47 protein-coding genes are annotated in these 49,317 nt (G+C 62.8%); 27 read left to right on the top strand and 20 right to left on the bottom strand.

The window, feature by feature from the left end; translation table 11 throughout:
* Nucleotides 1-128: 128 nt before the first annotated feature.
* Nucleotides 129-992 carry an oxaloacetate decarboxylase gene (locus DOM56_RS14975; protein ID WP_110597506.1) on the bottom strand — a complete coding sequence of 288 codons (864 nt, stop codon included), beginning with the start codon at nt 990-992 and terminating at the stop codon, nt 129-131.
* 298 nt (nt 993-1,290) lie between these two features.
* Between DOM56_RS14975 and DOM56_RS14970 the strand changes: the two genes are divergently transcribed.
* Nucleotides 1,291-2,400 carry a cobalamin-independent methionine synthase II family protein gene (locus tag DOM56_RS14970; protein WP_110709886.1) on the top strand — a complete coding sequence of 370 codons (1,110 nt, stop codon included), beginning with the start codon at nt 1,291-1,293 and terminating at the stop codon, nt 2,398-2,400.
* A 27-nt stretch (nt 2,401-2,427) separates the two neighbouring features.
* Here DOM56_RS14970 and DOM56_RS14965 read toward each other — a convergent pair whose 3' ends face one another.
* The 5 genes from DOM56_RS14965 to glnA all read right to left on the bottom strand — a co-directional run bounded on the left by DOM56_RS14965 (nt 2,428) and on the right by glnA (nt 9,360).
* Nucleotides 2,428-4,176 (bottom strand): alpha-amylase family glycosyl hydrolase, encoded by a 1,749-nt coding sequence (locus DOM56_RS14965; RefSeq protein WP_110709885.1) that lies wholly within the window; start codon nt 4,174-4,176, stop codon nt 2,428-2,430.
* A 287-nt stretch (nt 4,177-4,463) separates the two neighbouring features.
* On the bottom strand, nt 4,464-5,873 hold the full coding sequence (gene glnG, locus DOM56_RS14960; RefSeq protein ID WP_110709884.1) for a nitrogen regulation protein NR(I): 1,410 nt from the start codon (nt 5,871-5,873) through the stop codon (nt 4,464-4,466).
* Nucleotides 5,874-5,966: 93 nt separating this feature from the next.
* Nucleotides 5,967-7,010, bottom strand: coding sequence for a nitrogen regulation protein NR(II) (gene glnL / locus DOM56_RS14955; protein ID WP_110709883.1), 1,044 nt, complete (start codon nt 7,008-7,010; stop codon nt 5,967-5,969).
* A gap of 178 nt (nt 7,011-7,188) precedes the next feature.
* Entirely contained in the window at nt 7,189-7,758 is a 570-nt protein-coding gene (locus tag DOM56_RS14950) for a DUF4124 domain-containing protein (protein ID WP_232822319.1), read from the bottom strand.
* 195 nt (nt 7,759-7,953) lie between these two features.
* Complete coding sequence (glnA, locus tag DOM56_RS14945; RefSeq protein WP_110709882.1) at nt 7,954-9,360, bottom strand: glutamate--ammonia ligase; 1,407 nt, start codon at nt 9,358-9,360, stop codon at nt 7,954-7,956.
* 425 nt (nt 9,361-9,785) lie between these two features.
* On the opposite strand from glnA, the gene DOM56_RS14940 reads away from it, so the two are divergent.
* A complete protein-coding gene (locus tag DOM56_RS14940) occupies nt 9,786-10,775 on the top strand; it encodes a polysaccharide deacetylase family protein (RefSeq protein ID WP_110709881.1) in 990 nt (329 codons plus the stop codon).
* A gap of 6 nt (nt 10,776-10,781) precedes the next feature.
* On the opposite strand, the gene DOM56_RS14935 is transcribed toward DOM56_RS14940, so the two are convergent.
* Nucleotides 10,782-11,351, bottom strand: coding sequence for a nucleotidyltransferase family protein (locus tag DOM56_RS14935; RefSeq protein WP_110709880.1), 570 nt, complete (start codon nt 11,349-11,351; stop codon nt 10,782-10,784).
* 251 nt (nt 11,352-11,602) lie between these two features.
* Between DOM56_RS14935 and typA the strand changes: the two genes are divergently transcribed.
* The 5 genes from typA (at nt 11,603) to DOM56_RS14910 (ending at nt 17,638) form a co-directional block, all read left to right on the top strand.
* Nucleotides 11,603-13,456 carry a translational GTPase TypA gene (typA, locus tag DOM56_RS14930; protein ID WP_110597520.1) on the top strand — a complete coding sequence of 618 codons (1,854 nt, stop codon included), beginning with the start codon at nt 11,603-11,605 and terminating at the stop codon, nt 13,454-13,456.
* Nucleotides 13,457-13,741: 285 nt separating this feature from the next.
* Nucleotides 13,742-14,512: an ABC transporter ATP-binding protein gene (locus DOM56_RS14925; protein ID WP_110597521.1), complete on the top strand. Its 771-nt coding sequence runs from the start codon at nt 13,742-13,744 to the stop codon at nt 14,510-14,512.
* Nucleotides 14,513-14,567: 55 nt separating this feature from the next.
* Nucleotides 14,568-15,272, top strand: a complete 705-nt coding sequence (locus tag DOM56_RS14920) for an ABC transporter ATP-binding protein (RefSeq protein WP_110597522.1) — start codon at nt 14,568-14,570, stop codon at nt 15,270-15,272.
* Between the two features lie 63 nt (nt 15,273-15,335).
* The gene (locus DOM56_RS14915; RefSeq protein WP_110597523.1) at nt 15,336-16,334 is read left to right on the top strand and encodes a branched-chain amino acid ABC transporter permease; all 999 of its coding nucleotides are present in this window, start codon (nt 15,336-15,338) and stop codon (nt 16,332-16,334) included.
* Nucleotides 16,334-17,638, top strand: a complete 1,305-nt coding sequence (locus DOM56_RS14910; RefSeq protein ID WP_110709879.1) for a branched-chain amino acid ABC transporter permease — start codon at nt 16,334-16,336, stop codon at nt 17,636-17,638. The genes DOM56_RS14915 and DOM56_RS14910 overlap by 1 nt, the downstream gene beginning before the upstream one ends.
* 125 nt (nt 17,639-17,763) lie before the next feature.
* Here the strand turns inward: DOM56_RS14910 and DOM56_RS14905 are convergent, their stop codons facing one another.
* Entirely contained in the window at nt 17,764-18,966 is a 1,203-nt protein-coding gene (locus DOM56_RS14905; protein WP_110597525.1) for an ABC transporter substrate-binding protein, read from the bottom strand.
* A 235-nt stretch (nt 18,967-19,201) separates the two neighbouring features.
* Between DOM56_RS14905 and DOM56_RS14900 the strand changes: the two genes are divergently transcribed.
* Nucleotides 19,202-19,504: a hypothetical protein gene (locus DOM56_RS14900; protein ID WP_110597526.1), complete on the top strand. Its 303-nt coding sequence runs from the start codon at nt 19,202-19,204 to the stop codon at nt 19,502-19,504.
* Between the two features lie 159 nt (nt 19,505-19,663).
* Here DOM56_RS14900 and DOM56_RS14895 read toward each other — a convergent pair whose 3' ends face one another.
* Nucleotides 19,664-20,038, bottom strand: a complete 375-nt coding sequence (locus tag DOM56_RS14895; protein WP_110709878.1) for a hypothetical protein — start codon at nt 20,036-20,038, stop codon at nt 19,664-19,666.
* A gap of 224 nt (nt 20,039-20,262) precedes the next feature.
* Here DOM56_RS14895 and DOM56_RS14890 point away from each other — a divergent pair, with 224 nt between their 5' ends.
* The gene (locus tag DOM56_RS14890) at nt 20,263-20,970 is read left to right on the top strand and encodes an SIMPL domain-containing protein (protein WP_110709877.1); all 708 of its coding nucleotides are present in this window, start codon (nt 20,263-20,265) and stop codon (nt 20,968-20,970) included.
* Between the two features lie 111 nt (nt 20,971-21,081).
* Here the strand turns inward: DOM56_RS14890 and DOM56_RS14885 are convergent, their stop codons facing one another.
* On the bottom strand, nt 21,082-21,837 hold the full coding sequence (locus DOM56_RS14885) for an SDR family oxidoreductase (protein WP_110709876.1): 756 nt from the start codon (nt 21,835-21,837) through the stop codon (nt 21,082-21,084).
* Nucleotides 21,838-21,937: 100 nt separating this feature from the next.
* On the opposite strand from DOM56_RS14885, the gene DOM56_RS14880 reads away from it, so the two are divergent.
* Nucleotides 21,938-22,840: an AraC family transcriptional regulator gene (locus DOM56_RS14880; RefSeq protein ID WP_110709875.1), complete on the top strand. Its 903-nt coding sequence runs from the start codon at nt 21,938-21,940 to the stop codon at nt 22,838-22,840.
* Between the two features lie 325 nt (nt 22,841-23,165).
* Here the strand turns inward: DOM56_RS14880 and DOM56_RS14875 are convergent, their stop codons facing one another.
* From DOM56_RS14875 to DOM56_RS19745, 6 genes are all read right to left on the bottom strand, one after another.
* The gene (locus DOM56_RS14875; RefSeq protein WP_110709874.1) at nt 23,166-24,497 is read right to left on the bottom strand and encodes a YaaC family protein; all 1,332 of its coding nucleotides are present in this window, start codon (nt 24,495-24,497) and stop codon (nt 23,166-23,168) included.
* Nucleotides 24,498-24,607: 110 nt separating this feature from the next.
* On the bottom strand, nt 24,608-25,408 hold the full coding sequence (locus tag DOM56_RS19755; protein WP_157958249.1) for a hypothetical protein: 801 nt from the start codon (nt 25,406-25,408) through the stop codon (nt 24,608-24,610).
* A 94-nt stretch (nt 25,409-25,502) separates the two neighbouring features.
* Nucleotides 25,503-25,769, bottom strand: a complete 267-nt coding sequence (locus DOM56_RS14870) for a hypothetical protein (protein WP_110709873.1) — start codon at nt 25,767-25,769, stop codon at nt 25,503-25,505.
* 2 nt (nt 25,770-25,771) lie between these two features.
* Complete coding sequence (locus DOM56_RS14865; protein ID WP_110709872.1) at nt 25,772-25,972, bottom strand: DUF2158 domain-containing protein; 201 nt, start codon at nt 25,970-25,972, stop codon at nt 25,772-25,774.
* Nucleotides 25,973-26,080: 108 nt separating this feature from the next.
* On the bottom strand, nt 26,081-26,596 hold the full coding sequence (locus DOM56_RS19750) for a hypothetical protein (protein ID WP_157958248.1): 516 nt from the start codon (nt 26,594-26,596) through the stop codon (nt 26,081-26,083).
* On the bottom strand, nt 26,586-26,837 hold the full coding sequence (locus tag DOM56_RS19745; RefSeq protein WP_157958247.1) for a hypothetical protein: 252 nt from the start codon (nt 26,835-26,837) through the stop codon (nt 26,586-26,588). The genes DOM56_RS19750 and DOM56_RS19745 overlap by 11 nt, the downstream gene beginning before the upstream one ends.
* Before the next feature lie 445 nt (nt 26,838-27,282).
* Here DOM56_RS19745 and DOM56_RS19860 point away from each other — a divergent pair, with 445 nt between their 5' ends.
* The 9 genes from DOM56_RS19860 to DOM56_RS14825 all read left to right on the top strand — a co-directional run bounded on the left by DOM56_RS19860 (nt 27,283) and on the right by DOM56_RS14825 (nt 35,932).
* Nucleotides 27,283-27,429 carry a hypothetical protein gene (locus DOM56_RS19860; RefSeq protein WP_167404608.1) on the top strand — a complete coding sequence of 49 codons (147 nt, stop codon included), beginning with the start codon at nt 27,283-27,285 and terminating at the stop codon, nt 27,427-27,429.
* Nucleotides 27,429-28,151 (top strand): metal ABC transporter ATP-binding protein, encoded by a 723-nt coding sequence (locus DOM56_RS14860; RefSeq protein WP_110709871.1) that lies wholly within the window; start codon nt 27,429-27,431, stop codon nt 28,149-28,151. The genes DOM56_RS19860 and DOM56_RS14860 overlap by 1 nt, the downstream gene beginning before the upstream one ends.
* The gene (locus tag DOM56_RS14855; protein ID WP_110597533.1) at nt 28,148-29,032 is read left to right on the top strand and encodes a metal ABC transporter permease; all 885 of its coding nucleotides are present in this window, start codon (nt 28,148-28,150) and stop codon (nt 29,030-29,032) included. Before DOM56_RS14860 ends, DOM56_RS14855 begins: the two co-directional genes overlap by 4 nt.
* Nucleotides 29,033-29,072: 40 nt before the next feature.
* Nucleotides 29,073-30,110: a zinc ABC transporter substrate-binding protein gene (locus DOM56_RS14850; protein ID WP_110709870.1), complete on the top strand. Its 1,038-nt coding sequence runs from the start codon at nt 29,073-29,075 to the stop codon at nt 30,108-30,110.
* A gap of 103 nt (nt 30,111-30,213) precedes the next feature.
* Nucleotides 30,214-31,467: a winged helix-turn-helix domain-containing protein gene (locus DOM56_RS14845; protein WP_110709869.1), complete on the top strand. Its 1,254-nt coding sequence runs from the start codon at nt 30,214-30,216 to the stop codon at nt 31,465-31,467.
* A gap of 185 nt (nt 31,468-31,652) precedes the next feature.
* Entirely contained in the window at nt 31,653-32,288 is a 636-nt protein-coding gene (locus DOM56_RS14840; RefSeq protein WP_110709868.1) for an OmpW family outer membrane protein, read from the top strand.
* A 393-nt stretch (nt 32,289-32,681) separates the two neighbouring features.
* Nucleotides 32,682-34,769 carry an FUSC family protein gene (locus tag DOM56_RS14835; protein ID WP_157958246.1) on the top strand — a complete coding sequence of 696 codons (2,088 nt, stop codon included), beginning with the start codon at nt 32,682-32,684 and terminating at the stop codon, nt 34,767-34,769.
* Nucleotides 34,759-34,974 carry a DUF1656 domain-containing protein gene (locus DOM56_RS14830; protein ID WP_110709866.1) on the top strand — a complete coding sequence of 72 codons (216 nt, stop codon included), beginning with the start codon at nt 34,759-34,761 and terminating at the stop codon, nt 34,972-34,974. The genes DOM56_RS14835 and DOM56_RS14830 overlap by 11 nt, the downstream gene beginning before the upstream one ends.
* A 13-nt stretch (nt 34,975-34,987) precedes the next feature.
* Nucleotides 34,988-35,932 carry an efflux RND transporter periplasmic adaptor subunit gene (locus DOM56_RS14825; RefSeq protein ID WP_110709865.1) on the top strand — a complete coding sequence of 315 codons (945 nt, stop codon included), beginning with the start codon at nt 34,988-34,990 and terminating at the stop codon, nt 35,930-35,932.
* A 65-nt stretch (nt 35,933-35,997) separates the two neighbouring features.
* Here the strand turns inward: DOM56_RS14825 and DOM56_RS14820 are convergent, their stop codons facing one another.
* The gene (locus DOM56_RS14820; RefSeq protein ID WP_198655803.1) at nt 35,998-37,137 is read right to left on the bottom strand and encodes a M42 family metallopeptidase; all 1,140 of its coding nucleotides are present in this window, start codon (nt 37,135-37,137) and stop codon (nt 35,998-36,000) included.
* Between the two features lie 123 nt (nt 37,138-37,260).
* On the opposite strand from DOM56_RS14820, the gene DOM56_RS14815 reads away from it, so the two are divergent.
* Entirely contained in the window at nt 37,261-38,154 is an 894-nt protein-coding gene (locus DOM56_RS14815) for a polysaccharide deacetylase family protein (protein ID WP_110709864.1), read from the top strand.
* 8 nt (nt 38,155-38,162) lie between these two features.
* Here DOM56_RS14815 and DOM56_RS14810 read toward each other — a convergent pair whose 3' ends face one another.
* Nucleotides 38,163-39,524 (bottom strand): Na+/H+ antiporter family protein, encoded by a 1,362-nt coding sequence (locus DOM56_RS14810; protein WP_110709863.1) that lies wholly within the window; start codon nt 39,522-39,524, stop codon nt 38,163-38,165.
* A gap of 363 nt (nt 39,525-39,887) precedes the next feature.
* Here DOM56_RS14810 and DOM56_RS14805 point away from each other — a divergent pair, with 363 nt between their 5' ends.
* From DOM56_RS14805 to DOM56_RS14790, 4 genes are all read left to right on the top strand, one after another.
* Nucleotides 39,888-41,225 carry an arylsulfotransferase family protein gene (locus tag DOM56_RS14805; protein WP_110709862.1) on the top strand — a complete coding sequence of 446 codons (1,338 nt, stop codon included), beginning with the start codon at nt 39,888-39,890 and terminating at the stop codon, nt 41,223-41,225.
* 5 nt (nt 41,226-41,230) lie between these two features.
* Nucleotides 41,231-41,578 carry a hypothetical protein gene (locus tag DOM56_RS19855; RefSeq protein WP_198655802.1) on the top strand — a complete coding sequence of 116 codons (348 nt, stop codon included), beginning with the start codon at nt 41,231-41,233 and terminating at the stop codon, nt 41,576-41,578.
* Nucleotides 41,579-41,720: 142 nt separating this feature from the next.
* Nucleotides 41,721-42,431 (top strand): hypothetical protein, encoded by a 711-nt coding sequence (locus tag DOM56_RS14795; RefSeq protein ID WP_110709861.1) that lies wholly within the window; start codon nt 41,721-41,723, stop codon nt 42,429-42,431.
* The gene (locus DOM56_RS14790) at nt 42,428-43,609 is read left to right on the top strand and encodes a sulfotransferase (protein ID WP_198655801.1); all 1,182 of its coding nucleotides are present in this window, start codon (nt 42,428-42,430) and stop codon (nt 43,607-43,609) included. The genes DOM56_RS14795 and DOM56_RS14790 overlap by 4 nt, the downstream gene beginning before the upstream one ends.
* A 173-nt stretch (nt 43,610-43,782) precedes the next feature.
* Here the strand turns inward: DOM56_RS14790 and DOM56_RS14785 are convergent, their stop codons facing one another.
* Nucleotides 43,783-45,435, bottom strand: coding sequence for a glucan biosynthesis protein (locus DOM56_RS14785; RefSeq protein ID WP_110709860.1), 1,653 nt, complete (start codon nt 45,433-45,435; stop codon nt 43,783-43,785).
* Nucleotides 45,436-45,848: 413 nt separating this feature from the next.
* Here DOM56_RS14785 and DOM56_RS14780 point away from each other — a divergent pair, with 413 nt between their 5' ends.
* The gene (locus DOM56_RS14780) at nt 45,849-47,105 is read left to right on the top strand and encodes an alpha-hydroxy acid oxidase (RefSeq protein ID WP_198655800.1); all 1,257 of its coding nucleotides are present in this window, start codon (nt 45,849-45,851) and stop codon (nt 47,103-47,105) included.
* Here the strand turns inward: DOM56_RS14780 and gloA are convergent.
* The gene (gene gloA / locus DOM56_RS14775) at nt 47,102-47,635 is read right to left on the bottom strand and encodes a lactoylglutathione lyase (protein WP_110709859.1); all 534 of its coding nucleotides are present in this window, start codon (nt 47,633-47,635) and stop codon (nt 47,102-47,104) included. The genes DOM56_RS14780 and gloA overlap by 4 nt on opposite strands.
* 227 nt (nt 47,636-47,862) lie before the next feature.
* On the opposite strand from gloA, the gene DOM56_RS14770 reads away from it, so the two are divergent.
* On the top strand, nt 47,863-48,432 hold the full coding sequence (locus DOM56_RS14770) for a C40 family peptidase (RefSeq protein WP_110709858.1): 570 nt from the start codon (nt 47,863-47,865) through the stop codon (nt 48,430-48,432).
* Between the two features lie 156 nt (nt 48,433-48,588).
* Entirely contained in the window at nt 48,589-49,281 is a 693-nt protein-coding gene (locus DOM56_RS14765; protein ID WP_280951297.1) for a peroxiredoxin, read from the top strand.
* Nucleotides 49,282-49,317: the final 36 nt, after the last annotated feature.

Below are 49,317 nucleotides of genomic sequence, written 5' to 3'. Positions count from 1 at the left end.
GGCTTCGGGCTTCGAACCGACTAGGATGCCGTCCGGGTCGCGGAAAGAAAAGCATCCACCTCCCGCCCGCGAGCCCATCACCCCTGCTCTCGGCTCGTAGCTCTCAGCTCTTAGCTCGTGGCTCGTGACTACTCTTTCACATCCATGTATTCGCGGGCCCAGATTCGATACTCCTCGAGCGTCGAGTAGCGCGTCGACAGCTTCGAAGCATCCAGGTCGTTGGTCGCGATATCGCGCTGCTCGCGCAGGCAGTCGTAGGTCGCCTTGATCGCGGCGAAGTAAGCAGCGTGACCGTTGACGACGATGCGCACGCCCAGTGCCGCGAGCCGCGCACGATCCCGCAGGGCCGGATTGTCGTAGGTGACCAGCATCAGCGGCACCGTCAACGGTGCCGCCAGCTTCTCGAGGTGCTCGAAGTCCCGTACCCCGACCAGGCAGATGGCGTCGACGCCGGCCGCCTGGTAGGCGCGAATGCGGGCGATGGCAGCATCGTCGTCGAGCTGGCCTGCGTTGGTTCGGGCGATGATCGACAGCGCCGGATCGATCCGGGCCTCGAGTGCGGCGCGCATCTTGCCGACGCCCTCCTCCACGGGAATCAGGTCGGTCGACTTGTGGCCGTACTGCGCCGGCAGCAAGGTGTCCTCGATGGTCAGCGCGGCGACACCGGCCCGCTCCAGTTCGGTGATCGTGCGCATCACGTTGAGCGCGTTGCCGTAGCCATGGTCGGCATCGGCGATCACCGGCAACCGTGCCACCCGGCCGATCCGGGTCGCTTGCTCGACGAATTCGCTCAGGGTGATCAAGGCGAAATCGGGCGCCGCCAGCACCTGCAGCGAGGCGACCGACCCTCCCAGAATGCCAACTTCGAAGTCGAGGTCGGCGGCGATGCGAGCCGACATCGGATCGAACACCGAGGCCGTGTAGTAGCACTCGCCACTGGCGAGCAGTTCGCGGAAGGCGTTGCGTAGATCGTGCTGAGAGGGGGTCGTCACGGGACACTCCTGTTCTTTACCCCGGCGTTCGACGTTGGGGCGCGATGGAAAAAGACTCCCGGCCGATGCCGATGGCACGTCGGTGAATGCGTCGGCGGGGGCCGACAATCCTACCACTAAAGTTTGAGAGCGCGACGCCGGTCACATCGGCCACCCACCTCACGATGAACGATACACATGCTCAGCTTGAACTCGCTTCATTGGCCGAATGGCCGCCCAGCCCGCATCATTGGCGACCTCGCCATCGCCAGCCGCCGACGAAGCCGCACGGCGAAGTCCCAGCACAGGAGACAAGTTCATGTCGCAAGCGCATCCCCCATTCCGAGCCGATATCGTCGGCAGCTTTCTTCGCCCGCAGGCGCTGAAGGAGGCCCGGGCCCTCTTCCATCAAGGCGATATCGATGCCGCCGCGCTCAAGGCCATCGAGGATCGCGAGATCCGTCAGGTGGTGGAGCAGCAGGAAGCCGCCGGCCTCGAGGTGGTGACCGACGGCGAGTTCCGTCGCGCCTGGTGGCACTTCGATTTCCTCGAGCAGCTCGCTGGCGTCACCGGTTTCACCGGCGACCAGGGCATTCAGTTCCAGGGCGTGCAGACGGGCGCGAAGCAGATCCGGGTCGACGGCAAGGTCGGCTTCGACGATACCCACCCGATGCTGGATCACTTCCGCTATCTGGCCAGCGTCGCCAGCGTCATGCCCAAGATGACGATCCCGAGTCCCAGCGTGCTGCACTTCCGCGGCGGTCGCAAGAAGATCGACAGTGGCGTCTATCCCAGCCTGAATGCCTTTTTCGCCGATACCGCCGACGCCTACCGTGACGCCGTCGGCGCCTTCTACGATGCCGGCTGCCGCTATTTGCAACTGGACGACACCGTGTGGGCCTATCTCTGCTCGGAAAAAGAGCTGCAGGCGGCCCGGGACCGCGGCGACGACCCCGACCGCCTGCAGGCGATCTACGCCGAGATGCTCAATCATGCCCTCGCCGGCAAGCCGGACGACCTCCATGTCTCGCTCCACGTCTGTCGCGGCAACTTCCGCTCCACCTGGATCAGCGAAGGCGGTTACGAGCCGGTGGCCGAGACCCTGTTCGGTCGCGTCAACGTCGATGCCTGGTTCCTGGAATACGACAGCGACCGCGCTGGCAGCTTCGATCCGCTGCGCTTCGTCCCGGAGGGCCACCAGCAGGCGGTGCTGGGGCTGATCACCACCAAGATAGGCGAGCTCGAGGCGCCGCAGGTAGTCAGAGCGCGTCTCGACGAGGCCACGCGGTTCGTCGACCGGCAACAGCTCTGTCTGAGCCCGCAGTGCGGTTTCGCCTCCACCGAGGAGGGCAACGAACTCGCCGAGCGGGCACAGTGGGACAAGGTGCGGCTAGTGGTCGACCTGGCCCGCGACTACTGGGGCGGGTGAGCCGCCGGTCGGACCCGGGGCGCGGGCTCAGCCCTGCCGCGCCCCGCCCTCGTCCTGCCCCATCAGCGACCCCAGCAGCCGGCTGAGGAAGCCCTTGCGCTCGGGGTCGGGCTCCTGGTCGATCAGCGCCCGGGGGTCGATGCTAGCCCGGTCGACATGCACGAACGCCGCCTGGAAGGCAGGCAGAGTCAGCTCGCCGTTCTCGAGGTGCGCCGTGAATCCCGCCTGATAGACGATCTCGCCAGCGCCGTCCGGGAGACTGGTGTGGCGCGTTTCATCGGTGAGGTTGAAGACCGCCAGGATCGCCTGGTCCCGGGAGACCCGCAACCAGCCCAGCAAATCGTCGTCGAAGTCGCCCAGAATCAAGGTGCCGTCGACCATCGCCGGCTGCGACTTGCGCCAGTGCAGGAACTCGCGCGTCACGCGCAGGGTGCTGTCCGCGTCGGCGAGCTGTCGCTCCACCGACAGCTGACGGTGATGACCGTCCACCGGCAGCCAAGGCTCCATCGAGGTGAAGCCCCCGTACTCGCCGCTCGTCCAGGGCATCGGCGTACGGCAGCCGTCGCGCCCCTTGTAATCCGGCCACAGCGCCAGCCCGTAGGGGTCGACCAGACGCTCGTAGGGGACGTCCGCTTCCGGCAATCCCAGCTCCTCGCCCTGGTAAAGACAGAGGCTACCGTAGAGCGAGCAGAGCATGACCGTCGCGACCTTGGCCACCAGCGGCCCTTGCTGCTCCAGGTTCTCGTGCTGGGTCCAGCGCGAGACGACGCGCATGACGTCGTGATTGGAGAGCGCCCAGCACGGCCAGGCGTCGCCCGCGTAATACTGGAAATGCTCGATGATGTCGCGCAGCCGCTGGGCGCTGAACTCGGCATCGAACAGGTCGAAGGTGTAGGCCATGTGGAGCCGGTCTTCGCCGATGGTGTACTCGACCATGCGCTCCAGCGGGCGATCGTCGGATATCTCTCCCACCGTCATGGTGCCGGGGTACTCGTCCATCAGGGCGCGCAATTCGCTCAGGAAGCCGAGATTCTCCGGCTGGCTGATATCGAACTGGTGGCGCTGCATCGAATAGGGGTTCGATGCCGGGACGCTGGGCGTCTTGAGCTCGCCGCTGCCGAGCGCCGGGTTATCCTGCAGCGCCAGGCTGTGGAAGTAGAAATTCGAGGTATCCAGCCGAAAGCCGTCGACCCCGAGATCGAGCCAGAAGCGGGCGTTGTCGAGCTGCTCCTTGCGCACCGCCGGGTTGTGGAAGTTGAGGTCCGGCTGGCAGGAGAGGAAGTTGTGCAGATAGTACTGGCGGCGCCGACTGTCGAACGTCCAGGCGCTGCCACTGAAGAAGGAAAGCCAGTTATTGGGCGGGGTGCCATCGGGCTTGGGATCGGCCCACACGTACCAGTCGGATTTCTGGTTTTCCCGCGAGCTGCGGCTCTGGACGAACCAGTGGTGCTGATCCGAGGTGTGACTGAGCACCAGGTCGATGATCACTTTCAGCCCCAGACCGTGGGCCCGCTCGAGCAGCATCTGGAAGTCGTGAAAGGAGCCGAACATCGGATCGACACCGCGATAATCGGTGACATCGTAGCCGAAGTCCTTCATCGGCGAGGGGAAGAACGGCGAAATCCAGATCGCATCGACACCCAGTTCGGCGACATAGTCCAGCTTCGCGGTGATCCCGGGCAGATCCCCGATGCCATCGCCACGCGCGTCCATGAAGCTTCTGGGATATATCTGATAGATGACGCTGCCACGCCACCATTGGGTCGAATCGGACATGCGAGTCCCCGTGTTGGTGTCATCTATTTCACGCCGGTAACGATCAGCCAGCGACGACGACGCCCGACCTGGCATGGAAGCCAGCGCCGGGCGTCGTGTCAGACTAGCGGTTTTTGTGATCGAGGTTAAATTCGGGAGGCAGCCGAGGCCACCGCCTGGCCCGCCGACTTCCCCAGCGGGCGGTGCCGGCAAGGGTCAGCGCCCGGCTTCCTCCCGCTTCAGCCACCAGGCAAAGAGTAGCCCGGCCGCCATCAGAGCAGCGGCGAGCGCGCTGGCCAGCACTGGGCCTATTCGTCAGCTAGCGCCGGCAGGAGCACTTTCACCTTTCGAGTCAAGGTATTGCGGCCCCAGCCCAGCAGCTCGGCGGCTTCCCCCTTGCGGCCGCCGGTATGCTTCAAGGCGGTCTCGATCAGGATCCGCTCGAAATCCGGCATCGCCTCTTCGAGCAAATGCGTGTGGCCCGAGGCCAGCGCCCGATCCGCCCACTCGCGGAACGCGTTGCGCCAGTCTCCGCTCGGCGCCTCGGTCCCCTCGAGCTCGCGCAGCTCCGGCGGCAGATCGTCGACCAGCACTTCCCGACCGGAGGCCATGACGGTCAGCCAGCGACAGGTGTTTTCCAATTGCCGCACGTTGCCCGGCCAGGGGAGATGCGTGAGATGCGTCTCGGCGTCGCGGGTCAGAACCTTGGGCTCGGTGGAGAGCTCCTTGGCGGCCTCGGCGAGGAAATGCTGGGCCAGGCGGGGAATGTCCTCGCGTCGCTCCGACAGCCGTGGCAGGTGAACGCGAATCACGTTCAGCCGGTGAAACAGATCCTCGCGAAAACGGCCTTCCGTCACCAGTTTTTCCAGGTTCTGGTGGGTCGCGGCAATGATCCGCACATCCACCTTGACCGGCACATGGCCACCGACCCGGTAGAATTCACCATCCGCCAGCACGCGCAGCAGCCGCGTCTGGGTATCGGCGGGCATGTCGCCGATCTCGTCCAGGAACAGCGTGCCGCCGTCGGCCTGCTCGAAGCGCCCGCGGCGCTGGGCGGCGGCGCCGGTGAAGGCCCCTTTTTCATGACCGAACAGCTCCGACTCCATCAGGTCCTTGGGAATCGCTGCCATGTTGAGCGCGATGAACGGGTGACCACTGCGCGGACTATGCTGGTGCAGGGCCTGGGCGACACGCTCCTTGCCGGTGCCCGACTCGCCGTTGATCAGCACCGTGATATGCGACTGCGACAGCCGGCCGATGGCGCGAAACACCTCCTGCATCGCCGGCGCCTCGCCGATGATCTCGGCCGAGAGTCCTTCCGGCATCGCCGCCGGCGAGCGCCGCTCCCGGGCATGGGCAACGCCGCGCCGCACCAGCGCCAGCGCGTCGTCCACGTCGAACGGCTTGGGCAGGTACTCGAAGGCACCTCCCTGATAGGAAGCGACCGCGCTATCCAGATCCGAGTGAGCCGTCATCACGATCACCGGCAGATCGGGATGCATCTCGCGCACCTTGGCCATCAGGTCGAGACCGTCGAGCCCCGGCATGCGGATATCGGTCAGGAGCACGTCCGGGGGCTGTCGCTCGATCGCCTCGAGCGCCGCATCGGCACGCTCGAAGGATTGCACCTCGAGATCCGGTTGTGCCAGCGCCCTTTCCAGGACCCAGCGGATAGCGCGGTCATCATCGACGATCGCGATACGGGCGACTTCAGTCATGGCAGTTCTCCAGCAGAACGGTGAATCGTGTGCTTGGCGGCGTCGATATGGGCCTCTCGCCAGACTCGGCAGCGATATAGCGAGCCGACACGCTCACTGTGGCGCCTCGAAGGGGATCAATAATCGGAATTCCGTGATACCGGGATGGGAGTCGCACTCGATCAGGCCTTGATGCTGATGCAGGATCGACTGCGCGATCGACAGTCCCAGACCGCTGCCCTCGGCACGCCCGGAAACCATCGGAAAGAACAGCGTTTCGCGGATGTGCTCGGGGATGCCGGGGCCGTTGTCGATCACCGCGACCTCGCAGACCAGACGGTGACGCTCGGCGCCGAGGGTGAACTGACGACGGACGCGAGTACGCAGCAGCAGGCGCGGTTCGGGCGTATCGAACTCCTCCATCGCCTGGACGGCGTTGCGCGCGATGTTGAGAACCGCCTGGATCAGTTGCGCCTCGTCGCCGACCAGATCCGGCACGCTGGGATCGTAGTCGCGCTCGAAGCTCAACCGGTGATGCTCCACCTCGAGCAGCGCTCGAACACGCTCCAGCACCTTGTGCACGTTGAGCGGCTCATGACGCACCAGCGTGTTGGGGCCAAGCATGCGGTCGACTAGGTCCCGCAGGCGATCCGCCTCTTCGACGATGATCCGGGTGAACTCGGTGAGCTGCGGGTCGGGAAGATCACGTTCCAGCAACTGGGCGGCGCCACGAATGCCGCCCAGCGGATTCTTGACCTCGTGGGCGAGCCCTCGCATCAGCACCTTGACCGTCTCCTGTCGCGCGATCAGGGCCTCCTCCCGCGAGATGCGCAGCAATCGATCCCGCGGTTCGATCTCCAGCAGCAGTTCGCGACTGGTGATCGGTGTCGCAGTGAAATCCACCGTGATCACATCCCCCGCGGCCAGCACCAGCGCCGCTTCCCGTTGCGTATAGGGATGGCACTCCTGCATTGCCTTGTGCAGCACCTGACGCACACTGCCATCCTCGCCGTTGAGGCACTCCAGCCACTGACCGACCACCCGGGGCCGGCTAGCCGCCAACAGTGCTTCGGCCGCGGGGTTGAGCCAGCGCACGTGAAGCCGCTCGTCGAGTAACAGGACGGCGGTCGTCAGATGCTCCAGCAAACGTTGATACATGCGTTGTTCCATCGTGGTGATCCGGTACGTGCTTATACAGTGCAAAAACCGCGCCACTCCCCGATTTCGCCCATGGACAGGGAGGTCCGGATAAAAATTGGAAATTCATTCACCAAAATAGTGCAAACGCTGAAGGCCGTGGCTACCGATTGGAGGCACGACGCCACTGCAGACGGAACTACTTGCCACGACTGGGATTGTTGGGATTGGCCGGCAGATTGATGCTGGCACGCTGCACGTAGAGCGTCACCGGCGGCGTCGATAGTCTCACCTGCCCTTGGGCATCGACCAGATCGGCCTGAAGCTGATGCTCGCCTCGCGGCAACTGGCTCAGCACGAAGACGCTGGTATGCATTGGCGACTGGCTAATCTTGCCGTCCACCCTTAGCTGGACACGGTCGCTCCGCTGCAGCGCGGGCTCGATCGCCAACCTGACCTGGACGTTTCCCGCTTGTCCGGTCGGCAGCGTCTGCTGGTTCTCCGGACGAGTGATCACGAAGCGCTCGTACTCCACCGCCGGAACCTCGGGCGTGACCGGCTGGCGCGAGTCCACACGCGGCTCGACCTCGGTGGGATCGACCACCGTGATCGGCTTGAGATCGACACGCGTGCCCGCCCCCGGCTCGTCGCTGTAGACCACGTTACCCTCAGCATCGACATGTCGATAGACCGATGCCGCCATCGCGGGCAGGACGGCCCCGGCCACCAGGCAAATCGATATCACCGATACCGCCATCCTCGTGCGCATCCGTTGGCGCTCCATTGTCGATCATCCTGTTATCGGCCGGTGGCTTCGATCCTTCACCTGCCCAGGGGTCTCCTGCTCCTCGCGCCGTTCTCCCAAGGCCCGCCTCATGGGCAGCATCCGGGAAGGCGGTCCCACAAAAAAGCCCCACCGAAGTGGGGCTCTCTTTCTGCGAGGCATCGGGCCTGGGCTCGAGCTTCAGACGCTGTAGTAGAGATCGAATTCGACCGGATGCGTCGCCAGACGCAGGCGCTCGACGTCTTCGCTCTTCAGCGCGATATAGGCATCGATCATGTCGTCGGTGAACACGCCACCTTCGGTCAGGAAGGCGCGATCGGCGTCGAGCGCTTCCAGGGCCTGATCGAGGCTGGTCGCCACGGTCGGGACCTTCTTGCCTTCTTCCGGCGGCAGATCGTACAAGTTCTTGTCCATGGCGTCGCCAGGATGAATCTTGTTCTTGATGCCGTCGATACCGGCCATCAGCATCGCAGAGAACGCCAGGTACGGGTTGGCAGTCGGGTCGGGGAAACGAGTCTCGACGCGCTTGCCCTTCGGGCTGGCGGTGTACGGAATTCGAATCGACGCAGAGCGGTTACGCGCACTGTAGGCCAGCATGACCGGCGCTTCGAAGCCCGGCACCAGACGCTTGTAGGAGTTGGTCGAAGCGTTGGTGAAGGCGTTCAGCGCACGCGCGTGCTTGATGATACCGCCGATGTAGTACAGCGCCATTTCGGACAGGCCGGCGTACTCGTCACCCGCAAACTGGTTGGTGCCGTCCTTCCAGAAAGACTGGTGAACGTGCATCCCGGAACCGTTGTCGCCAACCAGCGGCTTGGGCATGAAGGTTGCCGTCTTGCCGTAGGCATGCGCGACGTTGTGGATGACGTACTTCATCTCCTGAACTTCGTCGGCTTTCTTCACCAGCGTGTTGAACTTGACGCCGATTTCGTTCTGACCGGCGTTGGCCACTTCGTGGTGATGCACTTCGACGCTCTGGCCGATCGCCTGCAGCGTGTTGCACATCGCGCTGCGAATGTCGTGGAAGCTGTCGACCGGCGGCACCGGGAAGTAGCCACCCTTGACGCGCGGACGGTGTGCCAGGTTGCCACCTTCGACCTGACGGTCAGTGGACCAGGCGCCCTCTTCGGAGGAGATCTTGTACATGGAGCCTTCGATATCGGTCTTCCAATGCACTTCGTCGAAGATGAAGAACTCGGGCTCCGGACCGAAGAACGCGGTGTCGCCCAGGCCGGTGCTGTTCAGATAGGCTTCGGCGCGCTTGGCGATGGAGCGCGGATCACGCTCGTAACCCTGCATGGTCGCCGGCTCGATGATGTCACAGCGCAGGATCAGCGTGGAGTCTTCGGTGAACGGGTCGAGGAAGGCGGTTCCGTCTTCCGGACGCAGAATCATGTCGGACTCGTTGATGCCCTTCCAGCCTTCGATGGAAGAGCCATCGAACATCTGGCCGTCCTCGAAGAATTCCGTATCGATGGCGCTGGCAGGAATGGTGACGTGCTGCTCCTTGCCCTTGGTATCGGTAAAGCGCAGATCCACCCACTTGACGTCGTGTTCTTCGATGAGGGCGAGGGTTTTCTCAGACATGTCTTCCTCCACTGTGAGCCATGGCTCGATTCGTTGGCGAATATCCAACACCGTTTTGTGGCGTGCGTGTTTTGTAGCACGAAGTCGGCGCTCTTGCCCACGCGCACACCGTTTTTGCATAACTATGCAGAGAATGTGCCAAAATGAGGCAAGGCGCCGGCGCCCCATAATAAGTGATTGATAAAAATTGCTTTATCGAAAATCCGACTGACGCCGCCAGGCGTCATCTCCGCCGATTCCTTCCCAGCGCAGTCATTCGAATCTCTTTGAAGCACCAACTTGGTGCAACATAGCACCTCATTGCACCAAAAAAGAAAGCGTACGAATCCGCTTCGCAACCTTTGCCGAAAATCGATAGGCAACGGATACTGTAGACAGAGGCCATGTGTTGATGGCGATCGACGACTCGAGTAATGGAACGGCCCATGTCTAGGCTGGATCGCACACAGGATGTGGTACAGCGTCTACGCGGTCACTGGCGTCTCAGCCTGAGTGAACCGTTGTGGGGGCGGAGCGCCATTCTTGCGCTGAATCGCGTGCTGGACGATGAAGCCGAGGCACGCTTGCCTCACAGAGCCGACTGGTGCCTGGGGCCGGACAGCTTTCGTCATCTGCTGGAGAGCCTCAGCGAGAGTGCGCAGATCGTCAGCCTGGAGAGCGTGTTGCAGTTGCATCACGACCAGTTGCCGCGCATTGCCCTCACCTTCGACGGTGGCTGGCGCGATACGCTGAAACAGGTGTCGCCGACCCTGGAGCGCCTGACGTTACCGGCCAATGTCTTTCTTCCTGGCCCGGTCACCAGAAGGGCCTGGAGCTCATGGCACGAAGCCATCGGCGAAGCCCTCTGGGGCCAGGAGACGGCCGACCACGCGAAGCGTCTGCTCGCCGAGGCCGGCCTGCCGGCGCCACCCACCGCCGGTACGCAGCGCGACGAGCGCTACAGCCAGGCGATCAGGAACTACGTCGCCGAGCTCGATCACTCGCAGGACGCCATCACGTTGCACGCCGTCGCCTCGGCGCTGGATAGCGATCCGGCGTTCGCCGACGAAACCCTGGACGCCTTCAGTATCCGCCGTCTGGAGCAGGGTGGCCTGTTCCGCTTCGGCAGCCTGATCCCCGCTCACGCCACGAGCCGAGACGCTCCCGCCCTCGTGCAGCTCCGCGAGAGCCAGCACCAGCTGGCAGTGCTGTGCCGCCATCCGCTTCGCATCGCCACCAGCGCCTCGGCAGAGACAGACGAAAGGCTGGCACGGCTGGCGACCAGCGCCGGCATCGAACGTGTGCTGACGCACCGTACGGGCTGGCTCGAACCACCGATCGACACGGTACTATTGCCGCGCTTCGTCATTACGCAGCCGGTCGCCAACAGCCAGGGGAGACTATTCGACTGGCTGTTGGGCAACCTGCCCTCGTAGCGCCTCTCAAAGCCCCTGGATCTCGAGTTCCGGCCAGCGACGCTGCCACCCCTTGGCAACGACACGGCGCCGGAACACTTCGCTATCGCCATGTCGCGGATTGTGCGTCACCTGACCCGACAGCAGCGAGGCAGTGCCAAGGGGAGCCGTCAGGCGAATGCCGTCATCGTCATCGAGGGTCACCGCCACCGCCGTTTCACACTCGACCCACACGCTCAACGCTTCCTCTATAGAGGTGTAGGGGCGATGCCCATGGCGCTCGTGCATTCGCGCCTGGTTCTTGACCGACCAGGGCAGCGGGGCAACGCGCCGGAGTTCGCTCTCGAGGGCCCGGTCGACAGACGTGTCGACGTGGGTCGCATCGAAGTAGACCAGATCGATATCGTTCAACGGCGTTGATGACGAATAGCCATGCAGGCGATCCCAGACCAGGTTGCGCACGAAACCGGCGGCCAGCCACCAGTCGGGGAGGCGCAGCGCACGCGCCTGGCGCAGCACATCCAGGCGCCAGGCGTCGGCACGGACCCATCCGATGATTCGTGCCGCGCGCTCCCGCTCTCCTTCCTCCGACGACATGAAACCCTCGCTTTTCAATGGATTGGCTCGCCGCTTTCGAAGTCGTCGAGGCGCAAGGGCGGCGACGGGATCGTCGTCGAAAAAGCCCGCGAATGGCACCGATAGACTAAAGTAGCCAGTGTCGCGCGCTTGCCTGTACAATGCGCGCCCGACCCTCCTACTCAGTGCCCAGGGGACTCGTCGATCCAGCGCTAGAGCGCGGATCATCGACTTAGACATGGGCGCACACATTTTACGATGGAAACCGCCCCATGAGTGACAACGCCTCTAACGCTCGTATCGAGAGCATTAGGAACATTGCCATTATCGCCCACGTCGACCATGGCAAGACGACACTGGTCGACAAGCTCCTGAGCCAATCCGGCACCCTGGACCGCAAGGCCGAAGGCCAGGAGCGGATCATGGACTCCAACGACCAGGAGAAGGAACGCGGCATCACCATCCTGGCCAAGAACACCGCGATCCGCTGGAACGACGGCAACGGCCGCGACTACCACATCAATATCGTCGACACCCCGGGACACGCCGACTTCGGTGGTGAAGTCGAACGCGTCATGTCCATGGTCGACTCCGTACTGCTGCTGGTCGACGCGGTCGACGGCCCGATGCCGCAGACCCGCTTCGTGACCCAGAAGGCCTTCGCCCAGGGTCTCAAGCCGATCGTGGTGGTCAACAAGGTCGACCGTCCCGGCGCGCGCCCGGATTGGGTCGTCGATCAGATCTTCGATCTGTTCGACAACCTCGGCGCCACCGACGAGCAGCTCGACTTCCCGATCATCTACTGCTCCGCGCTCAACGGCATCGCCGGCATGGAGCCGGACGACATGGCCGAAGACATGACGCCGATGTTCAAGAGCATCGTCGACATCGTCGAGCCGCCCAAGGTCGAACTCGACGGCCCGTTCCAGATGCAGATCTCGGCGCTGGACTACAACAGCTACGTCGGCGTCATCGGCCTGGGCCGCATCAAGCGCGGCAGCGTCAAGCCGAGCCAGCAGATCAGCGTCATCACCAAGGAAGGCGCCGTTCGCAAGGGCAAGATCGGCCAGGTCATGACCCACATGGGCCTGGAGCGGGTCCAGACCGACGAAGCCACCGCCGGCGACATCGTCTGCATCACCGGTATCGACAACCTGGCGATCTCCGACACGCTGTGCGACGTCAACAACGTCGAAGCGCTGCCGCCGCTCTCCGTCGACGAGCCGACCGTCTCGATGACCTTCCAGGTCAACGATTCGCCGTTCGCCGGCAAGGATGGCAAGTACGTCACCAGCCGCAACATCAAGGATCGCCTCGAGCAGGAGCTGATCCACAACGTCGCGCTACGCGTCGAGCAGGGTGAGTCCTCCGAGAAGTTCAAGGTCTCCGGACGTGGCGAACTGCACCTGTCGGTGCTGATCGAGACCATGCGTCGCGAAGGCTTCGAACTGGCCGTCGGCCGCCCCGAGGTCATCATCCGCGAGATCGACGGCGTCAAGCAGGAGCCCTACGAAGAAGTCATCATCGACTGCGAAGAGCAGCACCAGGGCGCCGTGATGGAAGAGCTCGGCTACCGCAAGGGCGAGCTCTCCAACATGAACCCGGACGGCAAGGGCCGGGTGCGCCTGGACTTCATCATCCCGGCTCGCGGCCTGATCGGCTTCCGTGGCCAGTTCCTGACGCTGACTTCCGGTACCGGCATCCTGACCAGCCGCTTCGATCACTACGGCCCGCTCAAGCCGGACGCCGCGATCGAACGTCGTAACGGCGTGCTGGTGTCGATGGTGCCGGGCAAGGCGCTGGCCTATGCGCTCTACACCCTGCAGGAGCGCGGCAAGCTGATCGTCGACCACGGCACCGAGGTCTACGAAGGCATGCTGATCGGCATCAACAACCGCGCCAACGACATGGTGGTCAACCCGACCAAGGGCAAGAAGCTCGACAACATGCGCGCCTCCGGCAACGACGAGAACATCGTGCTGACGCCGCCGATTCGCTTCACCCTGGAGCAGGCGATCGAGTTCCTCGACGACGACGAACTGGTCGAGATCACCCCGAGCTTCATTCGTCTGCGCAAGAAGCACCTGACCGAAAACGAGCGCAAGCGGGCCGGCAAGAAAGGCTGATCGCCCCGCGAGCCTCCACTGCCGTCAGATCGCAGTGGCAATAACGACGACACCCGCCCTTCAGCGGGTGTCGTCGTTTGGGCCAGCGTAGCGTTGATTAAGAAAGACTACTCATGGCGACCGACGGCTGTACAATCGGCAACATCAAGGCTACAAGACACCGGCATTCCGTCTCTTCACGCACGCCGCCAGCGGGCGCAACGAGGTCGAGATCGCGGTAGACAGAGACAGGCGCCCCCCAACGGCGCGCCAGGACAATATCAATAAATGCTCGGGGGAGACGCGATGACGCCGATCATCGATGTCCGCAACATCCGCAAGTCGTTCGGCGGCCTCACGGTCATCGACGACTGCTCCATCCAGGTCGCCAAGGGCTCCATCACCGGCATGATCGGTCCCAATGGCGCCGGTAAATCGACGCTGTTCAACATCATCGCCGGCAGCCTCGCGCCCGACAGCGGCGAGGTCCTGCTCAACGGCCAGGCGATCACCCACCTCTCCGCCAACCAGCGCTTCCACCGCGGGCTGCTGCGCACCTTCCAGATCGCCCACGAGTTCAGCCACCTGACCTCGCTGGAGAACCTGATGATGGTCCCGCCCCGGCAGGAGGGCGAGAACCTGTTCAGCACCTGGCTGAAACCCGGCGAAGTGCGGCGTCAGGAGGCCGAGGTCCGCCGTCGCGCCCTCGAGGTGCTCGATTTCGTCGGCCTGTCCCATGTCCGCAACGAGCTGGCCGGCAACCTCTCCGGCGGCCAGAAGAAGCTGCTCGAACTCGGCCGGACCATGATGACCGACGCCGAGGTGGTGCTGCTCGACGAGATCGCCGCCGGGGTCAACCGCACCCTGCTCGGCGACCTGATGGGCAATATCGAACGGCTCAATCGCGAGCTGGGTTATACCTTCCTGGTCATCGAACACGACATGGACATGATCGGTCGCCTGTGCGACCCGGTGATCGTGCTGGCCCAGGGCCAGGTGATGATGGAAGGCTCGATCGGCGAGATCCAGAACAATCCGGAAGTGATCGAAGCCTATTTTGGTTCCGAGACCGCCTAGGCCAGGACCGAGACACGACGGCAACCCATTGCCAAGCAATAACAAAGAGCACCCAATGCCACTACTCGAAGCAGTTGACGTTCATGGCGGCTACGGCGGCATGAACATTCTCAACGGGGTCAACATGACGATTGAAGCCGACGAAATCGGCGTCATCGTCGGCCCCAACGGCGCCGGCAAGTCGACCATGCTCAAGGCGGTCTTCGGCCTGCTGACGATCACCCAGGGCGAGATCCGGCTGCGCGGCAAGCCGATCACCAATCTTTCACCGCACAAGCTGGTGGAGATGGGCATGGGGTTCGTGCCGCAGGAGAAGAACATCTTCCCGAGTCTCTCCGTCGAGGAGAACCTGGAAATGGGCGCCTTTCTCAAGCCCGCCACCGTCTCGCGGCTCAAGGCGCAGATCTACGAATTCTTCCCCCCGCTACGGGAGAAGCGCCGCCAACCCGCCGGCGAGCTCTCCGGCGGCCAGCGCCAGATGGTGGCCATGGGGCGGGCGCTGATGAACGAACCCAGCGTGCTGCTGCTCGACGAGCCCACCGCCGGGCTCTCGCCACGCTACATGAACGAGATATTCGACCGGGTGAAAACCATCAGTGCCGCTGGCGTCGGCGTGCTGATGGTGGAGCAGAACGCCAAGCAGGCGCTGCGCATCGCCCACAAGGGCTTCGTGCTCGCGGCCGGCCAGAACCGGTTCAGCGATACCGGCGAAGCGCTGCTCAACGATCCTCAGGTGGCCAAGAGCTTCCTCGGTGGTTGAGCGCCGTCGTCCCGCTGGCGAGCCAAGGCTTGCGAGAGCCCGTCTTCAACAAGAGATTTCGTCGTGAATGAGCTGATCTACTTCTTCAACTACGTGGTGGTGGCCGGCAGTGTCACTGGCTGCATCTACGCCATCGGCGCCGTCGGCGTGACGCTGATCTACAGCATCCTGCGCTTCGCCCACTTCGCCCACGCCGACATGATGACGCTCGGCACCCTCGCCGTGCTGCTGCTGACACTCGCATTCCCCCACGCCGGTGATCCCCTCGGGCTGCCCACCGCGATCGTCATGCTGCCGGTGGCGATGGCGTTCACCTCGCTGGTGGCCGTGGGCATCGATCGCGCCTTCTACCAGCCGCTGCGAAGCCATGGCGTCAAGCCGATCGTGATGGTGATCGCCTCGCTCGGCGTCACGCTGATGCTGCAGGGGCTGATCCGGCTGTTCGCCGGCACCGGCTCGCAGAACCTCTACGTCGATGCGCGCAAGGAGATCTTTCGTATCGACGTGCCGGGCGTGACCCGACCGATCATCCTCACCGAACCGCAGATCATCCTGTTCGTGATCACCATCGTCGCCGTGGTCGGGCTGCACCTGTTCCTGACCCGGGCGCGCCTGGGCAAGGCGATGCGGGCGATGTCGGACAACCCCGACCTGGCACGCGCCTCCGGCATCAATACCAAGCTGATCATTACCCTGACCTGGGTCATTGCCGGGTCGCTGGCCACCATCGCCGGCACGCTGCTGTCGCTGGATGTCGCCTTCAAGCCGGACCTCAGCTTCTTCCTGCTGCTGCCGATCTTCGCCGCCGCCATCGTCGGCGGCGTCGGCCACCCCTACGGCGCCATCGCCGGCGGCTTCCTGGTCGGCTTTGCCGAGACACTGGCGGTCTTCAACTGGTCGGTACTGCTCAGGCCGCTGCGAGACAGCCTGCCGACCTGGCTGGAACTGCCCAACAACCTGGCGCTGGTGGGTACCGAGTACAAGATCGTGGTGCCCTTCTTCATTCTGGTGGCGGTGCTGATCTGGCGCCCGACCGGCATCTTCAAAGGGAAGGTGATCTGATGACTGCCCCCTCAACGCAACGCCCCGCAACTTCCGATCGTCGCACGCTCCCGATCCGCGAGCTGGTGCTGTTCGGCGGCCTCGCCCTCGTGGTTCTCGCCGTCTTCGCGACCATGGGTCCGGCCTACTCCACCCGCATGCTGGTAGAGGCCTCCTGCTACGCGATCCTGGCTCTCGGCCTGACCATCCAGTGGGGCTACGCCGGTCAATTCAACGCCGGCATCATGGGCTTCGTCGCCCTGGGCGGTTTCTCGGCGACGTTCTTCAGCATCCCGGTCAATCATGCGTTCTGGTCAAGCGACCTTCCCGGTCGGCTGGGCTGGGTGCTGCTGGCGATGGTCGTGGTTACCGCGATCGTGTTCGGCATCAGCCGGCTCGACCGCATCGGCGTCCCCAAGCTGCTGCGCACGATCCTCGCCATCGTCGCCGGGCTGGTGGGCTACCTGGTCGTGATCAGCTGGTTGCGCAGCGTCACCGGCGATATCGAGTCCCAGGTGGAGTTCATCGGCGGGCTGGGGCTGCCGGTGTGGCTGGGCTGGATCGTGGGTGGCGCCCTGGCCGGCGGTGTCGGCTACTTCATCGGCCATATCTGCCTGGGCCTGCGCAGTGACTATCTGGTCATCGCGACCTTGGGGATCGCCGAGATCATCAAGGCGTTCCTCAAGAATTCGGACTGGCTCACGCGCGGCACCGCGACCATCTCGCCCCTGCCCTGGCCGGTACCGGACCCCGGCCAGGTCGGCTTCCTGACCGCCCGCTCGCTCTACCTGTCGGTGACCGTGGTCATGATCGCGGTGATTTTCTTCCTGCTCCATCGCGCCTATCACGCTCCCTGGGGGCGCATGATCCGCGCCATCCGCGACAACGAGGTTTCCGCCGCGGCCATGGGCAAGTCGATCAATCGTCGCCGTCAGGAGATCTTCGTCTTCGGCTGTATCCTGATGGGGATCGGTGGCGCGGTGCTCACCAGCTTCAACGGGCTGTTCGATCCGCAGGGCTACCTGCCGCTCAACCACACCTTCCTGGTGCTGGTGATGGTGATCCTCGGCGGCCCGGGCAACAACCTGGGCACGCTGTTCGGCGCGGTGCTGGTCTACGTGATCTGGATCATGTCGGGGCCGATGGCGCTGGCGGTGATGCACGCCATCGTCGCACTGGGTGCGCACTGGTTCGACTGGCAACCGGGGAATCTCGACAGCCGCGCCCTGCAGGCGAGAGTGTTCGTGATCGGGCTGCTGATCCTGCTGGTGCTGCGCTTCGCCCCGCGCGGGCTGATCCCGGAGAAGGTCGCGCACCACGATTGAAGCCGATCGCACCGAGACCTGCCGATTCGGCAGGCCCGAACGCAAAATCCCGAGCCTTGGCTCGGGATTTTGCTGAGTGGACGCCGATAATGGTCAGTCGGCGATCAACCCTTGGGTCACACTAGTCATTCACCAATCGGACCCTTGGTCACGAACTTGCCATCCTCGACCGCCATTTCGACCACGATACCCGGCACGTCGCCGTTGTCGTCGAACTCCGCGCTGCCGGAGGCGCCTTCGTAGTTGATCTCCTTGCCTTCATCGATCAGCTTCTTGGCCTTCTCCCACTCTCCCGGCAGGATCGTCTCGCCCGGCGCCGTGGCAACGTCACGCAGCGCCTCGGAAAGGCCCTCACGGTCGGCACTGCCGTTCTTCTCGATGGCAAGCGCCAGCAGGAACGCGGCATCGTAGGCCTGCGCCGCGAACACCGCGCTGGGGTCGATGCCGGCCTTCTCGGCCAGGTCGTTGAAGATATCCGAGCCAGGCACGTCCGGCGAGCCAGGACGCGTCGCGATCATGCCCTCCAGCACGTCGGCGCCCACCGCATCGACCAGCGCGTTCCCGACCATGCCGTCGCCGCCGGCATATTGGGTGAAGGCGCCGCTCTCGTAGGCCTGGCGCAGGATCGTCTGGCCGGACGTATCGGCGTAGGCCAGCACCACCAGCGTCTGCGAGCCGCCGGAGGAGAGCTTGCCGATCTCCGACCGGTAGTCCGCCCGGTTGTCCTCATGGGCCAGGTTGGCGGAGATCGAACCGCCTTCGGCCTCGAACGTCTTGGTGAAAGCGTCGTCCAGGCCCTGGCCGTAGTCGTTGTTGACGTAGGTCACGGCGACGTCCTCGATCCCCTTGGAGAGCAGCAGCTTGGCCAACTGCTCACCCTGGAAGGCGTCGGAGGGCACGGTGCGGAAGACCAGATCGTTGTCATCGAGATCCGTCACCGCCGGTGCCGTGGAAGCCGGCGACACCATTACCACGCCGCCGGGAATCGCGGCATTGTTGGCCGCGGCGATGGTGGCACCGGTGCACAGCGCGCCAACGATCGCGGTCACCTTCTCGCTGTTGACCAGCCGGTCGGCGGCGTTGGACGCGGCCGAGGCATCCGAACAGGTGGTGTCACCCGAGGGCATGACCATCTTTTCACCATCCAGCAGGCCGCCCTGATCGTTGATCTCCTGCACCGCGAGTTTGGCGCCATCGAAGATCGGCGGCGTCAGGCTTTCGATACCGCCGGTGAAGCCCCCCAGAAATCCCACTTTGACATCCGCCTGCGCGACACCGGCACATGCCGTGGTTGCCGCAATGGCGAGTGCAAGTACTGTCTTCTTCATCGCTTTTATCGCTCTTTGTTGGGTTGCGAAAGACCACGTTCACTCTGCTGGCAAGCCGCCCAAAAGACAAGCCTCCGTAACCGTTCGTGTCTTCACCTTTCGGCGTGCTCGAGCGGCCCGATCATGGCACCGCGGCGATCTCGCCGAGCATGAAGCAACCTGCGATGCCGGCGGCAAATCAATCGATTAGCGGCTACGCTGAAACCGCGACAACGCTAACGGCAAGGAGAACGCCATGCACAAGCATATCGAGTGGGATGCGCCGGGCGGCGCCAGTGTCGACGCCCACTACGCCAAGGACGAACAGCATCGTGTCACCCCGCAACCGGGGATGATGCTGACCGCGCGCTACCACGGCGCCACGGTGCGCGTTCAGGTCGAGGCCTACAAGGATGGCGTCAGCATCGGCAAGGTCGCGGCACTGATCGGCGATGACGGTGAGCGTCACGACAGCTTCGGGGACCTCGCCAAGGGCGACATGGTCCGCCTGCCCGACGACAAGCGCGCTTTCCAGGCGTCAGAGGACGACGAGGACTGATCGCAGGGCAGTAGATACACAGGCATAAAAAGCCCCGGTCCAGGGGGTGGACCGGGGAAGTTGGAGGTACTGGAAGGTCGCGGGACCCGAAGCAGTGCCTACCGATTCGCTGCGCCCGTCAGCACGGGCGCAACGCAGGGATATCGTGTGTCGTCGGTATCAATCGAGGCTGGCGAAGGACATCTCCACGCTGCCCCGCTCGCTGTTACCGCCTCCATTCACATTCTTCAGCGCCTGGGCAGCGGCCGTGCTCTGGCCTTGGCCTACCAGGCTATCGTTGCCGCCCGCGATGTCGGTCGCACGCTGGGTCGTAGCAGCGACATAGGCCAGGGAATTATCGGCTGCGGTGCTGTGGCCACCGCTGACGGTGTTGATTCGATACTCGCTCGGCAGCAGCTGGTACTGGGAGGTCGCCTGGGTATTGAGGGCTTCATGCTGTTGAGCGAAAGCGCGTTGTTCCATGACGCTATTGGCCTGAGCGGCAGCGGGAAGTGCGATAGCCAGAGCGACAGCGGCGAGAATGCGAGTTTTCATGGTAAACCTCCAATCATCTTCGTTTGCGTGGTTGGCCTCTTGGCCTGACCGTTGAAGAGATTATGAGGGTCAGTTTATTAGGTGGCTAATCAGTTAGCTTGAAGTCGTCTATCACCGAGATTGATAGAAAAATATCCGCACCCGCCACGCGGGGGCTGCCCTGTTGCACTGCCAACCGGCTACGATAACGAAGCCAGCCGGCGCACGGGAGACAGGGGAAACCAATGGGACAGGCACGGAACGCGATCATTCTGGGCGGATTGCTGGCCATCGGCATGATCTGGGGCGGAAGCTACATCGAGGACGCCGCCGAAACCTGGCGTGACGCCGGCCGCAGCGTCACGGTCAAGGGCCTTTCGGAGCGCGAGGTGCCGGCGGACATGGCACTCTGGCCGCTGCACTACACCGTCACCGCCAACGAGCTGGAAACGCTGCAGCAGGAGTTGACGACGCAGGAGAGCCGCATTCGCGAGTTTCTCACCCAGCGGGGCTTCCAGACCGACAACATCACCGTGACCTCGCCCCAGGTGACCGACCGCTTCGCCAATCTCTACGGCGCCGACCGGCCCGACGAGCGCTACCAGGCCGAAGCCACGGTGCTGCTGCGCACGCCGGCGGTGGATAGCGTCAAGAAAGCGATGCCCCAGACCGGAGAACTGGTCCGCGCCGGGGTGGTGCTGTCACCCAACTACGACTACCGCACCGAATTCCTGTTCACCGGTCTCAATGACATCAAGCCGGAGATGGTCGCCGAAGCCACCCAGGATGCACGCGGCGTCGCCCAGCAGTTCGCCAGAGACTCAGGCAGTCGCGTCGGCGAAATCCGCAGCGCCAACCAGGGCTACTTCTCGATCGAAGATGTCGACAGCTACACCCCCGATATCAAGCGCGTGCGGGTGGTGACGACGATCGATTACGCGCTGGAACAGTGAGATCAATTCTCGCGTCCACTCTCGACCGAAGCGGACGGGATCCCAACGACAAAACCATCACAGATGAGCGCCGGTGGCACGACAGCTAGGCTTTAAATAGCCCGTTTTCGCTCAACTGACCGAGAGGCCGGCTTCCCGCGCCCATTCCAGGGCGTCTGCACCTGCGGGAATGCGCATCGGCGCGGCCGGATCGGTTGCTGCACGCCAGACCGCCTCGGCTACATCCCGCGCATAGGTGACCGGGCCCGATTCGTCGGTGATCCGTGCGATCGTCTGCTGAATCAGAACCGCGTAGTCAGCACTCTCCAGGCCGTGACGGTACGCGTTGTCACCGAACTGCGTTTCGGGCGAACGGCCGGGCAGCACGACGCGCACATCGATGCCGAACGGTGCAAGCTCAATGGCCAATGACGCCGAGAACGCATTCACCGCGGCCTTGCTGGCCGTATACATCGATAGCAGCGGCAATGCCTTGAGCGTGACGGTCGAGGTCACATTGATGATGGTGCCGGCGCCCCGAGCACGAAGTTGCGGCAGGAAGGCTTGGGTCATCGCCATGGTGCCGATGGTGTTGGTCTCGAACAGCGCACGTGCCAGGTCCGGGTCGGTGAGCTCGAACGGTGCGGCCGCGCCCACGCCGGCATTGTTGACCAGCACGTCGATCGGGCCGGCGGCGTCGACGGTCGCGGCTATGCTGGCGGGATCGGTCACGTCGAGTGCAAGCACGCGTAGACGATCGGAGGTCGGTAATACATCCGCGCGCGGCGTGCGCATGGTGGCGATGACACGCCAGTCGCGCTCAAGAAAATACCGCGCGATCTCCAAGCCGAAACCGGACGAACAACCCGTGATCAGAACCGTCTTCATGGGAACTCCTTTGATCCGAACATTGAGCTACACACGATAGGCGTCACTCACCGCACTCACTACAATCCATAATCCAAATTTCATTGGCGAAAGTCCGATCATGATCGATCCGCTGGCCGAGGTGGTTTCCCTGCTGCAGCCCAGCATGCGGTTTTCCAAGCTGATCGTTGGTGGCGGGCCCTGGCGCGTGCGCCGCAGCGATCCGGGCGACTTGTTCTATTGCGTCGTGCTGGAAGGCGAGTGCCTCTCCTCCCCCGGTGCCGGGGAGCCGATCCATCTCACTGCCGGTGATTTCCTGCTGGCTCCATCGGCGCAGGACATCGTCGCGTCCAGTCATCCACCACCGCCACTCGATGTCGAGAACTGGCCTGCCGCCATCGGCGACGGCGTATTCCGACTCGGCGCGGCGGATGCGGCGCCCGATGTGCGCATGCTGATCGGCCATTGTCATTTCGAATCGCCCGACGCGGCGTTGCTGGTCTCGCTGTTGCCGCAACGCGTGCATATTCGCGATCAGCGGCGACTGGCGATGCTGGTCAAGCTTGTCAGCGAAGAGTCGCGCGCCGATCGGCCGGCGCGCGATATGGTGCTGTCGCGGCTGCTGGAAGTACTGATGATCGAAGCGCTGCGAGTCACCGGAGAAACAGCGGCCTCGCCCGGCCTGGTGCTCGGGCTCGCCGATAATCGCCTAGCGAACGCGATACGCGCCATGCACGCCGAGCCGACACACGCGTGGACGGTGGCAGAATTGGCGCGGCAGGCGGCGTTGTCACGGTCGGCTTTCTTCGAGCGCTTCAAGCAGACGGTCGGCCTTGCGCCGATGGCGTATCTGCTCGCCTGGCGCATGGCGCTAGCCAAGCGAATGTTGAGAAACGATCAGAGTCGTATCGCCGATGTTGCCGAGCGGGTCGGCTACAGTTCGGCGAGCACCTTCAGCGTTGCCTTCACGCGCCACGTTGGCACGCCGCCGACGCGGTACGCCAACGACAGAGAGCCGCTATAGCCGCAGTCAGTTCAGTCGCCACGTGATTAGGGCAGCGACGACCTTTGACATGCCTATGGCTAAAACGTCATCCAACAGCTCGCCGAGGGCCTGCCGGCACAAGGTCTATTTGACCTCAAGGTGGAGCTGGGTCGGTTTCCTGATGCCCCGGTATGGCATACAGAAGTTTGAGAGACGAGTTGGCGGGCGTGGTCGCGGCTACGAATGTACGGTCTATCGTTAGGAGGGCGAGTGAGTCACCAAGTCCGCTTTCGGCCAAAAGCGGACGTTCATCCAAAAGTAGATATAACGCCGCGTTCACCGGCTTATCCGGTGCAACGCTTTGTTAACTCTCTATCACGTATGGGAAATATTTTGATATCGAACGAAGTATTAAGATTGGCAACTTATTCTCAAATGCTGATAAGTATTTCCTAGTGATTAACGACTGATCTGAATTTGTTTCGTTAAGCAATACACTGCCCCAATGGTCAGGGGAATAGCGCATCAAATTACTGAGCGTACTAGTGAGCATGAAGTGTATGCAGATTTCCGGAAATACCACTGGATGGAACGGATTTTCTATATACCAAAGATTACCTCGCGCATCGCACGAAATAGATGCGCTGATTTTAAACGCATCCGAGGCAGGAACAGAAACAATATACTTACCAAAGCGTTCTGATACAGGAAAACCCTCGAAGGAGCATTCTACGTCAGATAAACTAGGCCGTCTTTCACCATCGCCAACTTGAAACTCCCACACGATATTTCTATCATTTTTCCCCATGGAAACGCTTAGAGGGTGAGTTCGACCAATCTCGCCCGTAGTAATTCTGTAATATTCCCGTATTTCCGGAACCATGCTGAGCAACGTTCCAACACCAATTGTATGGCGTTTCTTAAAAAACTCCAGCAAGGATTGTGACGCATCTTGTTGTATAGAAAACTCCGCATTCCTAACATTTAATGTTGGAAACGCACAAAGAAGATCACTAAAAGTTCCCTGTGGCATATCACCGCCAACTTGACTCTTCATTCCATCAGGTATGTAGTTCAATCCATGAGAACCGGGAAGTGAGTCCAATGAGGTGCGAATGGGGTTATTCAGTATTATAAACGCGTATGCGTATGCAGTAAGTGAGTAAAAAAAGTTAAGCGGCTTCACCATTAGGGAGCCGGTTTTTCCCGCGAGATACAGTTCTCGCCCCTGCCTCATGCAGTTCCTTACTCGGGAAGCCTCAGACGCACTAATCCCCGCATTTCTTGAATCCCCAACCGCACGTTTGCGAATTTTATACAATTCACGAACATGCTCTGTGTTTTCCATATTTTCAACAAGTTCCAAGATAGCCTGCTCAAAATGGAGATCATTGATCGGCAATAGCCTCGAAGGATCATCTGCGGCGAGTCGAGCATTTATCTCCTTTTTTAGGAGGTAATAGTTCTTGGACGAGTTCAAGTCAGAATCATTGGCCTCATTCAGGCCTTCTTTCCTGAAATATTTTTTCAGGTCTCCTCCGTTCTCTCGCCTTTCTTCTTTACTAAACACCTTCCATTTTTCAACAAGGTCTTGCTTTTTTGTAGCTATAGCTTCATACGCCCCGTCATTCTTAAACGGAGAATTATTTTCTGCTTCTGTAATCTCTATTAACCCTGAGAGTAAGTTGTCAAGCATATGTTCTATCCATCCTAAGAGTTAACACTTAGCGTAACCGGCCGATTTTGGAGCGCCAGCGAAGAAACCGGTCCGCGTTGATGCTATTGTTAGTGTGAGCACCTTTCAATCTATTCAAGAATTGTGCCAATTTTGACTGCTACAAGTACGTCATGCTCCGCAGATTTTTCTATGATCATTCCAGCAAGTCTACCCGTCGGAGTGTGATTGGGTTTATAGACATCTACTTGATGCAAAGCGCCCACATCAATCAAAGCGCCTCCGCTTGCACCCCTAGGCGACAATGTATTGACCTTATTGCCATCAGAGTCTCGTGCGTACTTGTTATGGTACTTCAGAAGAATATGTTCATTTCCGCTGAGCGACCGCTTAGCGGCCCACGACTTATCCTTTTTTAAGGTAGATGTGTATTTCATGTATTTAGGCGTCACGCTGTTATTCACATTATCATGCTTCTTGTTTTTTGAATTTGGATATCCGAGTGCAAGATACGCATTATCATGACAGCTACTCTTAAGAGAGATCATCGACTCACTGATAAAGGGTAGATCGTCACAACCTTCCAAACTGAGATTGGTCAATTCAGTCCAGGCGAAGTCATAATGATCTTTACTACGGTCATTATCTGGCTTGTTCGTGCAAAAAAACTCGGCTGAAATTTCCTGTAAACAAGACCCCACTCCCAAATACAGAGTAGACTCACTATTTTCGTCGATAATGTGAGCAGCTGTAACCAGGTACCGTTTGTCTTTCCACAAAAGTAGGAACCCACTACCAATATGGTCCGGTCGGCCATGGTTAGAAGCGCCGTAAATTGGTCTTATTGCTGCAATAAATTGGTCGGCGCCGCTATCTGCAGCCTGATCTAGCTTCTCTCTCACCAACTCGCTCATAGTCTTAATGGTGCCCATTTCTTATTCTCACTAACGCTGCCAGCATGCGCGGCTACGGAATGGAGGCAAAGCCGCAATGTAGTAGACGTCGCCGTGCCTGGCCTTGTTAGGCTCATCCCCTAGCATCTCGGCCTTCTTCATCTTCAGGGACCCTAAAACGCCAATATTTTTCAGGTCTCACCCAAACCACATTATCTCGGTTTATATTTCTGAACTCATTCAAAACAGACCTTCCTAAGACAAGGTTGCCATCGGAATTTTCCCGAAGAAGGCTTTCTGCGGTGGATTTCACCAGAAAATCTACGACATCATTTTGATATAGACATTCATGCTTCTCTAGCTCGCCTTGCATCCATTGAGCGGCAGTTTTTGCATCCATGCTTATGATTCTTCCTCAACCTTCACGAGTGAATCGTGCGGAAAGACGCCCGTATCTAATTTTTTTCCAGCAAACCACTGACACTTGTAACTGCCTGTGTACTGTCTATCCAAATTTGTCGTCAACTCTCTGACGGTCATATGTGGACCACCAGATTTCAGCTTGACGATATCCCCAACCGAGTAAAAATCTTCTTTTTTCATGAATACTCCCTTTAAGCTATGAATGACTCTAAATAAGCCTAACGCCCGGTTCACGCGCCAATTTGGAGTTGCGAAGCGACGAAAAATTGGTCGCTGTGAAGCCGATTGTTAGGCGTACTTCCCATAGACTTTGTAAATAGACTCATAATTTTCGCGCTTCAACTCACCAGAGTATGTTATCCCTTCTCTTTCAGCTATTTCCTTAAGTGTTTTATAAAAATCTGGCAGCGATCTTTCTACTGCATCTTTTACCTTAGGAAAAATGGTATTTTTTAACGAATCCTTATCGACCTTTCCCGCAATTATTGCATCACACGATGCTCTGATACGGCTAAAATAAACTTCACCTGTAGTGGATATCAAAAAGAAGTCGTCTAAATTAGGCTCACCTTTTTTGTTGGCGTATTTATTTATTGCTTTTGAAAACTCTTGAAAAGCATCTGTTTGTTCACCGATCAACTGCCTAGCTGTCTCTACTAGTTGAATTTCGTAGTCTTTTCTTTCCTTCTTTGTCATCGTAAAGCGTGAAACAAAAAATCCAAGAAGAAATGTACCAATGGGAATCCCCAGCTCGATCAAAAGGTCCACCGCTTTTAGGTCGTCAGGAGAAAGATCACCGGCCACGCTGTTGGTTTCCTCTGTTACGAGCAGCAGCTAGGAGCGCTTCAATGGTATCCGCCTCTGAGGCGTACACCATTGTATTAAAGTCAGGGAATACCTGTTCGGCGGCTCGCTCGCCGGCAACTTCCTTGCCAATTCCTGATCGAATAAGAACTTCAACTAACGATGCCCACTGCTCAATCTCTTGCTCAGTTGGGTTGTGGTTTAGACCGTATTTAATAAATAGCGAGTGATTAATACTCATACATGCTCCTGATTTTTATGTCTAACAGGTATTAGACAGTGCGCTCGTTTATTGACTTGAACGCGCACGCGAGTTCAACAATATTATGTTGCGCACTGTTTTCTCCATAACATACTGAAAAATCGACATGTTAAGTATAGCTTGGCCACATAACACCAATCATAGTGCCAGCTGCATAACACCGATGAGCGTGCAGGCAGCCTTTCCACCATGGCTCCTTTGGGTCGATTGCAGTCATTCGCCCAGCGTGTCGCCTGCACTCATCTCATCAGACATCTACTAGCCTTCTGCACCACCCTGTAACTCTAGGTAACCCAGATCCCTTAGCACCACAACCCCGCCAAAAGGCTGTCAGCGATCTCCTACAAGACCGCGTCGTTCACAATCTCCCCTTTCCACTTCATTTGTTATGTTATAACCTTTGCCTCCGTTTCAGGAGATCGTCATGTCACACCGTCACCGGCACCGCCCCGATGGGCCGTGCCATTTTTCGTTGATGTCGCTGGGCGCCGGGCGGCGCGTGTTGCTGGCGCTGTTGCCGCTGGCTGTGCTGTGGCTCGTCGCGGGCTGGGCTGCCGGGGTGTTCGGTTGATGGGGCAGCCGAGAACAGAGGCGCTGGATGAGCCCAACATCCTGCTGACGCTGGAATCGTTATCGCTGGCGCAGGGCAACCGCATGGTGCTGGAGGGTATCGACGGTCATTTCGAGGCCGGCACCATCACCGCGCTGGTGGGCGCCAACGGCGCCGGCAAGAGCACGCTGGTCCAGGGGATCATGGGCGAGCTGCGCCCCGTCAGCGGTCGGGTTGACTGCCGTGTACCCAACGCCCGGCGCGCCTGGCTGCCGCAGCAGCTGGCGCTGGACCTGACCTTCCCGATGAGCGTCGAGGAGCTGGTGATGAGCGGCTGCTGGCCGACCCACGGCAGTTTCAAACGCTACGGCCCGACGGAGTACCGTCGAGGCCAGGCGGTGATGCAGCGCCTGGGCCTGCAGGCGTTCGAACACCGCCCGCTGGGCGAGCTGTCCGGCGGCCAGCGCCAGCGCGCCCTGCTGGGCCGTACCTTGATGCAGGAAGCCCAGTTGCTGCTGCTGGACGAGCCGTTCGCCAATGTCGATGCCGCCACCGTCGAGGTGCTGATCGAGGTACTGCAGGACATGGCGGCCAAGGGCGCGGCGATCATCATCGTGCTGCACGATCACGATCAGATGACCCGGCTGGCCAACCGGATCCTGCACCTGGAGCGCGGGCATGGTACCTGGTCAACGCCCGCCCGGGTCGGCGACGCCTCCTCCACGGCGGAGACGCTGACATGATCGACTGGTTGTTCTCTCCGTTAATCGATTTCGGTTTCATGCGCCGCGCGCTGGTAGCCGGCCTGGCGCTGTCGCTGGTCGCGCCGCCGCTGGGGGTTTTCCTCACCCTGCGCGGTATGAGCCTGGTCGGCGACGCCATGGCCCACGCCGTGTTGCCGGGCGTGGCGGTGGGTTTCCTGCTGGCCGGGTTCTCGCTGCCGGCGATGAGCTTTGGCGGCCTGATCGCGGGGCTGCTGGTGGCAGGGCTGGCGGGCAGCGTGTCGCGCCTGACCGGCCATCGCGAAGACTCCGCCATCGCCAGCTTCTACCTGATCTCGCTCGCCGCCGGGGTGATGTTGATCTCGATGCGCGGCAGCAGCGTCGATCTGACCCACGTGCTTTTCGGCTCGATCCTGGCGGTGGACAGTACCGCGCTGTGGCTGATCGTCAGCGTGTCGAGCCTGACCCTGATCGTGCTCGCCGCGATCTTCCGCATCCTGGTGGTGGAGTGCCTCGACCCGCTGTTCCTGCGCGGCCAGGGCATTCGCGGCGGCGCCGTGCATGGCCTGTTCCTGGGCTTGATGGTGCTCAATCTGACGGCCGGCTTCCAGACGCTGGGGACGCTGATGGCGGTCGGCCTGATGATGCTGCCGGCCACCGCGGCGCGCTTCTGGTCGAAACGCCTCGAAGGCCTGATGGGGCTGGCCATCGCCATCGGTATGATCTCGAGCGTGGGAGGCCTGCTGCTCTCCTATCACGCCGGCCTGCCCTCCGGTCCCTGCATCATTCTGCTCGCTGGCGTCATCTATCTGTTTTCCGCGCTGTTCGGGCGGTACCACAGCGTCTTTGCCCGCTGGCGTCGTCGGGTGCAGCCCATGCTGCCACCGGACGCCCACGGCTAACGCGGCACTCCATCGTTCAACTTCACTCGAGGAATTCAAGATGTCACGTCAATCCATCGCTTCCACGCTGCTCAAGGGCCTCATCGCCGGCGGTCTTAGCGTCGCCGCCCTGTCACCGATCTATGCCCAGGCGGAGCCGCTCAAGGTCGTCACCAGCTTCAGCATCCTCGACGACATGGTCGAGACCATCGGTGCCGATCACGTCTCGGTCACCTCGCTGGTCGGCCCGGATGGCGACGTGCACGCGTTCTCGCCCAAGCCCTCTGACGCGCAGTCGCTGGCCGACGCCGACCTGATCGTGGTCAACGGCCTGCAGCTAGAAGGCTGGATCGATCGCCTGATCGACGCCAGCGAATATCAGGGCGACATCGTGGTTGCCAGCGAAGGCGTCAAGACGCGGCCGTTCGAGGGTCATGGCGACGAGGATGAGGGCGACGGCCATGGTCACGATCATGATGACCACGACCACGACCACGACCACGACCACGACCACGACGAACATGATCAGGCCGCGAATGGCGGTGAGGAAGGTCACCACCACCATGGCGATGTCGATCCGCACGCCTGGCAGGATCTCGAGAACGGCGAGCAGTACGCCCGCAACATCCGCGATGCGCTGGTGAAGGCGGACCCGGATCACGCCGACGACTACCGCGCCAACGCCAAGCAGTACATCGAGAAGATGGAAGCGCTGGACACCGAGACCAAGCAGCGCATGGCGCAGATTCCGGAGCAGAATCGCCTGATCATCACCAGCCACGACGCCTTCGGCTACTTTGCCGACGCTTACGGTCTCGAGCTGCTCTCGCCGGTGGGTATCAATACCCTGGCCGAACCCAGCGCCAGTGACATGGCCCAGTTGACGCAGCAGATCGAGAGCAGCCACGCCAAGGCACTGTTCCTGGAGAACATGAGCAACCCGGCGCTGATCAATCAGTTGCACGAAGAGACCGGCATCGCCATCGGCGGGACGCTGTACGCCGACGCCCTGACACCCGATGGCGAAGGCAGCACCTACCTCGGCATGTTCCAGCACAACGTCGACACGCTGATCGAGGCGTTGACGACCAACGACTGACGCGGCGAGGCCGGCGGCACCGCCGGCCGTTTCTCGCACTGGTCAATCAAGGCCACCTGAACGACACTGCTTCTCGAACCATCGCCGAGACAGTGTCGTTTTCATGCCGCCAGTGACTGCTCCCCACCGCCATATCTCTCTTGCCCAGGCCCGGCGGCTCGCCCTGAAGGCCCAGGGATTCAGCGCCTCCTCCCCCGAAACCATCAACCGCGGCCATATCAACCGCCTGTTGAGTCGCCTTGGCGTGTTGCAGATCGACTCCGTCAACGCCCTCGCACGCTCCCACTACCTGCCCGTTCTGTCGCGGCTCGGCCCGTATCCGACGCCACTGCTCGACGAGGCGGCCTGGAGCCGCAATCGCCATCGGTCGTTGTTCGAGTACTGGGGCCACGAAGCCTCGCTGCTGCCGCTCTCGCTCTATCCGGCGATGCGCTGGCGCATGCGCCGCGCCCAGGACGGTATCGGTATCTACAAGCACCTGGCGAGATTCGGGCGGGAGCGGCGCGACGTGATCGAGCGCGTGCTGGCCAGCGTGCGCGAGCAGGGGCCACTGGGGGCGGGGGCGCTGAACACGCGGGAAGGGCCGTCCGGCCCGTGGTGGGACTGGAGCGAGGAGAAACAGGCGCTGGAGTGGCTGTTCGCCGCCGGCGAGGTCACTGTTGCCCGCCGCCGGGGCTTCGAACGGCTCTATGATCTCCCCGAGCGGGTGCTGCCGGCGGCGGTGCTGAACCAGCCCGAGCCCGACCTGCTCGAAGCCCATCGCCAACTCTTGGCCCAGTCCGCCGCCGCCCTGGGGGTGGCCACCGAGAAAGACCTGCGCGACTACTATCGGCTGGCACCGAACGATACCCGCGCCGCACTCGAGACCCTGGTCGAGGACGGCACCTTGACGCAGGTCGCGGTGCAGGGCTGGCGCCAGCCCGGCTATCTGCTCGGCGACCCCAGCGTGCCGAGGCGCATCGATACCGCTGCCCTGCTGTCACCGTTCGACTCGCTCGTCTGGTACCGCGAGCGAACCGAGCGGCTGTTCGGGTTCCACTATCGCCTCGAGTTCTACGTGCCACCTCGCAAGCGCCTCTACGGCTACTATGTCATGCCCTTTCTCCACGGCGACCGGCTCGTCGGCCGCATCGATCTCCGCGCCCGTCGCGCCGAGGGCGAACTGACGGTTCTCGCGCTCCACCCGGAGCCGGAGGTCCACTTCGGAGAGGCGCAACTCACCGCCCTGGCGCAGCAGTTCGAGCAACTGGCAACTTGGCTGGGGCTGCCGCGCATCCATCTCGCCTGCGAGCGCCCGCTGGCCCAGCGGCTCATGGCCCACTGGCCGGTGGACTCGCAGCGGCGGCGCCATCTCTGAAGCCGGCACGGCGCCGGCTCTTTCCTTTTCCTGCCTCCCGTTTCCCGTTTCCCGTTTCCCTAAGAATACTTCTGCGACCAATAACCACATTCTTTTTGTGGTTATTCGGTCGTAGCCTGATCCCGATGCCACGACCCGAACCGGTCGCGGCGAGTACACCAAGGGCCATCAAGGGAACGCCACTCATGAATACGATCCTACGCCGCTTGAGCATCGCCGGACTGGCGGTAGCGACATCGCTCGGCGCCAGCAGCGCCTTCGCTTACGGTGCCGGCGACTGGTTCACCCACTTCGGTATCGCCAAGGTCTCGCCCAAGAGCGACAACGGTGACTTCGATGCCATCGGCGTCGACAAGATCGACGTCGATGACGAAAGCGGCTTCGCCTTCACGCTCGGTTATCGCTTCCTCGACAACTGGGGCATCGAACTGCTGGCCGCCCAACGCTTCAAGCACGACATCAATCTGGATGGCACTCAGATGGGCTCCACCAAACATCTGCCACCAACCCTGACGCTGCAGTACTACCCGCTCGGCGGCACCGATGCCCGGGTTCAGCCCTATGTCGGCGCCGGCCTGAACTACACCCACTTCTCCGACGAGAAGGTCGACGGCGGCAGCCTGAAGATGGATGACTCCTGGGGCGCCGCGGCGCAACTGGGCATCGACCTGCTGATCGATGACCACTGGTCGTTGAATGCGGCGGCCTGGTACCTGGATATCGACTCCGACACCACCGCCACGATCGGCGGCGAGTCCTACGACACCACGGTCCATATCGACCCCGTCGTGGTCATGGGCGGCATCGGCTACCGCTTCTGAAGCGAGCCACCGCCACACGCTCGGATCCTCCCTGGCCACCGCCCGGTGGCCAGGCATAGGGCTCGCCTCCCGGTCTCGTCCCTCCAGAGGGGGGCTGGCAAAAGCCTGCGCTCGACAGTACGGCGTGGAATCGGCCTCGCACGCGAGCCCGAACTCGGCGCCCGCCTCAGACTGCGCATTTCTCCAGCGCGAACTGATGCGTCAGCCTGGTCCTTCTCCCATTCGATGTTGCCTGGTCCCGCCTTCACTCACCGAGTGGGTTAACCCCCCATCAGCGATTTTTGCCCAAAACTATAGACTTACGGCGAAGAGAATGTGATCATTCGCAGCCTAACTTTTACTCCGCTTCAATACTGACCCATGGGTGACCGCACTCATGGGCGTTGGTCATTCATGATTCGAATTCCTGCCGATCACTGGCTACTGGCGTTGAGAACGGTGCTGGCCGTCTGGCTTGCGTTGTTCCTGGCCATGCGCCTCGATCTCTACCAACCCGCCTGGGCGATCCTGGCGGTGATGATCGTGACCCTGCAGCCGGTCATGTTCACCGGCGGCACGCCGCCGCTCGGGATCATCATCGGGCGCAGCGTCGCACGGCTGTTCGGCACCCTGTTCGGGGCGGTCGTCGGGCTGGCGCTGATCGCCCTGTTCGGCCAGCAGCCCATGCTCTATCTGCTGTTTTCCGGCGGCTGGCTCGCCTTCTGCATGTACTGGGTGATGCTCGAGCAGGACGAGTATCTCGGCTACGTGATGATGCTCAGCGGCTATACCGCGACCCTGGTCTCGCTGACGGCGATCGGTACCGGCGTCGACCAGATCTGGACGATCGCGCTGGCACGCTTCACCGAGACGGCGCTGGGGATCGGCTGCGGACTGCTGATGCACGTGGTCATCGCGCCGCGCTTCGGCAGCCGCGCGCTGCCCGGCGCACTGTCATCCTTCCTCTCGCTGAGCGCCCGGGAAACACTGGCCTCGCTGGACGCCCCGCGCTCACGGGCGCAGCGGGACGACGGGCTCAAGGCGCTGCTGGCGACCTACCAGCAGTTCGAAAAGTTGCGGGGCTTGACGCGTCTCGAGACCCGCCGGCTCAGCCATTTCATTCCCGCGCTGGATCGCTTTGCCGCCGATGGCCTGGCACTGCTCACCGCCGTGCGGGAACTGCAGACGGCGCTCGATTACCTGCGCGCCTGCGACGACGGCGAACGCTGGCTGAACCAACTCGCCACGGAGGCGGTCCCGCTGCTCGAGACGATCGAGTCGGCGCCGGATGGCGAACCCAGCGAACGCCTGGTGCTGGCCGACTTCGACTGGGACGACACCACGGTCGAGCCACGCAGCCGCGCCCGCGCCGAGCTGGTGCGCCAGCGTCTCGGCGAGGTACTGGGGCTGCTCCAGCACGGCCGGCGATTGCGCCACGCGCTCGACGACCCGGCCTCGTCGCGGATCGAGACGCTACCTCGCGAGCGCCGCTCGCGAACCACCCACAACGAGCACTTCGTGGCCCGCTTCAACGCCTTCCGCGTGTTCGTCGCCTTCGAGCTGCTGGGCCTGTTCTGGATCCACAGCGGCTGGCACTCCGGCTATCTCGCCATGATGCTGCTGGGCGTCTTCACCATGCTGTTCGCCAAGGCGCCCGATCCCGCGGCGGTGGTCTATCAGTTCCTGTGGGGCTCGATCGCTGCGGTGATCTTCGGCGGCGTGCTGCTGTTCCTGGTGCTGCCGGTGATCAACGGTTTCCCGCTGCTGGCGCTGGCGGTGGCAATACCGGTGACCATCGGCACGCTGCTGACCCCTCATCCGCGCTGGTCGGCGATCGGGCTGGCCGGCGCCATCACCATGATGACGCTGCTCAACCTCAACTCCACCTACACTTTCGCCCCGGCGCGCTACATCAACGGCGGGCTGGCCTCGATCATCGGCACCCTCTGCGCCATGTTCACCTACTCCCTGCTGCGCCAGCGCTCGCCGGACGAGCGCATCCGGATCCTGATGGCCGCCTACTGGCGCGGCCTGAGTCGGCTGATGCGGGAGAAATCACTGCCCAACCGCCCCCGCCTGGAGAGTCGCCTCTACGACCGGCTGGGCCGGCTGGTCGCCCTCGGCGGCAGCGACCAAGCCCTGCGCGAAGCCATCGACCTCCATGCCATGGCGCTGTGCGTATGGCGTATCCGCCGTCTGCGCGGCGCCCTCGGCCCCCACCGTGCCGAGATCGAAGCCTGGCTTGCCGGCATCGGCGCACGACTGATCGCCCGCGAACGCCACGACCCCGCCGTCTGGCAGAGCCTGGCCGACGAGGCCATCGCCTGGGTCGAGCGGCTCTATCACGAGACCCACCTGCCGATCGCCAGCATCGGGGAGATCGCCATGCTGGGCCACCTGATGCGCGAAGCGCCGGGCGTGACCCTCGAAGCCCGCGCCAACGCCGAGACGGCAGACGTCTCGATGGCGGCCACCACCGGAGAGTCGCGACATGCTGGCTGAATGGTCCTTCCTGGGATTTCTGATGCCGCCGCTGGCCGTTCCGGTTCTGGTGGCGCTGGGGCTCTATCTGGTTCTCCGGCGTCTCTTCGTGCGCCTGGGGCTCTATCACTGGTTCTGGCAACCGGTGCTCGCGGATATCGCGATCTACGCTTTGCTGTTGTGGTCGGTGCTGGCCCTGACGGGCTCACTACCGATCGCTGGATGAGGAAAAGACCTTGATGAACTGGCCTACCGGACTCCGCAAGACTGTGCGGCTGCTGCTGACCCTCGCCCTGGTCGTCGCGGCGATCGTCGCCGTCGCCCAGCTCTGGAATCACTACATGCACGACCCGTGGACCCGCGACGGTCGAGTCCGTGCCGACGTCGTCAATCTCGGAACCGATGTCGCCGGGCTCGTCGACAGTCTCGAGGTACACGACAACCAGCGGGTGGCGAAAGGCGACGTGCTGTTCACCATCGATCAACAGCGCTACCGGCTGGCCCTGGACGAGGCCCAGGCCAACCTGCACCAGCTGGTGCAGAAGCGTGACGAGGCCCAGGCCGCCAACAGTCGGCGCCAGCGGTTGAAGAACTACGTCTCCCAGGAGGACAAGGACAACGCTCGGTTCTCGCTGGCCACGGCCCAGGCCGCGGTCGAGCAGGCCAAGGTCGAGGTCGATAAGGCCAAGCTGGACCTGGAGCGCGCCACCGTGCGCGCACCGGTCGACGGCTACGTCACCAACCTGTTGCTGCGCCCCGGCCAGTACGTGACCGTGGGAACGGATGCCATGACCCTGGTCGACGCCCACAGTTTCTACGTGCTGGGCTATTTCGAGGAGACCAAGCTGGACCGCATCGACATCGGCGCCCCCGCCAGGATCCAGCTACTTTCCAGCGACCGGCCCGTGTGGGGTCATGTGGACAGCTTCGCTCGCGGCATCAGCGACAGCAGCCTGAGCAGCCAGCAGAACGGCCTTGCCACGGTCAACGCCTCCTTCGATTGGGTACGCCTCTCCCAGCGCATCCCGGTGCGTATCGCACTCGACGACATTCCCGAAGGGACCAAGCTCTCCGCCGGCCTCACCGCCACCGTCTATCTCGACGGCGACCGGCTCGAGCGCGAAGACGCCCCCGGCTGGTGGAAGTCGATTCGCCAGTGGTGGGAAGGTGTGATCGGTATCTGAGCCGATACGCAAACGCCCCGACGGTCTCCCGTCGGGGCGTGGGGCCGGCGTGGAAATTCCGTCACTCAGTCGAAGTAGCTGAAGGTTTCGCCTGACTTGATGTCGAGCAGTGCGTGGTAGATCAGCTCGATCACGTGCTCGACGTCCTGCTTGTGGACCATCTCGACGGTGGTATGCATGTAGCGCAGCGGCAGCGAGATCAGTGCCGAGGCGACACCGGAGTTGGAGTAGGCGAAGGCGTCGGTATCGGTACCGGTGGCGCGCGAGCGCGGCAGCCGCTGGAACGGGATCTTCTGCTCGGTGGCGACCTTGATCAACCGCTCACGCAGCTTGTTCTGGATCGCCGGGGCGTAGCAGATCACCGGGCCGTCGCCGATCTTGTTGGCACCCTCGCGGCGCGGTTCGATCATCGGCGTCGAGGTGTCGTGGCTGACGTCGGTGACGATCGCCACGTTCGGGTCGAGCCGCTCGGCGATCATCTCGGCACCGCGCAGCCCCACCTCTTCCTGCACCGCATTGACGATGTAGAGACCGAAACCGAGCTTCTGCTTGCGCGCCTTCAGCAGCCGCGCCACTTCCGCGATCATGAAGCCGCCGATGCGGTTGTCGATCGCCCGGCAGACCAGCTTGTCGCCATTGAGCACGAAGAACTCGTCCGGGTAGGTGATCACGCAGCCGACGTGCACGCCCAGCGCTTCGACCTCCTCCTTGGTGCTGCAGCCGACGTCGATGAAGATGTTGTCGAGCTCCGGCGGCTTCTCCTTCGGGCCCTGGCGACGGGTATGAATCGCCGGCCAGCCGAACACGCCCTGGACGATGCCGTTGTCGGTATGGATGTTGACCCGCTTGGAGGGCGCGATCTGGTGATCGCTGCCGCCGTTGCGGATGACATAGATCAGGCCGTTGTCGGTGATGTAGTTGACGTACCAGGAGATCTCGTCGGCATGGCCTTCGATCACCACCTTGTACTCGGCGTCCGGGTTGATCACGCCGACGGCGGTGCCGTAGGTGTCGGTGATGAACTCGTCGACGTAGGGCCGCAGGTACTCCATCCACAGCTTCTGCCCTTCCCACTCGTAGCCGGTGGGCGAGGCGTTGTTGAGATAGCGTTCGAGGAACGCCATGGCGTCCGCGTCGAGCGGCTTGGCGCTATTTCGGCCGCCCTTGGCGGTTCTCTTGGGGCTCTTGCCGGTGCTTTTGCTCATGCATCTTTCCTAAACGAGTCATGAAGGTGGCTCTAGCTTAGCAGCCCCTGACGCGGGATTGCCTCATCGTCGCCCGTTCGCGTCTAAGCTAGTGGTCTCACTCGACCCACCGGAGAGACAAGGATGACTCGACGCCCGCTGCGTCACCACCAGCGCTTCGCCTACCGCCCGATCACCGATCGGGACGACTGGCACTGGCCCGGCAATACCGACCTGGCGGTCTACATCGGGCTCAATCTGGAGCATTACGCCTTCGGCGAGGGTCGCGGCGTGGGGATCGCGCCGCCCGCGCCGGCAGGCGAGCCGGACGTGCTCAATTACGCGTGGCGCGAGTATGGCAACCGGGTAGGGGCATGGCGCTGTCTCGAACTCTTCGAAGCGTTGAACCTGCCGGCGGGCGTCATCGCCAACACCTCGGTTCTCGATCACTGCCCCGAGCTGCTGGATGCCTTCGTTGCGCGTGGCGACGAGATCATCGCCCATGGCCATACCAACGCCGAACGCCAGGGCCAGATGGATGAAACCCGGGAGCAAGAGCTGATTCGCAGCTGCCGCGACCGTCTCGCCGAGCGCTACGGCCAGGCGCCTGCCGGCTGGCTGTCACCGTGGATCTCGGAAAGCGAAGCGACGCCGGACCTGCTGGCGGGGTCGGGCTTCGGCTACGAGCTCAACTGGGCGCACGATGACCGGCCGATCGCCATGAGCACTCGCGCCGGCACGCTCTGGTCGATCCCCTACCCGCAGGAGCTCAACGACATTCCAACCATCTCGACCCATCGCGTCTCGATGGACGAGTTCACGACGATGATCCGCGATCAGTTTCGGGAACTGCTGGAGCAGTCACGCCGGCAGCCTCTCGTCATGGGCATCGCGCTGCATCCCTGGTTGATCGGTCAGCCGTTCCGGTTGCGTCAACTGCGGGAGGTGCTCACCGAGCTGGCCGACTACCGCGAGGCCCAGGGCGTGTGGTGGACGACACCGGGCGCCATCGCCGATTACGCCAGCCAGCGCTCTTAGCCCGCGGCTCAAAGCGTCATCGCGGCGATCCAGCCGAAGACCAGCAGCGGCACGTTGTAGTGCAGGAAGGTCGGCACCACGCTGTCCCAGATGTGGTCATGCTGGCCGTCGGCATTGAGTCCGGCGGTGGGGCCGAGCGTGGAATCCGAGGCCGGCGAGCCGGCGTCGCCCAGCGCCGCCGCCGTTCCCACCAGCGCGGTGGTCGCCAGCGGCGAGAAGCCGAAGCCCAGCGCCAGCGGCACGTAGAGCGAGGCAATGATCGGGATGGTGGAAAACGACGAGCCGATACCCATGGTGATGAACAGCCCCACCAGCAGCATGATCAACGCGGCCAGCCCCTTGTGGTCGCCGATCATCGCCGCCGAACTCGTCACCAGGCTGTCCACCGCGCCGGTCGCCTGCATCACTCCGGCGAAACCGGCGGCCGCGATCATGATGAAGCCGACCTGCGCCATCATCCGCATGCCCTCGGTAAAGACGTCGTCCTGCGCACGCCAGCGAAACACGCCGCTGACCGACAGCAGCGCAAAGCCGAACAGTCCGCCGAGCACCATCGAGTCGGTCAGCAACTGCACCACCACCGTGCCGACCAGTGACGCCACCAGCACGATCTTCTGCCAGCCGCGGAGACCGGCTTCTCCATCGGGGGTGGTCGCGGGCTGCTCGTCGTCTCGCTGCCCCACCAGCGCGCGGTCCTCGTAGTGCCGCCGACGGCGATAGCTGAAAAATACCGCCACCAGCAGCCCCAGCGCCATTCCGCCGATCGGCATCGCCATGGCCAGCGGCACCTGGGCCGCCTCGACCTGAAGGCCGAGCTGGGCACCGCTGCTGTTGAGGTTGTTGAGCAGGATATCGTTGAGAAAGATGGCCCCGAACCCCACCGGCAGCAGCATGTAGGGGGCGGTGATGCCGAAGGTGATCACGCAGGCCACCGCACGGCGATCGAGCTCGAGCCGGTTCATCAGCGTCAGCAGCGGGGGCACCAGGATCGGAATGAAGGCGATATGCACCGGGATCAGGTTCTGCGAACTGATCGCCGCCAGCAGCAGACAGCCCAGCAGCGTCAGTACCACGCGACGCGGGCGAGCGCCGGCACCCTCGAGATGGAATCGCTGGACGGCGCGTCGAGCCAAGCCCTGGGTGATACCCGAGCGCGAAAGCGCTACCGCGAATGCGCCCAGCACCGCATAGGAGATCGCCACCGTCGCCCCGTTGCCAAGGCCGCCGTTGAAAGCCTCCAGAATGGCATCGAGCGGCATGCCCGCATAAAGTCCGCCCGCAATGGCGGCAACGATCAGCGCAAATACGACCGACACCCGCGCCAGACTCAACGTGACCATGATCAGGATGGCCAGCACCACAGCATTCATGCATCGCCTCTTTTCGAACCTTGAACGGTATCCGCCGAACGCTGCCGACGAACGAAGCGGACGATGATATCGACCCCGTCACCGAACGCCAGGAAAAATCCGGGACGCGGGCCCACTCGTCACCGAGGCCGGCCGCGGGAGACGAAGCCGTGGGTTACCGGGCTCACCACCAGTAACCAAACGCCCCCATACCGGCAAACCCACTGACAAAAAGCCTCATTCATTTTCGATCCGGTCGCCTTAAGCTCGATTGACGATAACGACCGGCGCAGGAAGCGTCGGCAGAGAGTTCTCGCCAGGTGAAAGACCGGGAGACTCCGGGGTGATTGAAGGGGCTGAATCAGCAACTTCAGGAACGGCGACATGCACAATGCGGATCGTGCCGGCTTCGCCATCTTCTGCGTGGCGATTGCCTTCATGGCTTTCATCGGGGGCGCCTTCGTCATTCTGACGAAGTCGTTCCCCTATACCTATCTCGACGATGCCCACAAGGCGGCGGTTGCCGTCATCGCCCAGCAGTCCGACGACGACCTCTACACCGAGACCGACCTGTGGCGCGACGCCCGCCGGGGCGACCGGGGCATCACCATCGACGACCCGGAGAAAGCCTACGAGGGTCTGACGCTCTACACCTCGGGGGACGGCCCCTACGCCAACCTGGTCGACATGCACGGGAAGGTCGTTCACCGCTGGGAACTGCCCTACAGCGACGTCTGGGAAACCAGCCCGACCGGCCGCGCGCCCCGTCCCGACGACCGCATGTACTGGCGCAAGGCCAAGGTCCTGCCCAACGGCGATCTGGTCGCCATGTACATCGCCGACAACGACACCCCGTGGGGATACGGCATCGTCAAACTCGATGCCGATTCCCGGGTCATCTGGAAGTATCACGCCAGCACCCACCATGACCTGGATATCACCCCGGACGGCGACGTGATCACGCTGACCCACGCGTTCACTCAGCGGAAGGTGCCTGACTTCCAGGCCCTCTCCTATCCGTGGCTCGACGACTACCTGGTCAGGCTGGACGGGGAGACGGGCGAGGAGATCAGCAAGGTTTCGCTCGGCGACGCCTTCATCGACTCCCCCTTCGCCGCTCTTTTCTACTCGGTGCCGAGCTTCGCCACGGAAGATCCGCTTCACACCAACAGCGTCCAATACCTGGACGACGAACTGACCCGGAATTTCGCGCCGGCCAACGGCCACGGCGGCCAGATCATGCTGTCGTTCCGCCACCCCGGGGCCGTGGCGCTGGTCGATCCGGACTCGGGGGAGATGACCTGGGCCATGAAAGGGCCGTGGCTGGGCCAGCATTCCGCCCGCGTCCAGCCCAACGGCAACTTCACGCTGTTCGACAACCTGGGCAATTTCGAGCGGGGCAATCGTACCCGCATCCTGGAAGTGAACCCGAACAACGATGCGATTGTCGCAAGCTATAACGGCAATGATGAACATCCCTTCGACAGCGGCCTGCGCGGTGCCGCGCAGACACTGCCGAATGGCAACCGGCTGATCACCGAATCCGATGGCGGCCGGCTGTTCGAGACGACTCCACAGGGGGAGATCGCCTGGGAGTTCATCAATCCCGCTCGCGGGGGTGACAAGGAGCAGTACGTCCCCGTGGTCTCATCGGGTCAGCGCATCGCCACTGCCAACCTCGACGCGGATTTCCGCGCCGATCTCGACACCACTAGGAGGTGATCGTCATGACGCGTTTGACCAAGCGATACGACAAGTTCCTGCTGACGGGCATGCTGGCCGTCGGTGCCATCCTGCCGCTCACCGCCGAGGCCTACGTCGGCCCGGGCGCCGGCCTGAGCCTTCTCACGGCGCTATGGGGCATCATCGCCGCCGTTGGCATGGCGCTGTTCTTCGTCATCATGTGGCCGATCCGTCGCATGCGCCGCCGCCGCAAGGCCGAAGCCGCCGCGGCTGCAGCGGGCGAGTCGTCCACGGCGCAGGCCCGCACCGCCCAGGACCCCGAGTCGCCGCCGACCACCACCCGCGTCGAACAGGCGCAGCGCGAGACGCCGCAGGCCGACCAGCGTTCGTGAAGCCAGGGTGATGGGCCGGGACGTCCTGGCGCGTCCCGGCCATCGCATCGATCCCGAGCCACTTTCCCCTCGCCATGAAACGTCACCCCCTGTCTTCGGCGCCGAGCGACGCGCCGAGGAGCGGCTCGTGTCAGGAGGACACATGGGTTTACTGAATCTGCCCGATCCGATCTTCGGCGCCATCGATGGCGGGATGCAGCCGTTCCTGCCGGCCACCGTGCGCTTGATCGTATGGGCGACGATCGCCGGTATCGGCACGCTGTTCCTGTATCGACTGGTCTCGCCGCAAGGCAGAATCGGCCACGCCAAGCGCGAGGCGCGTGCCGCACGCCAGCGACTCAACGAGTTCGACGGTGAGTTCAGTGATGCCGGGCCCTTGATCCGCAACCAGTTTCTCGCCGCCTTCAAGCATCTCGGGCTGGTGTTCCTGCCCACGCTCGTCTCGATCCTGCCCCTGCTGGCGCTACTGACCTGGCTGGAGAGCTACTACACCCACGCCTTGCCGGCGGCAGGCGACACCCCGACCGTGCAGGTCATGCCGGACACCTACGACGCGCAATGGGTGCAGCAGGACGATGGCCCCCACGTGATCGTCAGCGACAGCGAATTGGCCAACGTCGCCATCACGGCGCCGATTCCGGTGATCGAGCAACGCCACTGGTGGAACTGGCTGGCCGCCAACCCCTTGGGTTACCTGTCCGCGGAGAGCGGCATAACGCGGATCGCCTTCGACCTGCCGGAGCCCGAGTACCTTCCGTTCGGGCCGGGCTGGATGCGCCACTGGCTGGCGGTCTTCTTTCCGATCATGACGATCGTCTCTCTGATCACCTATCGCTGGGCGAAAATCGAATGAACCACTTTGATTCCGATGATTCGGCGCCTCGGGCCGCCGGGCCAGGCGCGGCCAGAAAGGACACGGCCGCCAGTGGAGACATCAGCGATCCGGGCTTCGTGGTCCCCGGCTGGATGCACTGGCTGGGGGGCTGGATCCACCGCAAACCCCGCACCTGGATCAAGCTTGGCAACCTGGAGACCCGCGCGGTCCGGGATGTGATCGCCGACAAGCGGGTCGACCGCCCCGTCTACGTCGCCGGCCTGGCCCGCTCGGGGACGACGATCCTGCTCGAGCACCTGGCCTCGCACCCCGATGTGGCAACCCACCGCTACGTCGACTTCCCTCCCCTGCTGACGCCCTACTGGTGGAATCGCTGGCTGGCGAAGGTGCCCAACGCCCAGGAGCAGGCCCAGGAGCGCGCTCACAAGGATGGCATCGAGGTGACCTCGCAGAGCCCGGAAGCGTTCGAGGAGATGCTGTGGATGGCGTTCTTCCCCGATACCCACGATCCGAGCCACAGTTCGGTGAAAGGCCGCGATGCCGAGCACCCCGAGTTCGAGCGCTTCTACGACGAGCACGTGCGGAAGCTGCTGGCGGTGCGCGATCGCCGGCGCTACGTCGCCAAGGGCAACTACAACCTGGTGCGGCTGGGCTATCTGCACCGGCTCTACCCGGCGGCGAAATTCATCCTGGTGATTCGCGATCCGGTCTGGCACATCGCTTCGCTGATGAAGCAGCAGAAGCTGTTCGTGGCCGGCGAGACCAGCGAGCCGCGCGCCCTGGAGCACATGCGCCGGGTGGGGCACTACGAGTTCGGCCTCGACCGACGGGCGATCAACGTGGGCGACGACGACGAGACCCGGCACATCACCGAGCTGTGGCAATCCGGCAACGAAGTCGAGGGGTGGGCTCGCTACTGGGCGGCGATCTACGCCCACGTCGCCGACACGCTGGACGCCGACCCGGAGCTCGAATCGGCTTGTCTGCTGGTGCGCTACGAGGCGCTCTGCGGCGAACCCCACGAGAGCTTGCGGGCGGTCTTCGATCACGCCGAGCTCGAGCTGGCGCCGCAAGCGCTGGCCGACGCCGCCAGCGGCCTGCATGCGCCGACCTACTACAAGCCCAGGTTCAGCGACGCGGAACTGGCCACGATCGCCGAGATCACCGGCCCCGTTGCGGCCCGGTTCGGGTACTAGTCGCGGGCTTCGGCCAGCGCCGGTTTCGGGGCGCTTGAAAATCGGCTTCGGCCTGCGCCGGTTTCGGGGCGCTTGAAAATCGGCTTCGGCCGGCGCCGGTTTAGGGGCGCTTGAAAAGAAGCGGGGCGGCCATCTGGCCGCCCCGTTTTCCGTCGTATCGACTCGCCCCGCCCTCACCCCTGGGCGGGATGTGCCGGATAGTGACGCTCCTCCGGCGGGGTCGGGAAGTACTGGTAGAGCCAGGTCTCGCTCACCGTCTTGCCGTCGGCGAGCAGATTCAGGCGCATGTTGATGGGATCGGTGGAGTCGCTGGTGGGGTACCAGTCGAACTGAATGCGGAAGCCCTCGATCTCCTCCACCCACAGGATATCGAGCTGCTTGACGTCGCCCTCGGGCACGTCGAGCTGGGTCTTGATGTCGATATCGTTGTCGTAGAGGTGCTTGAGCTCGCCGCCGATGAAGTCCACCGCGATCCGCTTGGCCCACACCTCGGGATAGTGCTCGCCCGGCGCCCAGCCCTCCGGGAAACCGCCGATGCCGGTGAACGTCTTGCGCACGCGAGCCAGCTCGGGCTTCACCGGCGGCTGCGCGCTCCAGTAGAGCTTGTAGCCGTAGTTGAGTTCCTGGCCCGGCTCGATCGGCTGTTCGGGCTTCCAGAACGCCACCACGTTGTCCATGGTCTCGCCGGTGGTCGGAATCTCGAGCATCTGGATCTCGCCCTTGCCCCACTGCCCCTTCGGCTCGACCCACAGGCTCGGCCGCTTGTGATAGTTGCCGACGATGTCTTCGTAATGGGTAAAGTCGTGGTCGGTCTGGAGCAGGCCGAAGCCCTTGGGGTTATCGTCGCCGAAGGTGTTGAACTGGACCCGCGGCGGATTGTTGAGTGGGCGGCAGACCCACTCGCCGTTGCCGAGCCACATCGACAGCCGGTCGGAGTCGTGAATCTGCGGATGGAAGGTCAGGCACATGTCGCGCTGCTGGGTGCCGCAGCTGAACATGCTGGTCATCGGCGTGATACCGAGCTGGGCGATCGACTCGCGCGGATAGAGGTGCTTGTCGATATCCATCACCACGCGCTCGTCCTCGCAGTGGATGACGAAGCGATAGGCCCCGGCGAGGCTCGGTGAATCGAGCAGCGCATAGGCGGTGAAGGTCGTCGCGCCGGGCTTCGGCGTCTCGAACCAGAACCGGGTGAAGGCCGGAAACTCCTCGGTCTTGCCGTCGCTGTAGGTGTTGACCGTCACGCCACGAGCGGACAGACCGTACTGATAGGTGTCGTCGACGGCACGGAAGTAGCTGGCGCCGAGGAAGGAGACGATGTCGCGCTCGGTCAGCGAAGGCGCCTTGAACACTCGGAACCCGGCGAAGCCGAGATCGCCCTGGCCCTCGAGCTGGGAGACATCGACGTCGGCCCGGGAGTAATCGAACAGGTCCGGCCGGAAGTGGATCTCCTTGGCCTGCTGGGTCTGCGGATCGATGGAGTACATCCGGACCGGCTGGTTGAACGCCATGCCGACGTGGAAGAACTGGATATCGAGCGGACCGTTCATGCTGTTCCACAGCGAATGGTCGGGATCGTAGCCGATGGCGTTGTACTTCTGCGGCGTGAGGTCGGCCAGGGTCGGCGGTAGCTGCTCGACGGTGCTCTGGTAGGCCTTGGCAGCCAGGTCACGGGCAAATCCCTGCAGCCAATCGAAGCTGAAGGAAGAAGCCTCGCCATCGGCAATGTCACTGGTGGCACGCGCCGCCGCGAACAGCGGTGCCGAGGGCAACCCATACCAGGCAGCCAGGGCAATCGCGCTTTTCAGCACACTTCTACGATCCATGAACACCCCATCCTTATGTCTGTCGGCAGTCGAACTGGAAGCATACCCGATCGTCTCGGATCAGGCTGCACCGGATAAAATCCCTTTTCAGACGCCAATGCCATCCGAGGGTTCCCCGGCGGCAAGCCGGCCTGCCCCCCATCCCGCGCACCGGTATTCGCCAGCCCCGTCGACTCGCCGTTGGTGGCATCGTCGACCCATGGTTGGCGTGCTAGGGTTTCGTACGAAAAGTCGGCGAGCGATGACCAGACAAGGCAAAAAACAGCGAAGACGGACCGGGCTGGCGCACCAGTTTACGGGGCGTAAATGAGTACTTTGAGCTGTTTTTTAACGCCGTATGGCCGAGCGCAGGCAGTTTTCGTACAAAGCCTAACGTCGATTCCATCACCGTTCCGCCGACATCGAGAGGCCCCGTGAAACGACGCTACTCCTCGCACCATGCCTGGCGCCGCGCCCAGAGCATCGACGAACTCGCCTGGATGGCGCGCCGGCGCCTGCCCGCCTTCGCCTGGGAGTATGTCCACGGCGGCTCGGAAGACGAGATCACCCTGCACGACAACCGCCGCGCCTTCGCCGCCTGGGGATGGCAACCGCGAACGCTGGTCGACGTCGAGCAGCGCGACAGCCGCACGCGGTTGCTGGGGGCCCCCGCCGAGCTGCCGCTGGCGATCGCGCCCACCGGCTACAACGGCATGCTGTGGCGGGACGGCGATATCGCACTGGCCCGGGCGGCCGCCAGTCGCGGCATTCCGTTTACCCTGAGCACGGTCTCCTGCGCCAGCCTGGAAACCCTCGCCGACGCGGTGCCGGAGGCGCGGCTCTGGTTCCAGCTCTACGTGCTGGATGACGAGGCCGTTCGCAACGACATGCTCGAGCGGGCGAAGCGCGTCGGCGTCGACACGCTGATGGTCACCACGGACACCGTGGTGCTGGGACGTCGCGAATGGGATTCAAGAAGCTACCTCAACCCCCGGCGCCTGGCACTGCCCTATCTCTTGGACGCCGCCCTGCATCCGCAGTGGGCCTATCGAGCGCTCTGGCCCCAGGGCCTGCCGACGCTGGGCAACCTGATGAAGTATCTGCCCAAGGAACAGCAGAGCGCGGGCAGCGCCGCCGGCTACATCAATCAGCGCATGACCCGCCGGCTGACCTGGGAGGTGCTGGCCGACATTCGCCAGCGCTGGCCCGGCAAGCTGCTGATCAAGGGAATCCTCAATGCCGAGGACGCACTCGAGGCCAAACGCATCGGTGCCGACGGCGTGGTCGTCACCAACCACGGCGGCCGCCAGCTCGACGGCGCGCCGGCGACGCTGGATGCGCTGCCCGAGGTCGTCGACGCGGTGGGAGAGTCGATGCACGTACTACTCGACAGCGGCATTCGCCGCGGTAGCGATATCGCCAAGGCCGTGGCGCTGGGCGCCGAGGGCGTGCTCTGCGGCCGCGCCACGCTCTACGGCCTGGCGCTGGGCGGAGAGGCCGGGGCGGCCCATGCCATCAACCTGCTCAAGGAGCAGTTGCACAACCTGATGGCGCAGCTGGGACGGCCGACGCTCGAGCAGATCGACCGCACCTGCCTGCGGCGCGCCCCCTATACCGCTACCCGAGGCGACCTCCCCCAACGCCCGAGCGACGATCTGCCGGGCGGAGAGAGGCCGGGGGACGTGCCCTAGGCTCCCAGCCCTTTCGACAGCGAGGGCTGAACGACTTCGATCCAGTAGCCGTCGGGGTCCTTGACGAAGATCACGTTCTTCATCTTGCCCTGGTCCGAGCGCTTCTTGAACTCGACCCCGTTGGCATCGAACCACTGCTCGGCAGCCGCCAGATCCGGTACCGCGAAGCAGATATGGCCGAAGCCCTGCGGTTCGGCATTGCCGTCATGATACGAAAGCTCGGGGTCGTCTTCGCTGCCCCAGTTGTGGGTCAGTTCCAGTACGCCTTTCTGCGAGAAGGTGTAGGCGGTGCGCTCGCCGTCGTCTTCGGGGATGGCGCTGTCGTCGTCGACCCGGGCCAGAAAATAGAGGGTGAACTGCATCTCCGGAAAGTCGAGCTTGCGCAGCAGGCGCATGCCGAACACGCGAGTGTAGAAGGCCAGCGACACCGCCGGGTCCTTGGCCCGCAGCATGGTGTGATTGAATACGAAGCCTTGCGTCTCCGTCGGCGCGGCTTGTACGCCGGGAACCTGGTCTTCGGCAATGGACATGGGATTCTCCTGTGGATTCGGATGACGATATCGACAGACAGCCGAAACGCCGATGGGCTACACCAGACAGTGGGGGCAACTTCTGCCGCTCTCAAGCCTTGCGGTTCCCGCCCCCGGCGAGAAGAGGACCACGACGACCGCATAGCGAAACGCCAGGGCCGGACGACTTTGCAGCACCGGGCCCCTGCTCTACACTCGGTTGAAACCGGCAGACAGGGCCCGCGGGCATGGCGACAGGCACGACCCCCCACCATTTCTCCCGATTCACCGCGGCGCGGCAGATTCCCTCGACCCGATCAAATCGCCAGGCAACGCTCTCCCAGCCGGGTCTGCTGTTCATCGGCCTGCTCCTGCTGCTGCTCGCCGGTTGCAGTACCCAGAAGGCGATCGTCACCCGCGACGATGGCCCGGCCATCGATGGCAACAATCTCTCCATCGACCGCATCCTGGTGATGTCCGCCGCCAAGGACGCGCTCGGCACGCCCTACCAGTGGGGCGGCAGCACACCCCGGGGTTACGACTGCTCGGGGCTGGTACAGATGGCCTACGGCAAGATCGGCATCTCGCTGCCGCGGACCTCCAACGAGCAGTTCCACGCCCTGAAAGAGATCGACGTCGCCCGTCCCGGCGACCTGCTGTTCTTCGGCTCGGGCAGCCGTGCCACCCACGTCGGCATCTACATGGGCGACCGCCAGATGATCCATGCGCCCGGTAGCGGCCGCACCGTCAGCGTATCGTCGCTCGACATCCGCTACTGGCGCCAGCACTACCTGGGGGCAGCCGCGCCCGCGAACTGAACCGCGCCCGAAGACTCGGTCATCAAAACCGCACGTCGCCCTTGAGATATCGGGCGCCGGCTACCACGTTGTAGGAACGTCACGAACATATCGTGCGAGCGCGGGCATGTCGTTATCGCTATCGATTGTTTCACAGCACTGCCCGGGCTCGTCATGATGGAGTTCCGACCCCAGGCTTCGGAAGGAAGCCGTCAACGGCAACAGGAGAAAGTCATGGCTTTGCAACTCGGCGACACCGCCCCGGATTTCACCCAGGAGAGCACCGAAGGGCCGATCTCGTTCCACCAGTGGGCCGGCGACAACTGGGTCATCCTGTTCTCCCACCCGGCCGACTTCACGCCGGTGTGCACCACCGAACTCGGCGAGGTCTCTCGCCTCAAGCCGGAGTTCGAGCGCCGCAACACCAAGGCGATCGGCCTCTCGGTCGACCCGCTGGACGACCACCAGCGCTGGGTCGGCGACATCGAGGAAACCCAGGGCTGCGGGCTCAACTTCCCGCTGCTGGCGGATGCCGACCGCTCGGTGAGCGAGGCCTACGGCATGATTCACCCCAACGCCAGCGGCACCAACACCGTACGCTCGGTATTCATCATCGATCCGGCCAAGAAAGTACGCCTGACCATCACCTATCCGCCCAGCACCGGCCGCAACTTTGCCGAGATCCTGCGCGTGCTCGACAGCCTGCAACTGACCGACGGCTACAAGGTCGCCACCCCGGTCAACTGGCAGGATGGCGACGACGTGATCATCGTGCCGTCGATCGACAACGAGAAGGCCAAGGAGCTGTTCCCCAACGGCTGGGACGAGAAGAAACCCTACCTGCGCGTGACCAAGCAGCCCAACAAGTAAGCCGGCTGCCAGGTAGCAGAGAAAAAAGCCCGCGCT

Origin of the sequence: Salinicola sp. CR57 (genome assembly GCF_003206585.1) — a bacterium.
Lineage (GTDB): Bacteria > Pseudomonadota > Gammaproteobacteria > Pseudomonadales > Halomonadaceae > Salinicola > Salinicola lusitanus.
The sequence above is the reverse complement of the archived record's forward strand: the minus strand, read 5'-3'. Positions and strand labels throughout refer to the sequence as shown.

Excerpts from the sequence above, each read along its gene's own strand:
- DOM56_RS14880 (WP_110709875.1), top strand. The coding sequence starts at position 21,938 with ATGATCGATCCGCTGGCCGAGGTGGTTTCCCTGCTGCAGCCCAGCATG.
- DOM56_RS14820 (WP_198655803.1), bottom strand. The coding sequence starts at position 37,137 with ATGAGCAAAAGCACCGGCAAGAGCCCCAAGAGAACCGCCAAGGGCGGC.
- DOM56_RS14935 (WP_110709880.1), bottom strand. The coding sequence starts at position 11,351 with ATGTCGTCGGAGGAAGGAGAGCGGGAGCGCGCGGCACGAATCATCGGA.
- DOM56_RS14900 (WP_110597526.1), top strand. The coding sequence starts at position 19,202 with ATGCACAAGCATATCGAGTGGGATGCGCCGGGCGGCGCCAGTGTCGAC.
- DOM56_RS14785 (WP_110709860.1), bottom strand. The coding sequence starts at position 45,435 with ATGGATCGTAGAAGTGTGCTGAAAAGCGCGATTGCCCTGGCTGCCTGG.
- DOM56_RS14825 (WP_110709865.1), top strand. The coding sequence starts at position 34,988 with ATGAACTGGCCTACCGGACTCCGCAAGACTGTGCGGCTGCTGCTGACC.
- DOM56_RS14830 (WP_110709866.1), top strand. The coding sequence starts at position 34,759 with ATGCTGGCTGAATGGTCCTTCCTGGGATTTCTGATGCCGCCGCTGGCC.
- DOM56_RS14770 (WP_110709858.1), top strand. The coding sequence starts at position 47,863 with ATGGCGACAGGCACGACCCCCCACCATTTCTCCCGATTCACCGCGGCG.
- DOM56_RS14840 (WP_110709868.1), top strand. The coding sequence starts at position 31,653 with ATGAATACGATCCTACGCCGCTTGAGCATCGCCGGACTGGCGGTAGCG.
- DOM56_RS14875 (WP_110709874.1), bottom strand. The coding sequence starts at position 24,497 with ATGCTTGACAACTTACTCTCAGGGTTAATAGAGATTACAGAAGCAGAA.
- DOM56_RS14860 (WP_110709871.1), top strand. The coding sequence starts at position 27,429 with ATGGGGCAGCCGAGAACAGAGGCGCTGGATGAGCCCAACATCCTGCTG.
- DOM56_RS19855 (WP_198655802.1), top strand. The coding sequence starts at position 41,231 with ATGACGCGTTTGACCAAGCGATACGACAAGTTCCTGCTGACGGGCATG.
- DOM56_RS14965 (WP_110709885.1), bottom strand. The coding sequence starts at position 4,176 with ATGTCCGATTCGACCCAATGGTGGCGTGGCAGCGTCATCTATCAGATA.
- glnG (WP_110709884.1), bottom strand. The coding sequence starts at position 5,873 with ATGACTGAAGTCGCCCGTATCGCGATCGTCGATGATGACCGCGCTATC.
- DOM56_RS19755 (WP_157958249.1), bottom strand. The coding sequence starts at position 25,408 with ATGGGCACCATTAAGACTATGAGCGAGTTGGTGAGAGAGAAGCTAGAT.
- DOM56_RS14920 (WP_110597522.1), top strand. The coding sequence starts at position 14,568 with ATGCCACTACTCGAAGCAGTTGACGTTCATGGCGGCTACGGCGGCATG.
- DOM56_RS14895 (WP_110709878.1), bottom strand. The coding sequence starts at position 20,038 with ATGAAAACTCGCATTCTCGCCGCTGTCGCTCTGGCTATCGCACTTCCC.
- gloA (WP_110709859.1), bottom strand. The coding sequence starts at position 47,635 with ATGTCCATTGCCGAAGACCAGGTTCCCGGCGTACAAGCCGCGCCGACG.
- typA (WP_110597520.1), top strand. The coding sequence starts at position 11,603 with ATGAGTGACAACGCCTCTAACGCTCGTATCGAGAGCATTAGGAACATT.
- glnL (WP_110709883.1), bottom strand. The coding sequence starts at position 7,010 with ATGTATCAACGTTTGCTGGAGCATCTGACGACCGCCGTCCTGTTACTC.
- DOM56_RS19860 (WP_167404608.1), top strand. The coding sequence starts at position 27,283 with ATGTCACACCGTCACCGGCACCGCCCCGATGGGCCGTGCCATTTTTCG.
- DOM56_RS14885 (WP_110709876.1), bottom strand. The coding sequence starts at position 21,837 with ATGAAGACGGTTCTGATCACGGGTTGTTCGTCCGGTTTCGGCTTGGAG.
- DOM56_RS14805 (WP_110709862.1), top strand. The coding sequence starts at position 39,888 with ATGCACAATGCGGATCGTGCCGGCTTCGCCATCTTCTGCGTGGCGATT.
- DOM56_RS14890 (WP_110709877.1), top strand. The coding sequence starts at position 20,263 with ATGGGACAGGCACGGAACGCGATCATTCTGGGCGGATTGCTGGCCATC.
- DOM56_RS14910 (WP_110709879.1), top strand. The coding sequence starts at position 16,334 with ATGACTGCCCCCTCAACGCAACGCCCCGCAACTTCCGATCGTCGCACG.
- DOM56_RS14940 (WP_110709881.1), top strand. The coding sequence starts at position 9,786 with ATGTCTAGGCTGGATCGCACACAGGATGTGGTACAGCGTCTACGCGGT.
- DOM56_RS14810 (WP_110709863.1), bottom strand. The coding sequence starts at position 39,524 with ATGAATGCTGTGGTGCTGGCCATCCTGATCATGGTCACGTTGAGTCTG.
- DOM56_RS14815 (WP_110709864.1), top strand. The coding sequence starts at position 37,261 with ATGACTCGACGCCCGCTGCGTCACCACCAGCGCTTCGCCTACCGCCCG.
- DOM56_RS14925 (WP_110597521.1), top strand. The coding sequence starts at position 13,742 with ATGACGCCGATCATCGATGTCCGCAACATCCGCAAGTCGTTCGGCGGC.
- DOM56_RS14795 (WP_110709861.1), top strand. The coding sequence starts at position 41,721 with ATGGGTTTACTGAATCTGCCCGATCCGATCTTCGGCGCCATCGATGGC.
- DOM56_RS14970 (WP_110709886.1), top strand. The coding sequence starts at position 1,291 with ATGTCGCAAGCGCATCCCCCATTCCGAGCCGATATCGTCGGCAGCTTT.
- DOM56_RS14865 (WP_110709872.1), bottom strand. The coding sequence starts at position 25,972 with ATGAAAAAAGAAGATTTTTACTCGGTTGGGGATATCGTCAAGCTGAAA.
- DOM56_RS14845 (WP_110709869.1), top strand. The coding sequence starts at position 30,214 with ATGCCGCCAGTGACTGCTCCCCACCGCCATATCTCTCTTGCCCAGGCC.
- DOM56_RS14855 (WP_110597533.1), top strand. The coding sequence starts at position 28,148 with ATGATCGACTGGTTGTTCTCTCCGTTAATCGATTTCGGTTTCATGCGC.
- DOM56_RS14790 (WP_198655801.1), top strand. The coding sequence starts at position 42,428 with ATGAACCACTTTGATTCCGATGATTCGGCGCCTCGGGCCGCCGGGCCA.
- DOM56_RS14850 (WP_110709870.1), top strand. The coding sequence starts at position 29,073 with ATGTCACGTCAATCCATCGCTTCCACGCTGCTCAAGGGCCTCATCGCC.
- glnA (WP_110709882.1), bottom strand. The coding sequence starts at position 9,360 with ATGTCTGAGAAAACCCTCGCCCTCATCGAAGAACACGACGTCAAGTGG.
- DOM56_RS19745 (WP_157958247.1), bottom strand. The coding sequence starts at position 26,837 with ATGAGTATTAATCACTCGCTATTTATTAAATACGGTCTAAACCACAAC.
- DOM56_RS14950 (WP_232822319.1), bottom strand. The coding sequence starts at position 7,758 with ATGCGCACGAGGATGGCGGTATCGGTGATATCGATTTGCCTGGTGGCC.
- DOM56_RS14870 (WP_110709873.1), bottom strand. The coding sequence starts at position 25,769 with ATGGATGCAAAAACTGCCGCTCAATGGATGCAAGGCGAGCTAGAGAAG.
- DOM56_RS14765 (WP_280951297.1), top strand. The coding sequence starts at position 48,589 with ATGGAGTTCCGACCCCAGGCTTCGGAAGGAAGCCGTCAACGGCAACAG.
- DOM56_RS14905 (WP_110597525.1), bottom strand. The coding sequence starts at position 18,966 with ATGAAGAAGACAGTACTTGCACTCGCCATTGCGGCAACCACGGCATGT.
- DOM56_RS14835 (WP_157958246.1), top strand. The coding sequence starts at position 32,682 with ATGATTCGAATTCCTGCCGATCACTGGCTACTGGCGTTGAGAACGGTG.